Origin of the sequence: Coleofasciculus sp. FACHB-542 (assembly GCF_014695825.1) — a bacterium.
GTDB lineage: Bacteria > Cyanobacteriota > Cyanobacteriia > Cyanobacteriales > FACHB-T130 > FACHB-T130.
Map to the genome: position 1 here is coordinate 1 of NZ_JACJPB010000034.1, position 42,591 is coordinate 42,591.

A 42,591-nucleotide genomic window follows, 5' to 3' on the forward strand; every position below is an offset into this window, starting at 1 on the left:
GCAAGGGGGCATGGCGGCGGGAGTTGTCTCTTTCATTTATCACACCATAACGTGAAATGGTTGCCATGTCTGTATTATACCTTTTTAGAGTCTTGTTTTTCGTTTAAGCACCGTTAACAAAGGGACAAACAAGATAGGAAGGGATTTCCGAGAAGTAAGTTGGTAGAGATAGTGACAATTCAGGAAATTCATGGTGCTACAAGATTTGAATGGAGGACAACAAGCATAAATAGAAAACTGAATGGAGTAATTTCCAGGTAGCCGCGATATCATGTAATCGCCGCAATCCTCGCCAAATGGTTTGAATTCCCGGCTCCCCATCGCTTTTTCGTCCTAAAAAGCCAGCCAACATTGCAATCATTCGTACGGCTTCTCGCAAACAAGGTGGCTGGGTGGGTGGAATGGGATTTTTATTAATAGTGGCGCACAAAGACTGCCATTCATAGGTTTCTAAAACTGTCTCACAGGGCTGCATTGGATTGCATCTGGCTTCATAAGTTAGCCATAACAAACGCCACGCTACAATTGTATAGGTGGCTAGTGCCATCTCAATTCTCCGAGCCGTTTCCAGTTGTAATTTCTCAATTCCACAACCACTTTTTAATGCGTAGTGATAGCGTTCTATCAACCAACGGTAAGTGTACCAGCGAACGCAACGGGCTGCCTCCTCTAGCCGATTAATCTCCAGGCTAGTCATCAATAACCAACTAATTGGCTGAATTCCGGATGGGGGGTTTTCTTCTGATGCCAGAATTCCTTGTAACTTCACAGGTTTGAGCCGGGAACGCCCAATGTAATGTAACGGGACAAGGATATCGAAACTTGTGAACCGAAGTGTGAGTATGGCCTTTCTTGCTCTAGATTCTGGACTACGTTTAACTTCGACCGTGAGTTGACCACCAGGTGGAATTTGACGAATGGCAAGATGAAGCTATTTGGCACAATGGTCTACTTTTCGATTATGAGTCCCGCGAATTAATAAATGGGAATTTTCCGGACGTTTCTGGTTAAATAAGTCGAATATATCGGCTTCTGAGTCGGCAACTGTCACCACTTGAATATCTGCTGGGATCAACTTTTGGGTGATTTCTAATCCATCTAACCAGCGTTGGCTTTCTTTTTGTTGTGTTTCCCGTTGACGACGTTTTTTGGCGATGCCTAGATTTTCGAGTTCTCTGACCCACACCTGCTGGTCAATAATTCCCGTGGGACTCCATTACTTGTCGCTGCCAGTGTTGAATGTACTTTTAATCCCGATGATTTTCGGTTGTCCAGATAACCAGTCCCTCTGGTGGCTGGGTGGTCTGTTAAATCTATGTTGGTCGTGTCCTGGATTGCCAAGATTTCTTGATGTTCTTTGATTCTTTCAATTGTGCTGGCTGTATGCGCCTTGCGAATATCACGCGGCTGAAAATAAGGTGATTTCCAAAAATCATATGCGGCGCTGGTTGCTGCTATATTTCCACAGGCTTGGGGGACGCTACTTGCTGGTTGTGTTGCCAAATCTTCGACGATGCGTATAAGACGCTTGTTTCGACGCGCGTCTCCTAAGTTGGCCTGGGACAATTCTTTGGCTGCCCACTTTTCCATGTTGCCATTACCCGCTACTTTTGTGTTCCCTCAAAACTATACCTATCAAGCCTTTGAGTATTATTTTAAGGAGTTTGTCCCTTTGTTAAGAAAGATGCGGATAATGGATAGCCCGCAAGCGAGGAGAGGGGATAGGAGCAGAAGGGGGAATCGGATGGGGAGAGGGGATTGGAAGAAGAGAGGGGATTGGAGTGGCGTAGAAGCTTTGGTTCTATAGGTTCATCTTGGGTCATTTGCTCATCTTTGATTCGTTGCTTATTTCAAGCCAGCGCGATCGCTTTTCCCTGCAAATTATCTTCTACTTCATAGCTGCCTGGTATTGATAAACCAGTGGAGCAACTTCAGAGGCGTAAGCAGCCAAAACACATTCTGCTTCTTCGTCAAATAAGCTGCCGTCAGTACGATTCCAAACTTGTAGCGCTCCCAAAAGCTTGCCTTCGTAGTAGAGAGGCACGGCTAAAGCTGTCTCAATTCCCAACGCTTTAGCATGATCTTGCCGGACTCGGCGATCGCCCTCAGTACGACAAACTAACACGGGTTTGTCGCTCTGAAATGCCGTACCACACAATCCGGAAGTCGCTGCGGCAACCCTTTTGTCCAACACCCACTCAGCGTGCTTGCCTATTGCTGCCGCATAGTAGACGGTTTCCCCTTCGGACTCAGCTAGTACCACGGAGGCTGTTTCAGCATTGACAATTACTTGGATGCGTTCGGCAATGCCATCTAATATCTGGCGATTTTGACTCATCGTTAACATCTCTTTATCTGCAATCAGTCTATCCAAATACAGTTAGGTTAAATGGCACTAACGCTCGGAGCCTGGAAATAAATTTCACAGCTAAAGTAGAGACACGATTAATCGCGTCTCTACTCTGGAATCAGATTCGCCTGTTAACAGCAGACTTTAACGCGAAATTATTCCAGCCTCTCGGAGTCTGTGGTAGCGCTTTTGTTTATACTTCGACAGGGGTGCTGCTAGCAGTAAAACTTTCTCTAGCAGCCAAGGTGCAATGCGATTGCACCACACAGCTAAATGACTTTGCCATCCCACCAAAATTTCTGGCGATTCCTTTTGCAGTCCAGTGACGAGTGCTTGAGCAACTTTTTGAGAAGTCGTAGGCACTACCCAGCGAAACCACTTTAATTCTCGCACCATGTCAGTGTCGGTCAAAGATGGCAGCAAAGCCATCACCCGGATATTATAGTCAGCGAGTTCGCCGCGCAAGGCTTGGGTGAATCCTAAAATCGCAAACTTGGTAGCTGAATAAGTCGCCATTGTCGGCGCGGCAATTTTGCCCATCAAGCTAGAAACGTTCACGATGGTTCCTTCCCGTTGGGTTGCCATACGTCGAGCAACCAGACGAGTCATGGTGTACATTCCCATTAAATTAATCGCGATTTCTTGCTGCACATCTGGGAGTTGAGATTTCAAAAAGGGCGCTTGGTGTGCAACTCCCGCACAGTTGACGAGCAGATGAATCTGACCATAATCTCGCCAAGCTTGAGCGATCGCAATATTCACTTCTACTATCTGAGCCAGATCCAAAGGTAGAATCGCGGCTTCTACGCCAAGTGCTTCGACTTCGGCGGCGACTTCTGCTAAGCGATCGGCATCGCGTGCCACCAGCAACAGGCGTTTAGCTCCTTGTTGCGCGAGTTCAAGCGCGATCGCTCGCCCAATTCCACGGGAAGCTCCAGTAATCAGAGCCGTCTTTCCTTGAATATTCATAACTTAAACCTTCTCCATTTGAGGTCTCACCGCGCTGATAGTGCCGAGTTCAAGATGCAAGAAGTAGAGGTAGCATCTTCTAAGCTCGCAGTGAGGAAAACAGTAACTCGTAATTACAGATGAGTTGAACTGAACTGTTGGGAGCAAGACATTTCTCAAAATTCTTGCAGGGAACCCTATTTTTGTAGACAAACCTGAGAAATGTCTTTCCGGGAAACTTCAGTCAAATAAGAGTTGGACTGGCAGTACGTAAGGGGAACACGAGTTAGGAACCAGATGAAATTGAAGAAATGCATTTTGAATCGTGAAACAAAGAAATTCCTCCGCCGTCTAGCAAGGTTGGTGTACCGTCAGAGAAATAAAGTTTCAGGCAATCCTGCAATCAGTGAATGGGTGTACAGCCAAGTTTGATGTAGAGCATGGATGGCACGTCTCCTAAAATACGGGCATTGACCAGAAGCAACTCTTAAGCACACCTTAGCAACTGCATCAACGAATCGCAATAAATTTTAATAAATTCTGCTTAACATTCCGTTACAAAACTGCCAAATGCTTTGCTGGAGCTAAATTTGTAGAAGTGTTTCTTTGGGGAAGTCAAGGGATGCGGTGAGCGCAGGAGCAGGCGACTTCCTAGTTACTGGTGTTGTGGAACACACTGCTCGTCTGAAGAGAGCCAACCAAAAAGCGATCGCTCACGCCAAAACCCAAGCGAAAAAACCGCTCGGTTTTGAGATATTTGATATTCTGGCAAAAGTTTAAGATGATCCCTTTCGCCTATGGCTGCTTTGATTAAAGAAATCCAACAGAGCTTATTAAACCTGATGGGTCAAACTATTGAGGCACTACCAGGAATTTTGATGGGGATCGCGATCCTCTGTTTAACCCGGTATGGAGCGAATCTAGTTCGGCGGCTCGTCCGTGGCGTTGGCAGGCGTGCCCTGAAAAACCCATCACTGCGCCTGCTGCTCGTGCAGACCAGTTTTGTAGGAACCTGGGTGGTAGGGATTCTCTTCGCCTGTGTTGTTGCCTTCCCAGACTTGCGGCTGGGCGACATCATTGGTTTGCTGGGACTCAGCTCGGTAGCGATTGGCTTCGCCTTTCAAGATATTTTTAAAAATTTTCTGGCGGGAGTCCTGCTGCTGTTGCAGGAACCGTTTCGGTTGGGGGATCAAGTGATAGTAAACGGTTTCGAGGGAACGATTGAAGAAATTTCCCTGCGCGCCACCCAAATTATCACCTATCAGGGAGAGCGCATCGTCGTGCCAAATGCAATCGTCTTTACCAGTCCGGTGCAAGTGCTGACGGCGATGCCCCACCGCCGGACTGATTTAGAAATTGGCGTTGATTACAATACCCCTTTACCCTACGCCGTCGAAACTCTGCTCGAAGCCGTGTTAAAAGTCGAGGGCGTTTTATCGAAGCCAGCACCGGAAGTAGATGGATTGGGCTTTGGTGATAGCTCGATGAACTTGGTCGTCCGCTATTGGACATCGCCGCACAAAGTAGATGTGCGCCGCACGAGAACCAAGGTGATGATCGCGCTCAAACAAGCTTGCGATCGCGCTGACATTAACATTCCTTACCCCATCCGCACGCTTTACAACTACAATCAGCAGCAGTTTAACGATGCTTCCCCAGTTGCAGATGGTGCCCAAAAAAGCTGAAAGTTTTGAGTTTTGAATTGAAGAAAAACTCAAAACTCAAAACGAATTCATCCCCTAATTTTGTTAAACCACCGCAGCCACTTTCAGCTCAAAAATCCTCTCGATCGTATCCTCTACCACCTTATCGGGAGTTGAAGCTCCAGAAGTAACTCCTACCACGATGGGACCAGCGGGGAGCCAATTTTCCTGAACTTCCAAATCGCCATCCAGCGGCTTATGCTCCACACGATTGCCAGGGCCAATTCTCTCGGCGCTATCGATGTGATAGGAAGGAATTTTCCGCTCAATGGCAATTTCTTGTAAGTGCGTCGTATTGGAAGAATTGAACCCCCCAATCACCACCATGAGATCTAGTTTTTCATCTACTAGCTGAAACATAGCATCTTGCCGCTCTTGAGTGGCATCGCAGATGGTGTTGAAGCTTTGGAAATGCTCGTTCAACTCGCTTGGCCCATACTTTCTCATCATGGTGCGCTCAAATAGCTTGCCGATTAGCTCGGTTTCGCTCTTGAGCATCGTGGTTTGATTAGCAATGCCAATCCGCTCTAAATCGGTGTCGGGATCGAATCCCTCTGAGCAAGCGCGGCTGAATTTTGTCATAAATTCGTCGCGACTCCCACCATTGAGAATGTAGTTAGAGACATACTCCGCTTGTGCCAGATTCAGCACGATCAAATACTTGTCAGCAAAAGAACTGGTGGCGACAGTTTCTTCGTGATTGTATTTGCCGTGAATGATCGAGGTATAAGCTTTTTTCTTGTGTTTTTCGACCGTATTCCAAACTTTAGAAACCCAAGGACAGGTTGTATCGACAATCTTGCAACCCTTGTCGTTGAGCAGCTGCATTTCCTGAACGCTGGCACCAAATGCCGGTAAAATCACCACGTCACCCGCATCGACAACGGAGAAGTCTTTTTCCCCTTTCTCTACTGAGATAAACCCTACTTTCATGTCGCGCAAGCGCTGATTCACAGAAGGGTTGTGAATAATTTCATTAGTAATCCAAATCTGCTCGGTCGGGAAGTGCTGGCGGGTTTCATAAGCCATTGCGACGGCGCGTTCCACACCCCAGCAAAAACCAAACGATTCGGCTAACCGGATGGTGACATCACCGCGTTTCAGGGTGTAGTTGTTTTCCCGAATTTCCTGAATGAGATGGCTCTGATACTCGGATTTGAGGACACCAGCGACTTCCTCTTGATGACCAAAGCCCTTGCGATGGTAGTTCTCAGAACTGTTTAATGACCGTTTGAAGGCTTTTGTATCCATGCAGCCGTTTCCTCTCTCATTCTGGTGGTTCTCCTCGTCGATCATAAAATGCCTGGACGCTCAGCTGGCGTTACCCAGCAAAGTCAAAGCCAGGAATTTTTAATTGGCTTTGCTGGGTTCTGTTTCCACCTGCATGAAGAATTGAAGGGCATAGCGCCAAATAACATAGCCTTGGGGACTTAGGTGCAAGCCATCCGTCGTCAGTTCGGGCTGTATATTGCCGTTACTATCGGCAAACAGGGGATAGAGATCGAGATAGCTGACAGATTCCGAACGAGCGATCGCGCCCAGTTGTCGGTTTAGTTCGCGGATGCGACTGCTAGGGATAGCAATCAGGCGATCGCGTCCCACCCAGGTTGACTTTTTACCGCCGTGGGGCAAAATCGACTGCACAACAATCTGTGCTTGGGGATGAACCCGTCGCAGATAGCGGATAATCTGTCGCTGGTTCGCCAGAATTCTCCGATCCCCCACCCCTCGGATCAGGTCGTTAATGCCAATCATCACCAAGATCGTTTCCGGCTGAGTTTCGTCCAACACATCCAATCGGTTGAGCAAACCCCCCGAAGTATCTCCAGAAATTCCTTGATTGAGCCAAGTGCGCTCTGTTGGCAATAGCTCCGAAGGAAACCACAGACTGAGCGAATCCCCAGCCAGTACGGTTAAATGTTTGGGATTTTTGGTTGCGGCTACCTCCGCTTCTTGCCTGAGCAGCGTCACCCACTGAGCGTAATTCAGCTGGTGGCGCGGCCCTAACGCGGGTGTGGAAGGTAGTGTTTTCGTCAGCAGGCTGGTAGAGACGTCTTCTGGGATCGGCTCTACAGAGGTAGCATCGCTAGCTTGTAACCTAGCTGATAGCCACCGATCCCGATTCAGCAACAAAATTACTGTTAGCATCAGCAACCCGTTGGTAGCTAGGGACAAAAGCGCCCAAGCCGGAAGAAAGGTTTTCGAGCGAGTGGACACACTAAATCAGATTCAGCACAGGTTGAATTTAATCTTAAATTGCTAGCATCCACAAATCGAGCGATCGCCTAGCTGCCAATGGAAATTGCCAATTATTCGCCTTTGAAGCTCAGTCCAGTGGCAAAATCCTCTCCATAACCTTCTTCACCATGCTCGTTGATGTCTAAACCTTGGTCTTCAGCGTTAGGTTTGACTCGCAAATCCATCGCCAAACTTAAAAGTTTGAGGATAGCAAAAGTGCCCACCCCGGCAAACACATAAGTTGCTAAGACACCGACAATCTGTTCCCATAATTGGACGGGATTGCCGAAAAATAAACCGTTGTCTCCTGCTGAGTTAACGGTTGTCGTCGCAACCAGACCCGTCAGAAGCGCCCCTATCGTCCCGCCAACGCCGTGGATAGGAAAGGTATCCAAAGAATCGTCAAACTGCAACTTGGCTCGGAGACTGACGGCAAAGAAACAGCAAACAGAGGTAACGGAACCGATGAAGATGGCTCCGAGCGGATTCACGTATCCGGCTGCCGGGGTCACGCCAACCAGTCCGCCGAGGAAACCGCTGGCAATGCCAATTGCTGTCGGTTTGCCTCTGAGTAGCCATTCCAGGATGACCCAAGTGAGACCGCCGGCTGCCGCAGCGACCATTGTGGCGACGAAAGCTACCGCTGCTAGGGAACCTGCTGTTAAAGCACTCCCGGCATTAAAGCCAAACCAGCCAAACCAGAGCATACCGATTCCGAGTAGCACGTAAGGCACGTTATGGGGTGCGTGTGGTGTCACCATGAAGCTTTTTCGCGGCCCAATCACCCAAGCGGCGACGACAGCAGAGACGCCAGAGCTGATGTGTACGACGGTTCCTCCAGCAAAATCTAAGGCTCCAAATGTACCGATCCAGCCTTTGCCCCAAACCCAGTGAGCTAAAGGAGAGTAGATAAAGGTAGACCAAAGCAGGATGAACCAGAAGTATGCCTTGAAACTCATCCGCTCCACGATAGCCCCAGAAATTAGGGCTGGAGTGATGATGGCAAACATCATCTGGTAAACCATGAACACTTGATGGGGAATCGTGCCAGCGTAACCGACCGGATCGGGTTGGTCGAAGGCGACGTTATTCAAAAATAGCCAGTTCAGGCTGCCAATGAAGGGATTGGCACTGAAAGGAGGATCGGCTCCAGGGGTCAAGGAAGTGGGTGCAAAGGCGAGGCTATAGCCCCACAGAGTCCAGGTAACGCCGACAACTCCCATGAGGATGAAGCTCATCATAATGGTGTTGAGGACGTTGCGCGATCGCACTAATCCGCCATAGAAAAAAGCTAACCCAGGCGTCATCAGCAGCACTAGGGCTGATGAAATTAGCATAAATGCGGTATCGCCTGTGTCGATTTTCGGAGCCTCAGCAACCGCTGGCGACGCTTCCTGACGCGAAGCATCGGCTGGTTCCCCAGGAACCGTTGCGGGAGCGGACAATTCCGGGGAAGGACTCACCGAAGGCGATGCGTCTTGGGCAAGCGCATTTCCTACCATTGGGCCACCCAGAAGACACAGCGCCAGTATCCAAGTAATGAGAACTTTCTTGATCACTGATTTGGTTCCATCAACGCGATCGCTTTGTTAAGCAAATGAATCTGATTGCACCAATTTCAATCAGGTCAATTCTGTATCAAATTATACAAATTAGCGGAGTTGCCTATAAATATTTCACCCACAGATAGACGACAAAAATGAAATCCGCCCTACTCGCAACTCTATAGAGTTGGGAATAGGGCGGACTCTATGGGGAAAGGAGAAAACTCAAAAGAACAAAATGCTTTCTTTTGGTTTATCTGTCGTTACTTGACATATTCACCGGGCGGAGTCGGCATTCCACCATGCTTACCAGTATCAGAAAACCCAGCAGAGCTTCCTTCCTTAAGGAATCCACTGTAAGCTTCCATGCCATGTTCTCCGATATCCAAACCTTCAAACTCCTCTTCTGGAGTGACTCGGATACCGAGGGTCGCTTTCAACGCCAGCCAGAAGATTGTACTGAGTAGAACGGTTATGCCTCCCACTGTGACAATACCAATCAGTTGAGTGATCAACTGTCCGAGACCACCACCGAGCAATAACCCCTTGGTTGGGCCAAGACCCTCACCGTACCAGGAATAGACACCAGGACCAGCAGCAAATAAACCCACTGCCAGAGTCCCCCAGATACCACAAACCAGGTGAACTGAGGTCGCGCCCACCGGGTCATCAATTTTGATTTTGTCAAAGAGAGTGACAGCGAAAACAACTAATACTCCGCCAACCAAACCGATGATCAAAGAACTGCCAATGCTGATAAAAGCACAGGAAGCTGTCACCGAAACTAAGCCAGCCAAAATGCCGTTGATAATCATCGACAGATCCGGCTTACCCAGGTACAACCAAGCTGTAATGGTAGCGGCAATTCCACCCGCAGCACCCCCCATGTTGGTTGTCAGGGCAATGTGAGTAATGGCGTTTGGATCGGCAGCCATTGTGGAGCCAGGGTTGAAACCAAACCAGCCCAACCAGAGAATCAAAGTGCCCAAGGTGGCAATGCTCAGGTTATGACCAGGGAAAGCAACGCTTTGCCCATCTTGATATTTACCAAGCCGTGGCCCTAAGAATGCGGCTCCCATCAAAGCTGCCCAGCCACCCACTGAGTGAACGACCGTGCAACCCGCGAAATCCCAGAAGCCTCTGGTTTGCAGCCAGCCACCGCCCCAGATCCAGTGTCCGGTGAGCGGGTAGGCAATCCCGACGAGTAAGAGGCTGAAGATTAAGAAGTCAACAAACTTAATTCTTTCTGCAACCGCTCCAGAAACAATCGTGGCGGCTGTTCCGGCAAATACTAGCTGAAACAAAAACTTAGCAGCTAAGGGAACGCCAGCCCATTTCAGAGAGCCAAAAACACCTTGATAGGCATCGTTGGTGGCAGGGCTGTTATCGGCTCCGCTCAAAAACCACCCGCTCAAACCAATGAAAGGATTGCCGTCCCCGAACATCAAGCCAAAACCAATCGCCCAAAACGCGACGGTTGCTAGAGCAAACACAATCAAGTTTTTGGCGAGAACGTTGACCGCGTTTTTCTGGCGGCAGAAGCCAGTTTCTAGCATACAAAAGCCAGCATTCATGAAGAACACCAGGAAGGCAGCGATCGCTACCCATAGGGTGTCTAGCGCTACCTTCAACTCGGCTGTTGTCGGCCCCTCAGCTGCCGGAGCATCCTGGGCGACTGCTGCATAACCCCACACCATCACAATCAAAATGGCGATAGGAATGCAAGCTTGCCAACTTGGAGTCAGCCGCTTAATGGCAATTTGCAACTGCTTAAACATCGTGGCAGTCCGGGGAGATTGGACTTGCCAATTAGAAGACAATCGCTTCTTTTTGGCTTTCGATTTCTTCTTTTTGAGCGTTAATTTAGGCATCATCACTGCACTTTCCTCAATCAGTCCAACACATCCATCGGTTTAGTCAAAAATCAGTAAATCCAGTCATTTGAAGTGAGTATATGACAAAACCTTACAGGCAACTCGTTAGGGATTTTTTCCTTTATCAACATCTAGACGGGATGTCTAATTTGTCCGGGAAATTTTAAGATTTTGTATTTTCCGAGGCGGGATATTCTGTATCGAAAGTTACATTTTTAGATTCTGGCTCTGGCATCTCAACCCGCAGAACTCTCCTGGAAGTATAAATCGCGGGAGTTTGAGCGAACTTGGAGCTAAATTAGTTTATATCCATCTATGGGGGGATGCCCCAAAGAAAAGCCTAAATTTATTAAGCGAATCCATTAAGACTTCAGAAGCTTAAATTTCTCCGGAAATCCCATATTATAGAAACTTAAATTAAGCAATTACTTTATTAAATAAATGCTTTTATAGAAACTTTCCTATAAATTAAATGCAAGTTTTTTTATTTTATATTTGATGAACAGATAAAAACTGTTACTAAAATAGCAAAAACAAGGTTATCAATTTTTTTTAGGACAAGATTAAATTTGACTTTGATCGCGAAACATTCAACGAATAGATTGGGTCTAAATCTCAAAGAAACCGCCCCTGTCGCCCCTCCAGTTCCGCTAAAAATGAAATCAGCAGTTTTCTTGACGCACCTCGCTATCGGTAAACAAAGCGATTGGCATCAAAAAATTATTCTTGAGATTTCAATCGTTTCTCCTCTCTGCCAAGTCTAAAAAAATAACTGACTCGCCCTTAAAATTAGGGCATCTTCTCCAAATACTGCTTATAGCCGATTTCATCCAGAAGCTGCTGCTTCTCCATCACGGAATCGCTTAAACTGCGGCGATATTGCTGCACTCGTTCGAGTAATTCTGGCTGGTGGGATGCCAAGATTTGCACAGCCAACAAACCGGCATTTTTCGCATTACCAATCGCGACAGTCGCAACGGGAATTCCCGCTGGCATTTGCACGATGGAATAGAGAGAATCAACGCCCTGTAGGTGACGGCTGGCGACTGGCACCCCAATTACTGGCAAAGGTGTCAGAGACGCTACCATACCGGGGAGATGGGCAGCGCCACCGGCACCCGCGATAATCACTTTGATGCCGCGCTGGTGGGCTTGTTGGGCGTATTCCACCATCCGTTCCGGGGTACGGTGGGCAGAGACGATAGCGACTTCGCAGCCGACGCCAAATTCTTCACATATTGCGATCGCGCCTTGCATAGTGGGCAAATCGGAATCGCTACCCATGATGATGCCAATTAACGGTTGAGTCATTTTTTCGGGAGTTATTCAGTTGGTTGTTAGATAAACTGGTGTCTGCTCGAATTTAGGTATCTTGTCGCAAAAGTGATGACAGACGCAACAACGCTATCCATGACTGCCCCAATCGTGATTCGCAATGCTCGATTCCGAGGCTACGAAAGCTTACAGCAGATTTGGATTCATCAGGGCAGGATTGAGCAAATTCTGTCAATGGACACTGTATTCAAAATGGTTCCACCTGAGGATTTGCAAGTGCTGGATGTGGAGGGAGATTGGGTGTCGCTGGGTGGTGTCGATTTGCAGATTAATGGGGCGTTGGGGTTGGCATTTCCAGAATTGAATCTGGAAAATTGCGATAAGCTACCGGAAATTTGTAAATTTCTATGGCATCAGGGCGTTGATGGATTTTTACCAACCATCGTTACAACATCGGTTGAGAACATTCAGCGATCGCTCGCCATTTTCTCTAATTTTGCCGCTTCCCAGCACCAAGATCGAACCACTGCCGAGATTTTGGGGGTGCATTTGGAAGGACCATTTCTCAATCCCCAGAAGCGAGGCGCACACCCCGCCGAGTACCTATTGCCGCTAACGATTGACAACGTGAAACGGGTTTTGGGGGATGATGCAGAGATTGTGAAAGTGATTACTTTGGCACCAGAATTAGATCCAACTGGGGAAGCGATCGCGTATTTGCGAAGTCTTGGGATCACCGTCAGTTTGGGACACTCCCAAGCTACTGAAGCCCAAGCGCAGCAAGCTTTTAAACTGGGAGCATCGATGGTGACTCATGCCTTCAATGCCATGCCCGGATTACATCACCGCGAACCCGGCTTATTAGGAGCCGCCCTGGTTCATCCAGCCGTACAGTGTGGTTTAATTGCCGATGGTCAGCACGTCTCTCAGACGATGATTCAGCTGCTGCTACGCGCCAGTTCTACCCCCTTAAACCAGGGGCAGCAGGGGGAGCTATCCGAGCAAGGCATTTTCCTGGTTAGCGACGCCTTAGCACCCTTGGGACTCCCCGATGGCATCTATCCCTGGGATACGCGGCAGATAGAAGTGAAAAACGGCACCGCACGACTCCCAGATGGAACCTTATCGGGAACAACATTACCGCTGTTAGTCGGAGTGCAGAATCTAGTCCGTTGGGGGATTTGTGAAGTCGAGACTGCGATCGCGCTTGCCACAGAATCCCCCCGTCGCGCTATCGGGTTGCTCAAAGAACCGTCAAAACGCGATCGCCAAAAAAACAACAAAACCAGTCCCTATCCTAATCAACCCGCTCATCAACTGCTGCGCTGGCATCTAGACGAATCAACGAATGGACTCACCTGGCAGCGCTTATTACCCAATGCCTAAAATAAGCAATGCCTCTCTTCCTCTGCGTTCTCCGCGTCCTCTGCGGTTCGTATAAATGGTAAGTTTAACCGTTGGGAACACTTCGATAAAATCCAATTTCATGAACGCAGCAGACGATAAAACAATTGTCAAAGACTATTTCAACTCCACCGGCTTCGATCGCTGGAGACGCATTTACGGCGATGGTGAAGTTAATAAAGTCCAACTAGACATCCGCGAAGGACATCAGCAGACAGTCGATACCGTACTTAGCTGGCTGAAAGCCGATGACAATCTCGCCACTCTATCCATCTGCGATGCTGGTTGTGGCGTCGGTAGCCTCAGCATCCCCCTCGCCGAAGCGGGTGCCAAAGTCTATGCCAGCGACATCTCTGAAAAAATGGTCGGAGAAGCCAAGGAAAGAGCCGAGTCAGTTCTAGGTAACGTTAGCAATCCGACTTTCACCGTACAAGATTTAGAAACATTAAGTGGCAAATATCACACCGTTATTTGCTTAGATGTCCTCATTCACTATCCTCAAGACAAAGCCGCCGAGATGATTTCTCATCTCACTTCTATGGCAGAATCTCGGATAATTCTCAGCTTTGCGCCGAAAACTTTAGCCCTCAGTTTGCTCAAAAAAATTGGCAGTTTCTTCCCCGGTGCCAGCAAAGCCACTCGTGCTTATTTGCACCGAGAGGCTGATATCGTCAAAATTCTAGAAAGTAACGGTTTTTCGATTCAGCGACAAGGAATGACGAAGACTCGCTTTTACTTTTCTCGCATACTGGAAGCCACGCGAAAGTAAGGTTAAGATCGCGGCTGTATTGACAACATCGGCTGGGCACCATGAAGCTCATCAAAAAACTGTCTGCGGGCTTGCTACTGACATTTGGCGGGATTTTGCTAATGATTCCGCTCATTGTTTATACCCTGCCGAATCCGAATGCTAGCCCGGAGGATAAACAGGAAGATGGAGACGCTGCCATCGGGGGTCTAGTTTTAGGACTCCCAGCGGTAGCCCTTGGAGGTTGGCTGGTGTGGGGATTGCGGAAACAACACTCGAAAGAAACAAGCGATCGCCTCCAGTCTACCTTTTACCAGCTACTGAAAGAAGGCGGTGGAAATATCACCACCTTACAGTTTGCGATAGAGGCGAAGCTAACAGCTGCGGAGGCAAAGCAGTATTTAGATGATAGAGCTAAAGAATACGATGCTAACTTTAAAGTAAGTGAGGAAGGAGGAATTTCTTATTACTTCCTGTTGAAATAAGAGTAGTTGAAATTATGATGACGCAGATTTTTTTATGCATCGCATCTATTTTAGGCGGATTGTCCGTCGCTGCTGGTGCTTTTGCCTCCCACGCTTTGAAAGAAAAACTCAGCGAACGGGCAGCAGAAATCTTTGAGACGGGTGCCCGTTATCAGATGTATCACGCATTAGCTTTGCTACTGGTGGCATTATTATTAAGTCGCGCCGAGGCAGCACAGTCAATCCTTGTGGCAGCTGGGTATGCCTTCATCGTTGGCGTCGTCCTTTTCTCAGGCAGTCTTTATGCTTTGAGCCTGACGGGTGTAAAGTGGTTGGGACCAATTACTCCACTAGGAGGCGTAGCCTTTATTGTGGGATGGGGTTGTTTAGCAGTTGCTGCATTCAGATTTTAAATAGTTAGCCTTTTCAGCAAGTCCCGCTGAGCTTTACTAAACTCAATTCCAGAACGTTTATTCTTGATCAGTGCTTCTGCTTGGTTCGCATTATTCACAAGCCCCTTGGCAATCAGTGTAGCAGCAACAACTGTTGCTGAACGCCCATGCCCAAGGGCACAGTGAATATAAATATTCCCCTGCCATGCACAGATTTTATCAATCAATTTTTGGAAGACTTGATAATCTGGCACGGACGCATCTAATGTAGGAACGCAGATATAAGCTCTTCCTGAAGTAACGCTTTTAGGTTCTGGGAATTCTGCTGTTAAATCAACTATTAAGCTGATATTATCGGGCAATTCATTAAGAAATACTCTACGACCCAGCCAGATGCCAGGTACTATCTCGTTACAACATTCCTCTTTCCCAATCAGTCTTTGAAAATGCCAGCTTATCCAGGTTAATAATAAGTAGGGCATTAATAAGCATATATTCAGCCATCCCATCGTTCCATCTGACCGTTTTCCAAATACTTTAGCTCCCAGCCATCCGTATGCTGCTCCTACTGCAATAAAACTAACACCAATCCATAGAATTAACCATCTAGCATTACCAAATCTCAAGCCAAATGCCATTAGGTAAATACCACTCAGAAAAAATATTAAACTATACTTCATTATTTGTTGGCAATAGATGCCATTCTTAACAGCACTAATAGATTATTCAGTTAAAAACTTGTTAATTTTATATTTCGTTACCTCAAGCCAACCTACGCTTACTTGTACAAACTATCAGACTCGTAATATTTGTCATACTCTGGACCTGATGCATCTTCCCAAGGTCTACTATTCACAGATTTGTATCGCGCTCCGCAGTTTTCGCAGCGGTAAAAGCTGCGAGAAGGTTGACGAGTAGGCATAATCAACGAGTAACACTTTAGCTTCCGCTTCCTACAAGTTGGGCATCGGATACCAATCAATTGAATCAGCCAGCCCAACCCAGCACTAATCAAAATTGCTAGTGGAAAGGCAAGAATTACACCGATAATAAAGATGAAATTATCCAAATATTTCCTGGAAAGCCAAGAATTACACCGATAATAAAAGTGCTAACATAATCAGCCAATAAGATGCCATCAATTACCTCTAATTATTAGTAAAAGACGCTAGGCGCAACCGCACCAGTAAATCGTTCAGCGCATCTTTACTAGATGGGGATTCGGGCAGGTGACTACTTTGACTAGCTTTCTCTAATTCGCCGCACAAACGATTAAATTCTCCGCGATAAAATGCTATATCAGCATCTTCCAAAACAGATTTTTCTGCTCCTGCTAACTTTCGCTCAATCAAGTCGGGAATATAAGGCAATTTAAAAATATCATTTAAATGAACCAAATTAGCTTCTATAACACCCGTTCGCATTAAATGAATGCCAGTTAATAGCACTCGATAAACATAAAGTAACGGCTTAACACGATGCGGATTTTCTTTCTCGAAAAGCCGCCATTGCGTATTTGCAAAGCCGAGATAATGGTGAGAGTGGTGGCGGGTGATGCAACCTTTGGCAATCTCTTTTAATTCTTCATGTTCTGGCGTCGTGTGGAAAATTAGCGGTGAATATAGCTGCTCTAATACATAACCGTTCTTTTTAAGAAGTAGCGAAAAGAACTTTTTGACATCGTGAGTTACAAGGTCAATTTCCAGCTTGTCCCGTACTTCTGGAACTTCTATCGTTTCACGCCCAATATCTAATCCAACCACCTCCGACACTGGCAGAATGTGTGACCCGCGCAAGTCATAATCAGAATCGGGAGATGGAAAGCCATACAGATGTGCGCCGCTGATTGTTGCGAACAAAAGCGGATAAGGTTGCTCAGAAATGACTGGGAGTAGTGGCTGTGCTATTACCATAATTTATTAATGGGTATTGCCGATAGTTAAGAAGTAAGCTTATAGTATGAATTAACTGCTACAAAATCCGGGTAAATACACCCTTAAACTACTCAAATCGTGGTTTAAGGGTGTTTTTTAGCTGAGTTAAGGTTTCAGGATTGACAGAAGAAAGAGCGATCGCATTGAGAAAGGATGTGCAATGTGTCATCAAGTAAAGTCTTTTACAAAGAGGAAGGTTGCAAAAAGTTAGTTTAGGCTGGATTGCGGAACGAAACCCAACACTCCTAAGCATTAGTTGGACTTCACTGTCGTTCAATCCAACCTACTAATGATTCATTCTTCGTTGCTATCTTCCCAGGAACCTCTTTTCGATTACCCATTCGCTTAATCGCGTAGCTTTTCTGCTTTGCAGTAGAGTTTCCTCGGTGCTTCATTGAAGTATTTAAACAAGGCGGGACATAACCATCCTTCCTTGTTATTTAACTCCCAGCGATACCAATTGCCACCATACTCTTCTCTTACCAAAGTTAGTTCCGCCTGATATCCGGGAAATGGGTTTCCTGAGAACAAAAGCTTAAAACCTTTCTCAGCATTGGGAATCTCTTTAACCAGAAGATCGATCATCTCAGGAATCCCGCTGACAAAAGGCTCTCGGACAAGTCCGACTCGCTCATCATCAAACACCCAAGTGTGTTCGTAGCGATAGGGGAAAATCACCATCATTGCGTTAGACATTGGTTCAGCCTTGCAATAGATTTTCTGTGGCGTTACAGGGAAATACTTAAACAATGCTGGACTTAGCCAGCCTTCTAAATTTTTGGCTTGCCAGCGATACCAGTTACCGCCGTACTGTTCTCTCACCCAAACCAGTTCTGCCTGATACTCTGAAAAAGCGATTGGAGAAAACAAGAGTTTAAAACCTTGAGCAGCATTGGGAATATCTTGAACCAGACTGTCAATGATTGCAGGCATCCCGCTGACAAAGGGTTCGCGGATAAGTCCGGCTGGTTCATAGTCAAATACCCAATAGTCTTCATGACGATAGGGAAAAATCACCATCATTGCATTCGGCATCATCTAAATTCCCTCTTATTTTTTTTGGCGTCTTTTACATCTTTGAAATTCAATTTCTAAACCATACTTCGACGCGCTTTAATCAAAAAAGCATTTGCCTTTTCATAATCCGGACGTTCGGGCAGCGATGTTGTGGCGAAAGCGTCATCAAACTGGCGATGCAAGCTTAGCCGCCAAGCGTTAACTTCCTCCCAAGGCATCTCCCCGTTGCGGATAGCCAGCAGTTGTTGTCGGTGTTCTTCGACGCGAACTGGGACAAAACCCTCTTGCAGCACGGTGATGCCCGACAACAACAGGCGGATTAGATGCATCGCGTGCTTCCATTTAAATTCCCCCTTTGTACGGATATCTTGTTCAAGTTTTTTGAACTGTGACATCACATATCCGTTATATGTCTGGTAAACTAACTGAGAGAGAAAAATAGACCGAATTCCTAACAATTCTTCAGCCAGGGGCATCACCATTTCTACACCTGGTGTGTAGAGGCACTCTAAGACATTCGGATTTGCTTTGAGTGCCAAGGTCAAAAATTTCTGGAGTTCCCAGTAACACTCCTCGTTCTCTTTATTTTCTAACTGCTCCGGAATCCCGTAGAGCGACCAGTGGATATCGGCGGGTGGTAAGTAAATGCCGCGTCGGTCAATATCAGAGTTGGCATTATCTAAACCGTAGGCTCTTGAACCGACGATACAGCGGTAAATGACACACTCGTAAAGGTCAAAATCGGCAAGAACGGCTCCTGGTAGTTGCAGACCTTCTTGTTGCCAAGATGAGTGGATGGTGAGTTCTGAGCGCCGTAGAGACGCCTCTCCCCCGTCTGGAAACTGGACGCGATAGGCGTGGGAGTTGTCAATGGGTGATTTGATAATAACGCCGACGGTGCCGCGCGATCGCGCAATTTCACCCGCAGCATCTAGAATCTCAACACGAGTCACTATCTGGGTTCCAACGGGCAAAATCAGATTGGGGTTAAAGGCTAAACTCTCTGACAATTATTGCTCCCCCTTTGGACTGGTATTCTCCTCTACGCTGCCATAGCCAAAGATGGCGTGTCTACAATATGAAGTATTGTCAAAAATATGAAAGAGATCGCTCTTGCATTTGCAGTATAAGTTGCTACTTTTGGCTGCGGATTCTCTTGGACGACTGATGGTTCAACAAAAATAAGCTTTTCATGTGGAACGACGTTCATCTAACGAACGTCAAACTCATCGGTTTCTCAGCAATTTCCTATCGCCAATTCACCCCAAATCTCAGCCTTTTTTAAGGTTTGGAGCTTAATCTCAACCATTAATGTAGGAGCAAACCCTAGAAAATGTGCCGTATACTTGGCTACCTCGGTTCGCCTATTCTACTGGACTGCCTTTTGTCCAAACCGGAACACTCGCTGATTGTCCAAAGCTATGAACCCCGCGAGATGACCTCTGGTGTCGTTAGTGCCGATGGTTTTGGAATTGGCTGGTATCACGCCCAAAAAGAGACCGACCCCTTTATCTACAAAAATTTGCTGCCCATTTGGGGTGATACGAATGTCTCCAACCTCAGCCGTTATATTGAGTCGGGATGCGTCCTTGCCAATGTTCGCAGCGCTACTACTGGTCAGTCAGTAGATTTGAGTAACTGCCAGCCGTTTCGTTCCGAGCGTCTCTTGTTCACACACAATGGTGCGATCAAAAACTTTCGCAAGACACTGTATAAACCGATTCGGAGCCGACTGAGCGATGAAATTTACCAATCTATTGACGGCACGACAGACTCCGAGCATATGTTTGCCTTATTCCTGAATGAATTGGCATCTAACCCTGGGATGAGCTTGGAAAAAGCACTGTACAAAACGTTGATGACTTTAACCGAGTTAGCGGATGCTTACCACACACCAATCTCTGCCAACATAATTGTCACAGATGGACATCGGATGGTTGCCTCGCGCTTTGCTCAGGGAACAAATGTTCCCTCACTGTATTGGCTGCGGGACGATCCTATCTTTCCAGAAGCAGTAGCGATCGCATCTGAACCATTGTTTACTGGCAACTGGATCGGGTTCCCCGAACAAAGCATGATTAGTGTGGGAGAAGACCTTGAAGTTCAAATCCATCAACTCTGAAGTAGCCAGAGCGAGTACCCTTGATGAGCGGCGGCAACAAATCAAACAATCGATGCAGCGCTGCCGTGCCGGTACTTTAGCACTATTTGAAGGCATCAACTACGACACCTTCTGTCGTCAGGTGCATCCCGACTTTAGCCCGATTGGCTGGCATTTAGGGCACATTGCTTACACCGAGGCTTTGTGGCTGCTGGTTCGTACTGCGGGTAAAACGCTAGAACTTCCCGTTTCTAAGGGGGGACAAAATGCGATCGCTGGTTATCAACGCTTATTTGCGGCGGATGGCTTACCCAAAATGCAACGGGTTTATTTACCCCTGCTCACTGAAATTCGCTGCTATCTGCACACAGTTAGAGAACAGGTATTCGATTACCTGGAAGTTGCACCTTTAGATGAGCAAGAACGCCTTTGGCGCTGGTTAATTCAGCATGAGAGCCAGCATAGTGAAACTATCTCTTTCGTGCTGCAATTACAGCGTCGAGACGCCCAATTCCACGTAGGAAATCGTGCTAACCTACCGGAAACGTGCAATCACCCCATCTTAGAGGAGATGGTTGAAATTGCGGCGGGTGAGTTTGAGATGGGCAACGAGTCCATCGAAGCTTTAGACAACGAGCGTCCAGTTCACCGAGTTTACTTGGATACCTACTGGATTGACCGTTATCCCGTCACTTGCGGACAGTACCGGGCGTTTATGGAAGCGGGAGGATATCAAAATGCCCGATGGTGGACAGAAGCTGGGTGGAAATGGCTGCAAGAAAATCCCGTGAATCAGCCCCTATACTGGGCACCTGACACAGCTTGGGATAATCATCCAGTCTGCGGCGTTTCCGGGTACGAGGCACAAGCGTATGCCCGATTTGTGGGGAAGCGACTGCCAACCGAGGCAGAGTGGGAAAAAGCAGCCAGTTGGGATGCGATCGCACTGTGTCGCCGCACATATCCCTGGGGCGAGGCTGAGTTAGACCTAGAGCGATGTAACCACGATAACTTGGCAGGGCAAACGACACCCGTAAATGCTTATCCCTCTGGGCAGAGTGCCTATGGTTGCTACGATATGCTCGGCAATGTCTGGGAGTGGACTTCTACCTGCTTTGATGGCTATGACGGTTTTGTCAGTTACCCTTACGTTGGTTATTCCAAGACTTATTTTGATGGAGAGCATCAGGTATTGAGAGGTGGTAGCTGGGCGACTCGTCCCGCCGCTTTGCGCTCTAGCTTCCGCAACTGGTATTATCCGAGCGTCCGTCAGATTTTGTCTGGATTTCGCTGTGCGAAGTAGCTATATCTATAGCGGTTTTAATTCAAGTGCAATAGACACACTCGGAACCTCACCCCCAGCCCCTCTTGAACGGAGAGGGGAGAATATTGAACTTCTCTGGGTAAATGGGGAAGAGCTGGGTGGGGTTAAACCGTACTGCATCCAATCGGTATTTCTCCCTCTAATTGATGAGAGCTAGGGGAATCTGACCGAATTTGCTTGACTCGATTCCCCCAACCCCCGCTAAATTAGGAGCTAAGAAATAGTGGTACATGGCGTTTCAATCATGTATCAACACAGCCCGATTTTTTATTTACTGAAATAAGCTGCCGATTTATCAGGAAAATGTATAACAAGTAGCCTGAGTCTAAATACATCTAGCTCAGGCATGATTTTATTCAATATAGCTTTGTGTTTCACTAGCTGACGGTTATAGCCAACTATTTTGACCCTCGCGATCGCGTAAAAGCAGATGCCGCAATGATTCGGCTGTTCGCGCCCACACAAACGGAGGATAAATGACAATTTCTAAAACTGCAAGCGGTAAAACTGCTTCCCAATCTACGATAGAAAAACGCTTGCAGATAGAGCATCTACTCAGCGCCACGGCACAGTTACAAAATCAAGAAATTGACGGAACTGATGTTGTGAAGGGTTTAAGTGAGACTCCCAAATCTCTGACGCCGCGCTATTTCTACGATGACAAAGGCTCCCAACTATTTGAGCAAATTTGTGAGTTACCTGAATATTATCTAACGCGCACAGAAACAGCTATTTTACAAAAGTGCGCGGGTGAAATTGCTCAGTTGACGGGGGAAAGCGAACTGGTAGAACTGGGAAGCGGTAGCTCAACAAAAACCCGGATTCTGCTAGATGCCTACCAAGAAATCGGCTACCCACTGCGCTATCTGCCAATTGACGTGAGTGCTGGCATTTTAGAAAGTAGTGCCAGGGAATTGCTAGTTGATTATCCCTCCCTCCAGGTTCACGCTTTAGCCAGCACTTATGAATTGGCATTGACACGACTGGCACCGACGCAATTGCCTAGTCGAACGATCTGTTTTTTGGGTAGCACCTTGGGTAATTTAAATTCTCAAGAATGCGATCGCTTCTTCACCCAAATTGCCGAGGCTCTGGAAGAGGGCGAGTATTTCTTACTCGGAATAGACCGGCAAAAACCAAAACATTTGTTGGATGCAGCCTATAACGATAGCCAAGGCGTGACGGCGGCGTTTAATCTGAATATCCTGCACCACCTGAATCGGCGCTTTGATGGCAATTTTGACCCTTCTCAGTTTGAACATTGGGCGTTTTACAACGAATCCGAGCATCAAATCGAGATGCATCTGCGGAGTATGCGATCGCAAACTGTCACACTTAACGCCCTCAATTTAACGATTGAATTTGAAAGCGGCGAGACCATCCTCACGGAAATTTCCCGCAAATTTAACCTCGACGCCATGCAACAGGAACTTCAGACAAGAGGGTTAAAAACACTCCAAATTTGGAGCGATCCGAATCAGTGGTTTGGCTTATTGCTTTGTCAACTACAACCTATGTAGGTAATCACCAGCATAACTTCTCGCTTGTCTAAAGGCGCACCTGTGGATGCGCCTTTAAGTTGAAACTTACTGTAAGGAATACAGCAAGGAGAAAAGTTTATTGACCTCTTCTCGATCTGGCTTCTCTACTTCTGGAAATATCCTGACGGATTCGATCGAGCGACCAACCGTCTGCTAAACGTCTTTTGTACGTTCTCAGTCCTTCACGATCGGCATTACGACCTAGCTCACCTTGATAAAGTCGGTTAATCGCTTGTTCTGCTTCTGAACTGTCAGCAATGTCACGACGGACTTTCTCCAGTGACCAACCGGATTCTACCCGTTGTCTATACATCCTCAGTCCTTCACGATCGGCATTACGACCTAACACATTTCGATAAATTCTATTAATGTTATTGGAGACGTTTGACCGATTGCGGCGATAGTCATAACTGCCATCCCGGCGATCGCGTCGATAGTCATAATCGTCATTCCGGCGATCGCGTCGATAGTCATAATCGTCGTTACGGCGATCGCGTCGATAGTCATCATCTCGGTCATAATCGTCTTGCCTTGACGACTCTCCTCGATCCCAACAAATCCCCAAAAAACAGGTTTGCTCCCTCCGTCCTCTTTCAGGCTCAGCAGCCGCAGGATTTGCTGATAGGACGACTGGAGCAATTATCAGTGCAGATAATACAGTAACCGTAGCAGCAGATCTGAGAGAGCGTGCTGTGGTGTGCATTCCAATTTTCATAATTTTCCCCTCAAGGAAATTTAAAAGTCAGAGAATATTTTTCTTTGTGGCATATATTCGCTCTATTTTCCGGGTCTCAACTTCCTACGATGGAATAACCCAATTGGGTGAGATCGGTTAAATTTCGCCAGAGAAATTTTCCTCGAAACAAGCCAAGGTCGAGTTCAGAGAACCGCCTTAAGACAACTGGAAAATCTCTAGCATAGCGATCGCGCGGATACCGGATTAAGCTAGATAAATAAATACGATCGCAAATCGTCTAATTTTGTTCCCGCTGCTAACCCTAAAATTGGGAAAAGGCGAGCTTTTCAACTGGACAAGGAACGACAGCCAGATGAGAGCGATCTCATCCGGTTAGCAGATAGTAATCCTTAAGCGGTTAAATGCCAACGGTTTAGATACCCGATTTCTCTCTCGAAGTCGGGTATCTCTCATTCAGAAATCATTTAGGATTGCTAGATAAAGGCAGACCCAATGAAACAGCAAAAAATAACGACCGATTTTGTGTAGAACTTTTACTTCTTAAAGCTTTATCAGTTCAGTATTATCTATTCCTCTGACTGGAGAAAATCTCAATGCCGAAAGCCAGCATTTGTGTTAATGCCAAAACACCCGAACAAGAGTTAGTTAAGGAATGGATTAAGAAGTGGAAAGGCAAGATCCGATATTTGTCCAATAACGAAGGGTGCGGCTGCTGTATTGACCTGTATCAGGTAGATGCTCCAGCCGAGGTACTGAATGAACTACCCGCAAAAGTCTTTGCCTCTAGTGAATGGTCAAATTGGTCGCCAAAGTCGCGAACAACTCGCTAACAGGCGCTACCAAAGACCGGCTTATGGTAGTAGATGACCCTAATCATTAGTGCAATCGTCGATTTTTAATTCCTACTACTTGGTAGCGAATAGACCAATGGAGATAAGGAATAATTTTCTTTTTCAAAAGTCAATAATTTCAGAGAGAGTCGCAGTAATTACGATTAAAAAAGGTACCGAATAATCAAGATTTACATTCAGAAGCTAAAATTCATTAACCAGCGCCAGACGTCCCCGACGAACCGCATAAAGCATTCGGTTCAGCAAAAGTTGTTCATCTTCGCTGAGAGAATTTTCAAGCAGTGCTGTTCTGAGTACGCAACGGTCTGTAATTGTTATCTGACCTGATTCAGCAACTTTGGCAGATAAGTCAATGATTGCAGACGGTAAAAGACAGGCTTGAGAAAAAATCGAAGAATTCATGGTTAAGATTGCTGCTATTTGATACTCAGGTTATTGGTTCAAAACAGCACCTAACTCAATCTATAGCTAGAGATTTAATATAATTTAGATTACAGCTCAAGATAGAAGTTTAGTATTTGCACAAAACTTTGAATCACCCCTTTTGAGCAGGAATCGAGTTTTTTGCTACTGAAGAAACTGAAGAAGTGAGAGCAAACGAACACTTTGCTAAATTTGTCAAGGATTTTGTCTTGTGAGTTGAGCGATCGCGCCTGTCGGAAATTGAAACAGTCAAGATTCTCCACCCACAAAACTCCACTTACTTCGCTAACTCCGTATTAAACTCATTCACGAGTCGCCGCTTCAGCTCCACCGATTCTGAGCGAGGTAACAAGTTAAACACTTCACGGAAAACATCGTCTACTTTCTCAAACGCCACCGTACCCTTTTGGTTGAGGACAACTTCGCCCTTCTGGTTTAGCAAGACTGTTTGGGGGACGAGGCCTTCGTAGTAGTAGCCCGGTTCCGTAGGTGTAAAGTTGGATTGTACTGGAATCGAATCTACGTCGATGGGGATGAAATCAGCGGCTCGACCATAAAAAGCTTGAAGCTGCGAAACGACGATTGCGTGTTGCTTGCAATCGCTACTGTCGTCCACGTAGAACACCAACAATGCCGGTTTACCTCCTTTAAGAGAATCTGCCAATGCCACTCGCGGGGGAACCAGCGAGGCATTGCCGCCATAGAGGAGAAAAACATTCCCGTCAAAGTTGTCGTCGTTGATACCCGCTAAAGCTGATGGCGTCCCCAGCAGGCAGCTGAAAGAAACAACCAGTGTCAAGAGGCAACTCAAAAAAAACTGCCGCCAGGAACGGCGAGAAGCTGTCAGAATCCTGATTTGAAATTGTTGCAAGCGAAGAATCATACCAAAGTTGCTGTAGAAACCTTTTTTCTTTCAGTAGTCCTTAAATCGTCTTTGCGTTCACCCGTTATGGCTCCCGATTCTCTATGAAGTTCCCTGTTTTTCCAGTCACCCTACTAGGATTATCCCTGTTAGCCGGTAGCTTAGTCCTTACTTCCTTATCGTTTATCTCCGAAAGTGTCCGAGCTGCGGTTAGTCCACGCTCGATAGAAGTCAAAGAAACGAACGGTACGGTAACAACTCAAGGAAAGCCAGTGAAAGTTGGCGATCGCTTGCAGGCATCCGGTAGTCTCAGCACCAACTTCGACGCCAGTGCTGTTTTGGCGATGGAAGATGGCATCGGTACGGTTCAGGTTTCCGAAAACACCAACGTGCAAGTCAAGACTTTAAAGACAAGTAAGGATGGTAGCAAACAAACGCGCCTTTATATGGATAAGGGACAGGTCAGCGCCAAAGTGCGATCTTTTACTAACCCTAACTCTAGCTTTGAAGTGGAGACGCCTGGGGGCGTTGCTGGGACGAGAGGCACAGAATTTGGCGTCACCGTCGGTTCCAATGGGAAAACTGGGCTTTCAACTATCCGAGGCAAAGTAGCCTTTAGTGCGCGAGGGAAAACTGTGTTGGTAGAGCCGGGGTATTCTGCTTTAATTGTTCCGGGACAGGCTCCAACGATTCCCAAGGTGACAACGGGTGACACGAGACTGAAATTACAGGTTCTATCGGTGACAGGCGATGGTCAAGTTAGAGTCACTGGAACGGTAGACCCAATCAATTTAGTGTTAGTGAATAATCAGATTGTGGATACGGGAGGCGAGGGACAACTCGATACGGTGGTGCCAATCCCGTCTAATCGGCAGCTGAGATTAGTCGTGCGGAATCCTTTGGGCAATCAACAAGTTTATGAATTGGAAATTCCGAATAGTGCGGGGACATCGGAGAATCCTGTGAATCAATAATTTTTATCGGATAGCCTTTTCCTCTCCTTTTTAGTCGGAAAAGACGAGGCAGCAACCCACGAATTCGCGTTCTCAATCTGAGTTTGGGAACGCGAATCAATTGGCAAAATCCTCCGCACGAGTGAGGTGAAAATTCTCAAGGGCATGAGTTACTGGAGAAGTCGTCAAAGAACTTGAAAGCGCCAATACTGTGACGCGATCGCGTATCTCGTGATGCGATCGCGTTTTGTCTGAATCAAGCTTGTAGCAGTTCTCACTCTTAGTGCATATATACACACTCGTAACCTCACCCCCAACCCCTACGGTGTATACACATCTTTGATTAATTGGCAAAACGTTGATTGATCCCCCTAAATCCCCCTTAAAAAGGGGGACTTTGACTTAATTCGCCCCCCTTTTCAAGGGGGGTTGGGGGGATCAAAACGGGACTTGCAAGTTCAAGAAGACTTGTGTATACACGGTAGCCTCGTTCAAGGCAAAGGGCAGGGGTGGGGTTAAACCGTACTGCATCCAAGAACAGAGAATTGCTATAACTTCAGTATTCCATCAGGGGCATTTACCATCCGGTGAGCGTGCGGAACGCTTGGGAAAAGTCCGTATGTTTCCAGGCAAGCAATCACGATGGTTGATGTTTTTGATGGAATCAACGTGTTAATCAAAAATTGGTTTAAAAAAAATCAGCGTTTTATTTCTAGCAGTCAATCAATCGTTCCGGGCGCAATGGTCGGTTTATTGTCTGTCGGGTTATGGCAGATAGGGGCATGGCAACCCCTGGAACGGCTTGTATACAGTGCGCTGTTTCAAGCTCGTAGCGCCAGTATCTTACCGCAGACGAATTGGGATCGTCGGGTCGCGGTGATTGCGATTGACGATGCGAGTTTAAAGAAATACGGGAAATTTCCTTGGTCGCGCGATCGCTATGCCCAATTGTTGCAGAAGCTAGAACCAGCCTCTCCAGCAGTCATTGGTTTCGATGTGTTGTTCGTCGATCCAGGCCAAGGGGATGAGAAATTTGCCAAAGCGATCGCTAAATCTGGCAATGTCATCTTGGCAACGGCTTGGGACAATCGCGGGCAACCTCTGGAAATATTACCCGAATTAAAAAAAGCGGCACTTGGGGAAGGTCAAATTTGGCACAATCCCGACGCAGACGGCATTAGCCGACAGGCAGCCCTCTTTTTTGGCACCAAACCCGCTCTCGGTTTAGCAATGCTGCTAGAGGCACCAGAGGCGGTATCCCTGCCTCATCTGGCTGAGGTTCAGAGGCGTAAAGATGTCTGGATTAACTGGCCTGGGCCAACCCAAAATGTCTCCACCTATTCTTATGCCTCAATCATGGAAGGCAAAGTTGACGCGAAAGCCTTCGCCAACAAGTTTGTTTTAGTCGGTGTCACGGCAACCGCTATCGATCGCTTGCGATCGCCTTACAATCAAAATCCCCCGACCGCTGGAGTTTATCTTCATGCTGCGTTAATTGATAACTTGCTGAACGACAAGCTGCTGCACACGCTGCCTAAAACAACAGTAATGCTCTTGTTGTTGGGGATTGCCCCGATTACTAGCTGGCTGTTGTTAAAACAGGGAGTGTGGGCGCGAATGGCGATCGCTATTTTGTTACCGAGTGGTTGGGTAATCTTTGCCCTGAGTGCCTTCATCGACGATGGCTGGTGGTTGCCCATCGTCGCACCTGTGGGAACCTCGATCGCTGCTGGGATCGGCGTTCAGCTGCGAGAACAATATGAAAAGCAACAGCTGATGAGTTTGTTTGCCAAGCACGTTGCGCCAGAAATGGCTGACCTCATTTGGCACCGGAAAGACGAAATCTTCCACAAAGGGAAGCTGCAAGCCCAAGAAATGATGGTCACGGTTTTATTTGCCGATATCCGGGGTTTTACCAGTATTTCCGAGAAACTACCGCCGGGGGAATTAATCGAGTGGCTGAACCTGTTCCTAGACGCCATGACAGATTGCATCATGGATCGTGGCGGTGTGATCGACAAATATATTGGGGATGCAATTATGGCGGTTTTCGGGATTCCGTTTTCGCACACCACGCCGGAAGAAATTCAACAGGACGCCCTAAATGCGATCGCGGCAGGAATTGCGATGCAAGAACGACTCAAAAAGCTCAACCAGCGCTTCCACAACGCTAACAAGCCTACGATTGAGATAGGGATTGGCATTCACACGGGTCCAGTGGTTGCCGGAAGTGTGGGAGGTTCCCGACGCCTGAATTATTCAGTCTTGGGGGATACCGTCAATGTTGCCGCCAGACTGGAACCGATGAATAAAGAAGTAAAAATTCACAACCCCTACCAAATGATTGTCAGTGGCAGTACATTTGCTTATGCAAGCGATCGCTATCACGGGCCTGCTGTCCGCGCCATTCAACTGCGGGGACGAGAACAGGCAACAATTATTTACTGCATCCAGGGAGAGAAGGTCAACTTGGCAGATCCAGCGGAAGCGCTCGCACCCCCACTGAATATTTCAGCCTAAAGCGGCACACCCAGCGTGAAATTTCTTTTAACTTCACCGTTTGAAGAGGATTTGTGCATCTACTCGCGATTAGCAGATATCTTGATTAAACCCACTTTTACACAACCAATCGCTGACAACAAACTAACAGCTAATTTTCAAACTTTTCCTAGAGTCAGTAAGTTGATTATATTAGCTGCGGTTAGTTGGATTATTTGGAATTTGCAAGCGTCAAGCGTGCAAGCATCGCCCTGTTCCGAGCTACTGAATATATCGCAAAGACCCGGTTTTAATACTCGTCAGGAAGGCAATTTAATCGTTCTGGGACGCCTGCCTAAATATCACTATGTGGTCGTGGTTCCCTCCGGAAGTGAAGCCACGCTGGAACAAGTGCGTCAGTGCGTACCCGATGCATTGATCGCCAAGTCAAATTTAGGAAATTACATTTTAGCGGGGTCATTTCCCGACCAATCCAGTGCGAAAAGTATCTATTATGCATTGCGATCGCTGAGACTAGATGCACGAATTATATACGTTCGATAGCGATCGCCAGTAACCTTCCCTACTTTCCGCTCTATTGATTGGGTGTGACGCCTTGAGCCAGCTTCACCATCGAGCCAGATGCATTTGTGCGATAAATCCAGCGGCGTTGCCCATTCCCTACCGTGACTTGCCAGCCAGGAACTTGCATCTCGGTGCAAAGCACCTCCAAGTTATTAATATCTAAGCAGTCATCAGACCAAGTTTGCGGTTGAGTTTGGACAATATTTAGCGCCGACTTTGGCAACCCTGAATGTTGAGACACGTCCTGCAAAACCGCATTCTGAACCGATGTTAATAAACTAACCCCAGAACGAGGATTTGAAATCGTAACTTTGCGATTGGGGAGCGTTAGTGTAGCGGTCAAAGATAAAATGCCCGTCAACACCAAAGCCTGAACAATTAGGCTTAGCTGGCTAGCCTTTTGAGCGATAGTTTCTGTGGGAGAGGCAGGGGTAGTAACTTCTTCCATAGCAAACATTGACAGGGGTGCTGTTATTACAAAGGGCATTAATTGTATTGGTAGAATATGCACCCAGATGCTTACAATTTCCGGAAAAAATTAAAGGTTCCGGCAAATTAAGTATGAATTGACTTGCAGATTGCTTTTCCCTAATTCCTGAAGCGAGCCTTCTCGTTAATGCTGCGAATCTCCTTTTGGAGATGCCACCTTTCGGAACGCTAACTCGTTTATAGTTGCTACGAAAAGTGCTAATGCGTACTGGTTGATAGGAATTCAGACACTAACACCCTGCAAATAAGTTCCCTAATTAATCTTTTTTTAGTAGAACTACGGTGCCCGATCCCTAATACTAATGTGCGCCCTCTAGGTGCCTAAATGAAACCCAGAAACTACTGAATTGTTAGCAATTTTGTATAAAGATTTACTGATTTTAGTCCCGCTTGATTATTTATCAAGTGGACTGAGTATGAGGAAAATAATCTTGCCAAAAAGACAGAAGTATGCATTTTCCTCTCTAGAAGGTAGATGATTCCTCTACCTGCCCACCTTGGCGCAGCCCGATAGCAATTTTGCTATGCTTTTCAATTTGGCTCATCACCTGCTTGGCGCGTTGAATCACGGGTGCGGGTAAACCTGCTAGCCGCCCTGCTTCGATGCCATAGGAACGGTCAGCGCCTCCCGGTTGCACCTGATGCAAAAAGATAATTTGGTCGGGTAACTCCTTCACCGTCACCTGGTAATTTGCCACATTCGGCAAAATTGAAGCAAGTTCGTTCAATTCGTGGTAATGAGTGGCAAAAATCGTCCGCGAGCGAATTTCACTGGCAAGATGCTCCGCCACCGCCCAAGCAATCGAAAGACCATCAAACGTAGCCGTCCCCCGACCAATCTCATCTAAGAGAACCAGAGACTTCGCAGTCGCATGATTGAGAATATTCGCCGTCTCGTTCATCTCCACCATAAAAGTAGATTGACCCGTCGCCAAATCATCTACAGCACCAACACGGGTAAAAACGCGATCGCATATTCCCAAAGTCGCCGCCCTAGCTGGCACAAAACTACCAATTTGTGCCATCAACTGAATTAACCCCACCTGCCGCAAATAGCAACTCTTCCCACTCGCATTCGGACCCGTCAAAATAATTAAATCCGGTCTTTCTTCTACCCCCCTGATTCCCCCCGCAAGCGGGGTGAGGTTCTCCCTCTCCGCTTGCGGGGAGGGCTGGGGTGGGGTTAACTCCCCCCTCCCCAACCCAGTCGAATTCGGCACAAAAAACCCAGGTGGCAAAGACTGCTCAACCACCGGATGACGCCCATCACTAATCCGAATTTCCCGACCTTCCACCATCTGAGGGCAGCAATAACCCTGATAAACCGCCACCTCAGCCAAACCACACAACACATCAGCCGCCGCCACCGCACGAGAAATCGTGCGAATTTGTTCAGCGTATTGCCCCACCTCTTCTCTTAAAGAAGTAAAAATCTCATATTCCAGGCGATTTAAGTCATCCCGCGCCGTCAAAATCCGCGCTTCTCTCTCCTTCAACTCCGGAGTAATATAGCGTTCCTCATTCGTCAGCGTTTGCTTGCGGATGTAGTTATCGGGAACTTGGTCAGCTTTGGTACGAGAGATGCTGATGTAGTAGCCGAATGTCTTATTAAAGCCCACCTTCAGCGTGGAAATTCCGGTTCGCGCCTTCTCCGTCACCTCCAAATTCGCCACCCATTGCTGATCCTCTTGGGCAAGACTTCGCATTTCATCCAACTGGACATTCACATTGGGGCGAATCAAACCGCCTTCCTTGATATGGATGGGAGGCGCGTCTACCAAATGGGCGCTGAGTCGCTTTGCCAATTGTTCCAATTCCGGCGGCACCTTCTGCAAAGCTCTCATAAACGGAGAGCAAGCATCCGCCACCAGTTCCGCTAATTCCGGCAATTTTGCCAGAGAATCTGCTAAAGCAACTAAATCCTTCGCATTTGCCGTGCCGGAACCAGCGCGACCCGTTAGCCGTTCTAAATCGTAAATTTGTCGCAACAGTTGGCGCAAATCTTGCCGCAGGAAGCTATTTTCGACTAATTCTTGAATCGTATCTTGCCGCGCTGCAATGCCTTTGATATCCAGTAGCGGTTGCAGCAACCACCGCCGCAAGGCACGTCCCCCCATCGCTGTGCTAGTTCTATCCAACGCCCAAAGCAGGGAACCGTGAAAGGTGCCATCCCGCACCGTTTGCGTAATTTCTAGATTGCGGCGGGTTTGGTGGTCGAGAATTAGATAATCGCTGAGGGTGTAGGTGCGGAGGAACTGGAGAGGAACGAGGTTTTCTTTCTGGGTGTCTTCCAGATATTCCAGCAAACCACCCGCAGCGCGGACAGCCAGGGGGAGGTGTTCGCAACCGAGTCCTTCTAGACTTCGTACTTTAAACCGCTGCAATAGTCGATGTCTCGATTCACCCGCCGTAAAAGGAGTTTGCGATCGCAATGCATAACAAAAAGATGGCGGCAAACAACTCGGTAAATGCTCGGAAGTCTCCCCCGGTCGCAGCAAACTGCCCAAATCTGGCGCATTTGTTGGCACCAAAACTTCAGAAGGCTGCAAACGCATCAATTCTTGCGTCAAATGCTCTAATTCGCTCGATTGAGTAGTTAGAAATTCCCCAGTAGAAATATCTGCATAAGCTAAACCCCAATGATTTCCGGCAATCACCACCGCCGCCAGGTAATTATTGCGACGCGCATTCAGCATCCCTTCTTCCAGCAACGTACCGGGGGTGAGAATCCGCGTCACTTCCCGCTTCACCAGCTTTCCAGGGTCAGTATCGGCAGAGTCTTCTACTTGGTCGCAGATCACCACCGCATATCCCTTCTCCACCAGCTGAGTCGTGTAGCGTTCCCAAGCATGGTGCGGCACTCCCGTCATCGGCACCCGACCAATTTCTCCCGCTTGCTTGCTGGTGAGGACAAGTTCTAATTCTCTCGATACAGCGATCGCATCCTGAAAAAAGGTTTCAAAGAAGTCTCCCACCCGGTACAGCAGCAGCGCATGAGGATACTTATCCTTCACTTCTACGTAATGGTGGTACATCTTACTCAGCTTGCTGCGATCCACCAGTCGTGAGTCAGCGTTACGGATTTTGGGTTCGGTCGGGGTAGATGCCGAGTCAGGAACGTTCATGGAAAGTCAGTGCTACGCCGTGGTCTTTAATGACTTTACCGCACGTATCTCTTGCCGTTGTTTGCAGTTTGTTAACCTGAAATCTTGTACTGAACGTCTTCACCCGCCAGGGGATGTAGAGGCGCAATTAATCGTGTCTCCACAAAAGGAAGTTTGCGAGATGCTAAAAATCGTTCCTACTGGTGCGTAATTTCGCGAAATTCCTTCAAGAAGCGTCGAAATAGAGGATGATTTGCCGAATCATATTCATAAGGATGAATACTTGCTAATGGCTTCAACTCCATCATCGTCGCAGCCAGAAAAGCTCCGTCAAAATTCCCTAATTCCTCTGGTCGCACATCCCGTTCAACCACTTCAATTCCTAATTCCCCTGCAATATCAAGCAGTGTGGCGCGGGTGATACCAGGGAAAATATTCGCAGTCAGCGCAGGCGTAATTACTCTATCCTCTTGCAGAAGAAAAAGATTAGCTACTGCCGCTTCAGTAATTCTGCCTTGTTGGTCAAGCAAAATAGCATCATTAAATCCAGCCACTTCAGCAGCGCGACGAGCTAAATAACTGTTTACATAAGTTCCACAGAGTTTCCACGCCACTGGAATTGCATTACCAGAAACCCGTTCATAAGGGGAGATGTGGCAAGTCAGAGATTTATCAACATCGCGAGGAATCGTCACCGCCAAGATGGTTACATCGACTGGCATTGTATCGTTAAAGTTCAGTTGAGGCACCGAACGATAAACAATCGGTCGGATATAGTAATTTGTTGCCGGAACTGCCTCTAAAAGTCCCAGAATACCTGCTTTCAGGTCTTCGTTCGACCAAGAAAAACCCAAACCAATATGTGTAGAACCATTGCGAAGGCGATCTAGATGTGCATCTAAGCGATGAATGTAATAGCGATCGCGATTCCAATAAGCCATGATCCCATCAAAAACGCCGATACCTAAATGCAGAGAATGGCTAGCAATAGAAGGCGCAGCATTTTCCCGTTCAACTAACTTTCCGTTATGCCAAACTATCGGCGTTGATTCAAGAAACATTTATTAGTCTTGCCTTCTCAAGGGGCATTTGTACCAATTAAAACAGTCATCAACTCCCGGCATCGCTCGCTAAGCTATTGGGCGCTATGATAGGCGAAACATTTAAGGGTGTAGAGTCAGATTCAATCTCCTCTATCTCGCTCCATTTTCCGTCGCGCAAGCTATCTGCGGTACTTTTAATGAAACTCGCTAAAGGTACGGCAATTAATAACCCCAATAGCCCTCCCAGCTTCGCTCCTATCAACAGCGAAAGCAAAATCCAAACAGGATTTAAGCCAGTAAAACCACCTAAAATGCGAGGCGCGATGAAATTAGCATTGATTTGATCGATGGCGGCGGCTACAGCTAACACTTCCACCCCTAGCCAAAAATTTTGTAATGCTACTAGCAGACTAACAATGCTGATACCGATTCCGGCACCAAAGGGAAAAAGAGCCAAAAAACCAATTGCAATTCCAAACAATAATCCTAACGGCACTCGCAAAGCCAGAAATGCCAGCGTAATCACACATCCGCTCCAAGCAGCGAACGTCGCCTGACCGATAAAATAATTATGGAAATCTTCGCGGAGAGCTTGCCTTACTTGGGAACTAAAGCTAGCCGGAAACCACTTAAAAATTCCGTCCCAGAGACGATCTCCATTTAATATTAGATAGAAAGTTAGAACCACTGTTAGCAGAACATTGACAGCAGTGCCAATCGTATCAAAGGCAAAATTAAGAATTCTACCCGTTACGTTTTGAAGTTGACTGGATAATCGGTCTGTAAGTTGAGTAACGATTCCGCCTAAATTAATCGGAAGTTGCTGAGTTTCAGCCCAAATTTGAAAAGCTTGGAGTTGTTGCCTCCCCGAATCAATCCAACTAGGCAAGATATTAGCCAGTTCGTTGAGCTGTTGCCAAATAATCGGAACTAAGGTAAGTCCCAAACCTACCAAAATTAGCAACGCCACTAGGGAAACAGCGACGACCGCATTGTTCCGTTTAACTTTTTGTTGCTGTAAAAACCGGATAGGATAGTCTAATACAAAAGCCAGCAAGAGGGCGGCAACAAAAACGTTAACTAGAGGTTGAAAATATTGCAACACGAGTAGCAATAGCCAACCATTGAGAACGGCGAGGGGAAATGCCAATCCTAAAACGACCCATCGCGGTAATTTGTTTGCTGATTGCATCATGTTGAGGTTTTGAAATCGGGATTCATAACAACTAAAAAGTTATGCTTCTGGCTACACAGTCAATTGAGGAAACTTGTCCATAAAATCCAGTAAAATTTTTTGGTGAGGAGTGCCTAACGGTCGTACTTGCCTAGCTTTTTCAGAGTAACCCTCGCCGCGTTGAATTTCTTCAGGCGTTAATAAATCCATATCCCAACCTTCTCCTAGCACTAGCTGGTTAAGTTCCACGGGAAGCGGTGCCTGATAGACATGGCGAAGAACGTAGGTATCGGGATAATAGCCAAATAATGATAACGCGGGCGGTGTATAGCCGATTTCCTCCAGCAGTTCCCGCTTGATGGCTTCTTCTGGGGTTTCTCCTGGTTCGAGGTGCCCGCCAAAAAATGCCCAGTGTCCGGGGTAGAGAATACCGGGGATGTTGTCGCGCAGCTGGAGGAGAAATTTGCCGTGGCGATAGAGGATGGCGATCGCTACCTCAACAATTGGTTTATTTTTCATAGCTTCCTTCCGGTAGTAAAGGCACTCCCTTTTTCGCTGGCTTCCGCTCTAGCTGTTCCTGCTGCTGAAGAAAAACTTCTCCTAAATCTTTCCCTGCGAAGGGAATGCTTTGATACTGTACTTTCCCCTTGATTAAAACTTCATCTCCTCTATCGGGGAGATTCTGGCTGGTGAAAACCCATATTTTTCCCGTCGCATCTCGCAACTCATAAGCGCCGCTTCCCACAAAAGGCGCTTGAGATGCTACCTTGCCTTCCAAATAAACCGTTGGGTTGCCCTCATAACTCTGTTGAAGATCGCTAATACTGGTGATCGGGACACTGCGGTTGTTAAACAGACCCAATCCAGACTGAGCCACATGACCGCAGCCGAACAACCCACCTAAAAGTAGTGTGGTGGTGCTGAATTGCAATACCCGGATTTTGACTGACCTCATATCTTGCATCGGGGAAATCTCAAGTTTCTCACTATTTCGGTATTAATACTTATCCCTATCCAGATGGCTCTGACTGGTACAAATATAGTGAATCTTCCAAAGATTTACAGTCGGGCAGGACTGTCTCAAATAAGATTAAACGCAAAGAAGGCGAAGGAAATCCCCCCAAGATGCAGCTACAAGGCAAACGGAAAAACGCGATCGCGTTACTTTTCTCTCATTATCCTTTGGCAGTAAGGGTGGGAAATCTGCGAAACTATCCTATGACAGATGCGCTCTGTTTCATCCCCAAAGAACGAATTCCTGCCCATATTCCTGACACCACAATGGACGAATCAATCGCCCAACTATTAGACGGTAAAGCCCTCGCTGAACGAATTTACGGACAGCTACAAGAGCAAATTCAGCAAATACAAGCCAATGCGGGACGCCCGCCGGGACTCGCAGTGCTGATGGTTGGCGATAATCCAGCCAGCGCTGCTTACGTGCGGAATAAAGAACGCGCCTGTGCCAAAGTCGGGATTGCCTCCTATGGTTCCCATTTCCCGACGGAAACGACCGCTTCAGAACTAGAGCAAGTAATTCAAAACCTGAATCAAGATGAGCGGGTTGATGGAATTCTCGTTCAGCTGCCCCTACCTAGCCACTTAGACGCTGTTTCCCTGCTGCATCGAATCGATCCAGATAAAGACGCCGATGGGCTGCATCCCCTTAACTTAGGGCGGCTGGTGCGCTCTGAAGCTGGTTTACGCAGCTGCACGCCAGCCGGAGTCATGCGCCTGTTGCAGGAATACCAGATTGATGTGAAGGGGAAACAGGCAGTGGTGGTGGGGCGCAGTATCCTTGTGGGCAAGCCGTTGGCTTTGATGCTCTTAGACGCAGACGCCACCGTTACCATCGCCCACTCGCGATCGCACGATCTCCCAGCCATTACCCGCAGCGCTGATATTCTGTTGGCAGCCGTGGGGCGTCCAGCGCTGATTACCGCCGAGATGGTCAAACCTGGTGCGGTCGTCATCGATGTCGGCATCAATCGCGTCACCGACGACGCCGGTAACTCCCGTTTAGTGGGAGATGTCCACTTTGATTCCGTCAAAAAGGTCGCGCAGTTTATCACCCCAGTTCCCGGCGGGGTTGGCGCGATGACCGTCGCCATGCTGCTGCAAAATACAGTCTGGAGCTACAGCCAGCGCTATCTCTAGTTTTGATTGAATCAAGACAGTTTGAGGCGCGAGGATTCTGGACGAATTCCATCACTTAACACCGATCGCTCATAATTCGTAACTTTTTGTGACCCAAAGCCCCGTAAAATTGTTACGGAAACGACTGTGCTACAAGGAATCACGGGATGTTAGCGACAGATGACCTTCATGCTCCCAAAGGTGAATCAGCGACCTTTGACCTTTCAACCTACCTGACTCAACAACAAGCTCTGGTAGAAGCAGCTCTGGATAGTTCCCTCCCAGTCACATATCCAGAGAAAATTTATGAGGCGATGCGCTACTCGCTTTTGGCTGGAGGCAAGCGCCTGCGTCCAATTCTTTGCCTTGCCAGCTGCGAACTGGCTGGAGGCACCCTAGAAATGGCGATGCCCACTGCCTGCGCCCTGGAGATGGTTCATACCATGTCCTTGATTCACGATGACTTACCGGCGATGGATAACGACGACTACCGGCGGGGCAAATTGACCAACCATAAGGTTTATGGTGAAGATATTGCCATTCTGGCGGGGGATGGTCTACTGACATACGCCTTTGAGTTCATTGCCTCAAATACCCAGAATGTACCGGCAGCGCGAGTGTTACAGGTGATTGCTCAGTTAGCCAAAGCGGTTGGTGCTGAGGGATTGGTGGGCGGTCAAGTCGTTGACTTGGAATCTGAAGGAAAGCCGGATATTCAGGAAGAAACGCTCACTTTCATTCATACCCACAAAACAGGTGCGCTACTAGAAGCTTGTGTGGTCTGCGGCGCGATTTTAGCGGGAGCAGAATTGGAAACCTTACAACGAATGTCTCGCTATGCCCAAAATATTGGGTTGGCGTTTCAGATTGTGGATGACATTTTGGATATCACGGCGACTCAGGAGGAGTTGGGGAAAACTGCTGGGAAAGACATCCAAGCCCAAAAGGCAACTTACCCGAGGCTTTGGGGACTTGAGGAATCAAAAGTTAAGGCTCAGCAACTGATTGACGCCGCCAAAGGAGAACTGGCAACCTTTGGAGAAAAAGCTAATCCCCTGATTGCGATCGCAGATTTCATTACTACTCGCACTCACTAGAAAATAAGCAGGATGATCCGTTTATTTCATCCTGAGTTCTCGACCCCTCACTCCTTAACGCTCATACGAACCATGCTGCTCGCTTTTACCCAACGCAAAACAAAATGCAGGAATTTGCCCACATCCTAGAAAACCATGTGCTACTGGTTGCGACCGTAGCTTGTTTAATTGCTCAAGCATCCAAGCTGATCATCGACTTAGCCCAACATGGCAAGGTGAATGTGCGCGTCTTAGTTACCACTGGCGGGATGCCAAGCGCTCATTCAGCATTGGTAACAGCGCTGGCAACCGGCATTGGACAAACGGTGGGATGGGACAGTATTGAATTTGCACTAGCCACCATTTTTGCCGTTATCGTCATGTACGATGCCGCTGGCGTCCGTCAGGCTGCGGGTAAGCAAGCTCGCATCCTGAACCAAATTATCGATGAGCTATTTCAAGAACATCACAAGTTTAACGAAGACCGTCTCAAGGAGTTACTGGGACATACGCCGTTTCAGGTGATTGTCGGTTCAGCACTCGGCATCGCTGTCTCCTGCTTAGCAGGGCCAGCGTATTAGCGAGCGATCATTAGTGATTAGCGAGTGACCAGGACTAATGACCGCTCGCTACGATTGGCTATTTACTCACCACTGATGACCTGAGCAGTGTCACTCGGCGGCTATCGACTAGCATTACCAAAAAACCGCGATCGCTCAATCTTCTTAAAGCCGAATTTGCCTCATTTGAATTGGTTGTGTAAACCGCCAGTAAATAAGGACGTTGGACATAGGAAACCAAGCCAACATCGCGACCCAACATCTGCCGTACTTGAGCCGCTACTTCCGGTTTGCTTGAATAATCCACCAACACCGCATAACCAGCACCGAGTGCCTGCGGTTTATAGGTGGGTGCATTTGGATTTGCCGGTGCCTCTGGAGGTCGGAGAACGAAAGCCGATAGCCCAACAATCTCATTCAGATAACGTGCCCAACCGTTGGCATCTTCCACGCTCCTGAAGCCACCAATCCGCGTCATCGTATCTTCAAGATATTTACAAGTTGACGTACTTGTGTTGTTAGGCAACGTTCGTTGAATTTGCTCTTGACTTTCCCTCGTTTGGCTTCCCACTAATACCAAATACTCGCCTTGGGGAGGCGGCTGGCAAGTGGGAGGCGACGATTGAGCAGAAGCAACTGCACCCGGCAAAAGAAAAAAGGCAAAAGGCAAAAGAAAGATTTTTTTCATGTTTTCAGTTTTTCCTTTTTGCTTTTTTCCTTAATTTTTAACTGTTTACTTTTGCCTTCTCAGGAAACGGATGCGAGGGAAGCAAGTGGATTAGGGATACTTTGGGAAGGTGCCTGAAATTCCCCGCTCAGCACAAACTCTAACCGCAGCTTTAACCAGGTAATAAATTGGGAATTCGTAGAAATGACTGCCACAGAAGGTTGAGGGCACTGAGACTTAATTGCTGCCATTTCCGGTGCCTCTAAAAATGCCGGTTGCTTGACTAGCCAAAAATCAATTTCTTTTTCTTGTTCGTGGTAGTTACGGGTACGCTCTTTGAGGACTTCATCCAAGGGTTCTTCTTCGAGTAAAAAGCGTTGGCTAGCCAGAACGTAGTAGTAATTTTGCATCTTAATAGGTTGTTAATGGGTAATGGGTTGTTAGCAATCGATGATGAGTCATTAGCGAGTGACTAAGGACTCATGACTCATGACACTTCAGTTGTTACCAATGACCGAACATTGCTTGTTTCATCTCTCGAACGGCTCGTTCTATTCCGACAAGAGCTGCCCGACTAATAATGGTATGACCAATATTGAGTTCTTCCATCCCTTCAAGGCAAGCAACAGGGTAAACGTTCCAGTAGGTAAGACCGTGACCGGCGTTGATCCGGATGCCAGCAGCACGCGCTTGCTCGCATCCTTTGGCTAACACGGCTAATTCCTTCTCTCGACTGGCTTCATCTGCTGCTTCGGCATAGCAACCCGTGTGCAGTTCAATGAACTTCACCTTAATAATCGCAGCTGCCATAATCTGACCGGGATCGGCGTCGATGAACAAGCTGACGGGGATTCCGGCGTCTTGCAACTTTGTCACCATTTCCCCAATTCGGTCGATTTGACTGGAAACATCCAATCCGCCTTCTGTCGTCACTTCTTCGCGTTTTTCGGGCACGAGAGTGACGTAATCGGGTTTGATGTCGAGAGCGATCGCGACCATTTCTTCGGTGGGTGCCATCTCCAAATTTAAATGAGTCCGCACTGTCTGCCGCAGTAATCGCACATCTCGGTCTTGAATATGCCGCCGGTCTTCCCGCAGATGCACCGTGATCCCATCGGCACCGGCAAGTTCTGCCAGCACCGCTGCTGTCACCGGATCTGGCTCTACTGTCCGTCGTGCCTGCCGAATGGTGGCAATGTGATCGATATTGACGCCAAGTGTAGGCAACGGAACCTCTCCCAATGTTTTAGAGTCTTCCGCAATTGATTTTAACCTGAAACGCTGGAAGGCTATCTTTAAAAAGGAGTTAGGACTGAGGAGTTAGGACTGAGGACTGAGGGCTGAGGGCTGAGGGCTGAGGAGTTAGGACTGAGGAGTTAGGACTGAGGGCTGAGGGCTGAGGAGTGAGTGAAAGACGGCTGAGGAGTTAGGAGTTTAGGACTGAGGGCTGAGGAGTGAGTGAAAGACGGCTGAGGAGTTAGGAGCTAGGCTGATCTGCTATCTATGTATCTATAGCAATAGTAATCCCATGTTAGTTGTGAGATACCAGTGGTTTAGATACCCGACTTTTTGGAGAAGTCGGGTATCTCGCCTTTACAAAGCATTTAGGACGGCTATATCAGCCGATTAACTCAAAGAAGGCATCATCCAGCTCATAGCCCAGCATTTTAGCCATTGACTTTACACGAGAGGTGCTGGGGATTCCCATCTGCTTCATCCATTGTGTCAAGACAAAGATTTTTTGCATCACAAAAATCTCTAGGGCTTCGGGATTGTACTCAATCCCTTCTGTCCGATTGAACTGGTGTGGCACGAGCATAGCAGTGTAGCGGGCGAGTTCACCGGATTTCCAATCCAGCAGAAAGGGCATCCAGGGATATTGGGCATCTAAGCGAATAAACCATAGACGGACTTCTGGGATTTCGGAGAGTTCTCGTGGATCTTCCGGTTCGCGGGGATAGTCAATCTCAAAACGCAGTTGCTGTTCCGAGGATGCGATCGCTCCCTCTTGGAGCAACTTTTCGATCGCCGACTGCACCGGCGACAGATCCAGAGTTTGAATTAAGTCAGAATTGAGCGCGATTGCTGTCGTCATTGAACCATTGTTAAGGTGACACACTTTGAATGCCGACAATAGCGCTGGCTAGCGCTGGCTTCTCTCTACATTGTTGCAGCCTTGCTCCGTCACGTCAGTCCCAGCTCTAAATTAGTTGTCCCACGCTTTGTGTCGGGCTAGCGGCAATTCGCCTGATGTCCCTTGATAGCTTTTCCACCGTCATTTCCCTTTTTGACCAGGGTAGAAAGGAGCTTTAGCTGTAAGATGTCGTTAGCTTTTTGTTATCCCCGCTGTTATAACTGCGTTAACAGACATTTTGTTTGGCGATATTCTCTCAGCGCGATCGCACTTAATCTTACTTAATCGCACTTTAGTCTTATATTCTTTCAGCAACCATACGGCGTACAGGTTTGCAATCTTTACAATACAGGCAACTTGAGTCTTCGCTTCCAGGTTTTTCAGCATAGCCCTCTTCTGTCACTTTCCGAGTATTCTGAATAAAAGGATTAAAAGAAAAAACTCTGGAAGGTAAGTAGGGCAATGGATGTAGAATTACAAATTCTGAAACATTTAGCAAGAG

43 protein-coding genes and 1 pseudogene are annotated in these 42,591 nt (G+C 47.4%); 17 read left to right on the forward strand and 27 right to left on the reverse strand.

What is annotated here, in order from left to right; all coding sequences use genetic code 11:
• Window positions 1-196 precede the first annotated feature (196 nt).
• From H6F52_RS11680 to H6F52_RS11690, 3 genes and pseudogenes are all read right to left on the reverse strand, one after another.
• A pseudogene (locus H6F52_RS11680) lies at window positions 197-1,590 on the reverse strand (IS4 family transposase).
• A 298-nt stretch (window positions 1,591-1,888) separates the two neighbouring features.
• Window positions 1,889-2,338 carry a GAF domain-containing protein gene (locus H6F52_RS11685; protein ID WP_190534779.1) on the reverse strand — a complete coding sequence of 150 codons (450 nt, stop codon included), beginning with the start codon at window positions 2,336-2,338 and terminating at the stop codon, window positions 1,889-1,891.
• 156 nt (window positions 2,339-2,494) lie between these two features.
• On the reverse strand, window positions 2,495-3,319 hold the full coding sequence (locus H6F52_RS11690) for an SDR family NAD(P)-dependent oxidoreductase (RefSeq protein WP_190534782.1): 825 nt from the start codon (window positions 3,317-3,319) through the stop codon (window positions 2,495-2,497).
• Between the two features lie 606 nt (window positions 3,320-3,925).
• Between H6F52_RS11690 and H6F52_RS11695 the strand changes: the two genes are divergently transcribed.
• Together H6F52_RS11695 and H6F52_RS11700 are read left to right on the forward strand one after the other, a co-directional pair.
• Window positions 3,926-4,078, forward strand: coding sequence for a hypothetical protein (locus H6F52_RS11695; RefSeq protein WP_190528794.1), 153 nt, complete (start codon window positions 3,926-3,928; stop codon window positions 4,076-4,078).
• 17 nt (window positions 4,079-4,095) lie between these two features.
• The gene (locus H6F52_RS11700) at window positions 4,096-4,983 is read left to right on the forward strand and encodes a mechanosensitive ion channel family protein (protein ID WP_190528792.1); all 888 of its coding nucleotides are present in this window, start codon (window positions 4,096-4,098) and stop codon (window positions 4,981-4,983) included.
• 63 nt (window positions 4,984-5,046) lie between these two features.
• Here H6F52_RS11700 and H6F52_RS11705 read toward each other — a convergent pair whose 3' ends face one another.
• The 5 genes from H6F52_RS11705 to purE all read right to left on the reverse strand — a co-directional run bounded on the left by H6F52_RS11705 (window position 5,047) and on the right by purE (window position 11,968).
• On the reverse strand, window positions 5,047-6,252 hold the full coding sequence (locus tag H6F52_RS11705) for a 4-hydroxy-3-methylbut-2-enyl diphosphate reductase (RefSeq protein ID WP_190427982.1): 1,206 nt from the start codon (window positions 6,250-6,252) through the stop codon (window positions 5,047-5,049).
• Between the two features lie 99 nt (window positions 6,253-6,351).
• A complete protein-coding gene (locus H6F52_RS11710; protein ID WP_339380495.1) occupies window positions 6,352-7,218 on the reverse strand; it encodes an SGNH/GDSL hydrolase family protein in 867 nt (288 codons plus the stop codon).
• A gap of 92 nt (window positions 7,219-7,310) precedes the next feature.
• The gene (locus H6F52_RS11715; RefSeq protein WP_339380590.1) at window positions 7,311-8,798 is read right to left on the reverse strand and encodes an ammonium transporter; all 1,488 of its coding nucleotides are present in this window, start codon (window positions 8,796-8,798) and stop codon (window positions 7,311-7,313) included.
• A 248-nt stretch (window positions 8,799-9,046) separates the two neighbouring features.
• Window positions 9,047-10,657, reverse strand: coding sequence for an ammonium transporter (gene amt / locus H6F52_RS11720; protein WP_190411393.1), 1,611 nt, complete (start codon window positions 10,655-10,657; stop codon window positions 9,047-9,049).
• Between the two features lie 789 nt (window positions 10,658-11,446).
• A complete protein-coding gene (gene purE / locus H6F52_RS11725) occupies window positions 11,447-11,968 on the reverse strand; it encodes a 5-(carboxyamino)imidazole ribonucleotide mutase (RefSeq protein ID WP_190411392.1) in 522 nt (173 codons plus the stop codon).
• Between the two features lie 75 nt (window positions 11,969-12,043).
• Here purE and nagA point away from each other — a divergent pair, with 75 nt between their 5' ends.
• The 4 genes from nagA (at window position 12,044) to H6F52_RS11745 (ending at window position 14,961) form a co-directional block, all read left to right on the forward strand.
• Window positions 12,044-13,318, forward strand: a complete 1,275-nt coding sequence (nagA, locus tag H6F52_RS11730) for an N-acetylglucosamine-6-phosphate deacetylase (protein ID WP_190534785.1) — start codon at window positions 12,044-12,046, stop codon at window positions 13,316-13,318.
• Window positions 13,319-13,418: 100 nt separating this feature from the next.
• On the forward strand, window positions 13,419-14,105 hold the full coding sequence (bchM, locus tag H6F52_RS11735) for a magnesium protoporphyrin IX methyltransferase (RefSeq protein WP_190534788.1): 687 nt from the start codon (window positions 13,419-13,421) through the stop codon (window positions 14,103-14,105).
• Window positions 14,106-14,146: 41 nt separating this feature from the next.
• Window positions 14,147-14,569, forward strand: a complete 423-nt coding sequence (locus tag H6F52_RS11740; RefSeq protein ID WP_190436438.1) for a hypothetical protein — start codon at window positions 14,147-14,149, stop codon at window positions 14,567-14,569.
• Window positions 14,570-14,586: 17 nt separating this feature from the next.
• On the forward strand, window positions 14,587-14,961 hold the full coding sequence (locus H6F52_RS11745) for a DUF423 domain-containing protein (protein ID WP_190534835.1): 375 nt from the start codon (window positions 14,587-14,589) through the stop codon (window positions 14,959-14,961).
• Here H6F52_RS11745 and H6F52_RS11750 read toward each other — a convergent pair.
• From H6F52_RS11750 to H6F52_RS11765, 4 genes are all read right to left on the reverse strand, one after another.
• A complete protein-coding gene (locus tag H6F52_RS11750) occupies window positions 14,958-15,578 on the reverse strand; it encodes a dual specificity protein phosphatase family protein (protein WP_190534791.1) in 621 nt (206 codons plus the stop codon). The two genes, H6F52_RS11745 and H6F52_RS11750, sit on opposite strands and share 4 nt — an antisense overlap.
• Before the next feature lie 510 nt (window positions 15,579-16,088).
• On the reverse strand, window positions 16,089-16,853 hold the full coding sequence (locus H6F52_RS11755; protein ID WP_190534794.1) for a nucleotidyltransferase domain-containing protein: 765 nt from the start codon (window positions 16,851-16,853) through the stop codon (window positions 16,089-16,091).
• A gap of 366 nt (window positions 16,854-17,219) precedes the next feature.
• Window positions 17,220-17,912, reverse strand: a complete 693-nt coding sequence (locus H6F52_RS25750) for a DUF6717 family protein (protein ID WP_242032544.1) — start codon at window positions 17,910-17,912, stop codon at window positions 17,220-17,222.
• A gap of 53 nt (window positions 17,913-17,965) precedes the next feature.
• Window positions 17,966-18,901, reverse strand: a complete 936-nt coding sequence (locus tag H6F52_RS11765) for a nucleotidyltransferase domain-containing protein (protein ID WP_190534797.1) — start codon at window positions 18,899-18,901, stop codon at window positions 17,966-17,968.
• Between the two features lie 323 nt (window positions 18,902-19,224).
• On the opposite strand from H6F52_RS11765, the gene egtC reads away from it, so the two are divergent.
• The 3 genes from egtC to egtD all read left to right on the forward strand — a co-directional run bounded on the left by egtC (window position 19,225) and on the right by egtD (window position 22,836).
• The gene (gene egtC / locus H6F52_RS11770; RefSeq protein WP_190411384.1) at window positions 19,225-20,013 is read left to right on the forward strand and encodes an ergothioneine biosynthesis protein EgtC; all 789 of its coding nucleotides are present in this window, start codon (window positions 19,225-19,227) and stop codon (window positions 20,011-20,013) included.
• Window positions 20,003-21,295 carry an SUMF1/EgtB/PvdO family nonheme iron enzyme gene (locus H6F52_RS11775; RefSeq protein ID WP_347276210.1) on the forward strand — a complete coding sequence of 431 codons (1,293 nt, stop codon included), beginning with the start codon at window positions 20,003-20,005 and terminating at the stop codon, window positions 21,293-21,295. The genes egtC and H6F52_RS11775 overlap by 11 nt, the downstream gene beginning before the upstream one ends.
• 497 nt (window positions 21,296-21,792) lie before the next feature.
• Window positions 21,793-22,836, forward strand: coding sequence for an L-histidine N(alpha)-methyltransferase (gene egtD, locus H6F52_RS11780; protein ID WP_190534800.1), 1,044 nt, complete (start codon window positions 21,793-21,795; stop codon window positions 22,834-22,836).
• 97 nt (window positions 22,837-22,933) lie between these two features.
• Here egtD and H6F52_RS11785 read toward each other — a convergent pair whose 3' ends face one another.
• Complete coding sequence (locus H6F52_RS11785; RefSeq protein WP_190534803.1) at window positions 22,934-23,572, reverse strand: DUF4214 domain-containing protein; 639 nt, start codon at window positions 23,570-23,572, stop codon at window positions 22,934-22,936.
• A 575-nt stretch (window positions 23,573-24,147) separates the two neighbouring features.
• Between H6F52_RS11785 and H6F52_RS11790 the strand changes: the two genes are divergently transcribed.
• The gene (locus H6F52_RS11790) at window positions 24,148-24,384 is read left to right on the forward strand and encodes a hypothetical protein (RefSeq protein ID WP_190411381.1); all 237 of its coding nucleotides are present in this window, start codon (window positions 24,148-24,150) and stop codon (window positions 24,382-24,384) included.
• A gap of 204 nt (window positions 24,385-24,588) precedes the next feature.
• Here H6F52_RS11790 and H6F52_RS11795 read toward each other — a convergent pair whose 3' ends face one another.
• Entirely contained in the window at window positions 24,589-24,807 is a 219-nt protein-coding gene (locus H6F52_RS11795; protein ID WP_190411380.1) for a hypothetical protein, read from the reverse strand.
• A gap of 298 nt (window positions 24,808-25,105) precedes the next feature.
• Window positions 25,106-25,711: a thylakoid membrane photosystem I accumulation factor gene (locus H6F52_RS11800; protein ID WP_190411379.1), complete on the reverse strand. Its 606-nt coding sequence runs from the start codon at window positions 25,709-25,711 to the stop codon at window positions 25,106-25,108.
• Between the two features lie 83 nt (window positions 25,712-25,794).
• Here H6F52_RS11800 and H6F52_RS11805 point away from each other — a divergent pair, with 83 nt between their 5' ends.
• Complete coding sequence (locus tag H6F52_RS11805; RefSeq protein WP_190526763.1) at window positions 25,795-26,664, forward strand: FecR family protein; 870 nt, start codon at window positions 25,795-25,797, stop codon at window positions 26,662-26,664.
• Window positions 26,665-26,760: 96 nt separating this feature from the next.
• Here H6F52_RS11805 and H6F52_RS11810 read toward each other — a convergent pair whose 3' ends face one another.
• On the reverse strand, window positions 26,761-26,940 hold the full coding sequence (locus tag H6F52_RS11810) for a hypothetical protein (protein ID WP_190429283.1): 180 nt from the start codon (window positions 26,938-26,940) through the stop codon (window positions 26,761-26,763).
• A gap of 345 nt (window positions 26,941-27,285) precedes the next feature.
• On the opposite strand from H6F52_RS11810, the gene H6F52_RS11815 reads away from it, so the two are divergent.
• Together H6F52_RS11815 and H6F52_RS11820 are read left to right on the forward strand one after the other, a co-directional pair.
• Window positions 27,286-29,163 carry an adenylate/guanylate cyclase domain-containing protein gene (locus H6F52_RS11815; RefSeq protein ID WP_199300525.1) on the forward strand — a complete coding sequence of 626 codons (1,878 nt, stop codon included), beginning with the start codon at window positions 27,286-27,288 and terminating at the stop codon, window positions 29,161-29,163.
• A gap of 15 nt (window positions 29,164-29,178) precedes the next feature.
• Entirely contained in the window at window positions 29,179-29,685 is a 507-nt protein-coding gene (locus H6F52_RS11820) for a hypothetical protein (protein ID WP_190534806.1), read from the forward strand.
• Between the two features lie 31 nt (window positions 29,686-29,716).
• Here H6F52_RS11820 and H6F52_RS11825 read toward each other — a convergent pair whose 3' ends face one another.
• Window positions 29,717-30,154, reverse strand: coding sequence for a hypothetical protein (locus H6F52_RS11825; RefSeq protein WP_190429281.1), 438 nt, complete (start codon window positions 30,152-30,154; stop codon window positions 29,717-29,719).
• Window positions 30,155-30,659: 505 nt separating this feature from the next.
• Window positions 30,660-33,320, reverse strand: coding sequence for a DNA mismatch repair protein MutS (gene mutS / locus H6F52_RS11830; RefSeq protein WP_190534810.1), 2,661 nt, complete (start codon window positions 33,318-33,320; stop codon window positions 30,660-30,662).
• Between mutS and H6F52_RS11835 the strand changes: the two genes are divergently transcribed.
• Window positions 33,319-33,510: a hypothetical protein gene (locus H6F52_RS11835; protein WP_190534813.1), complete on the forward strand. Its 192-nt coding sequence runs from the start codon at window positions 33,319-33,321 to the stop codon at window positions 33,508-33,510. The genes mutS and H6F52_RS11835 overlap by 2 nt on opposite strands.
• Here H6F52_RS11835 and H6F52_RS11840 read toward each other — a convergent pair.
• Genes H6F52_RS11840 through H6F52_RS11855 form a run of 4 tightly spaced genes read right to left on the reverse strand, consistent with a single transcriptional unit; the run spans window position 33,497 to window position 36,471 of the window.
• Window positions 33,497-34,360 carry an aminotransferase class IV gene (locus H6F52_RS11840; protein ID WP_190534817.1) on the reverse strand — a complete coding sequence of 288 codons (864 nt, stop codon included), beginning with the start codon at window positions 34,358-34,360 and terminating at the stop codon, window positions 33,497-33,499. The two genes, H6F52_RS11835 and H6F52_RS11840, sit on opposite strands and share 14 nt — an antisense overlap.
• A 49-nt stretch (window positions 34,361-34,409) precedes the next feature.
• Window positions 34,410-35,534: an AI-2E family transporter gene (locus tag H6F52_RS11845; RefSeq protein WP_190534843.1), complete on the reverse strand. Its 1,125-nt coding sequence runs from the start codon at window positions 35,532-35,534 to the stop codon at window positions 34,410-34,412.
• 54 nt (window positions 35,535-35,588) lie between these two features.
• Complete coding sequence (locus H6F52_RS11850; protein WP_190534821.1) at window positions 35,589-36,035, reverse strand: NUDIX hydrolase; 447 nt, start codon at window positions 36,033-36,035, stop codon at window positions 35,589-35,591.
• On the reverse strand, window positions 36,025-36,471 hold the full coding sequence (locus H6F52_RS11855) for a hypothetical protein (RefSeq protein ID WP_190534824.1): 447 nt from the start codon (window positions 36,469-36,471) through the stop codon (window positions 36,025-36,027). The genes H6F52_RS11850 and H6F52_RS11855 overlap by 11 nt, the downstream gene beginning before the upstream one ends.
• A gap of 326 nt (window positions 36,472-36,797) precedes the next feature.
• On the opposite strand from H6F52_RS11855, the gene folD reads away from it, so the two are divergent.
• The 3 genes from folD (at window position 36,798) to H6F52_RS11870 (ending at window position 39,309) form a co-directional block, all read left to right on the forward strand.
• The gene (gene folD, locus H6F52_RS11860; RefSeq protein ID WP_190534847.1) at window positions 36,798-37,673 is read left to right on the forward strand and encodes a bifunctional methylenetetrahydrofolate dehydrogenase/methenyltetrahydrofolate cyclohydrolase FolD; all 876 of its coding nucleotides are present in this window, start codon (window positions 36,798-36,800) and stop codon (window positions 37,671-37,673) included.
• Window positions 37,674-37,819: 146 nt separating this feature from the next.
• Window positions 37,820-38,749, forward strand: a complete 930-nt coding sequence (crtE, locus tag H6F52_RS11865) for a geranylgeranyl diphosphate synthase CrtE (protein ID WP_190534827.1) — start codon at window positions 37,820-37,822, stop codon at window positions 38,747-38,749.
• A gap of 104 nt (window positions 38,750-38,853) precedes the next feature.
• Window positions 38,854-39,309: a divergent PAP2 family protein gene (locus H6F52_RS11870; protein ID WP_190428920.1), complete on the forward strand. Its 456-nt coding sequence runs from the start codon at window positions 38,854-38,856 to the stop codon at window positions 39,307-39,309.
• A 58-nt stretch (window positions 39,310-39,367) separates the two neighbouring features.
• Here H6F52_RS11870 and H6F52_RS11875 read toward each other — a convergent pair whose 3' ends face one another.
• From H6F52_RS11875 to H6F52_RS25465, 5 genes are all read right to left on the reverse strand, one after another.
• Window positions 39,368-39,976, reverse strand: coding sequence for a hypothetical protein (locus H6F52_RS11875; protein WP_190534830.1), 609 nt, complete (start codon window positions 39,974-39,976; stop codon window positions 39,368-39,370).
• A gap of 59 nt (window positions 39,977-40,035) precedes the next feature.
• Complete coding sequence (locus H6F52_RS11880) at window positions 40,036-40,365, reverse strand: MgPME-cyclase complex family protein (protein WP_190436491.1); 330 nt, start codon at window positions 40,363-40,365, stop codon at window positions 40,036-40,038.
• A gap of 94 nt (window positions 40,366-40,459) precedes the next feature.
• Window positions 40,460-41,182: a pyridoxine 5'-phosphate synthase gene (locus H6F52_RS11885; protein WP_190534832.1), complete on the reverse strand. Its 723-nt coding sequence runs from the start codon at window positions 41,180-41,182 to the stop codon at window positions 40,460-40,462.
• Between the two features lie 391 nt (window positions 41,183-41,573).
• Window positions 41,574-42,050 (reverse strand): CRR6 family NdhI maturation factor, encoded by a 477-nt coding sequence (locus H6F52_RS11890; protein ID WP_190411366.1) that lies wholly within the window; start codon window positions 42,048-42,050, stop codon window positions 41,574-41,576.
• Window positions 42,051-42,387: 337 nt separating this feature from the next.
• On the reverse strand, window positions 42,388-42,591 hold a 204-nt coding region (locus tag H6F52_RS25465; RefSeq protein WP_206754035.1), incomplete at its 5' end, for a hypothetical protein.

Coding starts and splice junctions, on each gene's coding strand:
- H6F52_RS11815 (WP_199300525.1), top strand. CDS start 27,286: ATGGTTGATGTTTTTGATGGAATCAACGTGTTAATCAAAAATTGGTTT.
- H6F52_RS11855 (WP_190534824.1), bottom strand. CDS start 36,471: ATGAGGTCAGTCAAAATCCGGGTATTGCAATTCAGCACCACCACACTA.
- H6F52_RS11870 (WP_190428920.1), top strand. CDS start 38,854: ATGCAGGAATTTGCCCACATCCTAGAAAACCATGTGCTACTGGTTGCG.
- H6F52_RS11805 (WP_190526763.1), top strand. CDS start 25,795: ATGAAGTTCCCTGTTTTTCCAGTCACCCTACTAGGATTATCCCTGTTA.
- bchM (WP_190534788.1), top strand. CDS start 13,419: ATGAACGCAGCAGACGATAAAACAATTGTCAAAGACTATTTCAACTCC.
- mutS (WP_190534810.1), bottom strand. CDS start 33,320: ATGAACGTTCCTGACTCGGCATCTACCCCGACCGAACCCAAAATCCGT.
- H6F52_RS11740 (WP_190436438.1), top strand. CDS start 14,147: ATGAAGCTCATCAAAAAACTGTCTGCGGGCTTGCTACTGACATTTGGC.
- H6F52_RS11785 (WP_190534803.1), bottom strand. CDS start 23,572: ATGAAAATTGGAATGCACACCACAGCACGCTCTCTCAGATCTGCTGCT.
- H6F52_RS11825 (WP_190429281.1), bottom strand. CDS start 30,154: ATGGAAGAAGTTACTACCCCTGCCTCTCCCACAGAAACTATCGCTCAA.
- H6F52_RS11745 (WP_190534835.1), top strand. CDS start 14,587: ATGACGCAGATTTTTTTATGCATCGCATCTATTTTAGGCGGATTGTCC.
- H6F52_RS11840 (WP_190534817.1), bottom strand. CDS start 34,360: ATGTTTCTTGAATCAACGCCGATAGTTTGGCATAACGGAAAGTTAGTT.
- H6F52_RS11790 (WP_190411381.1), top strand. CDS start 24,148: ATGCCGAAAGCCAGCATTTGTGTTAATGCCAAAACACCCGAACAAGAG.
- H6F52_RS11890 (WP_190411366.1), bottom strand. CDS start 42,050: ATGACGACAGCAATCGCGCTCAATTCTGACTTAATTCAAACTCTGGAT.
- H6F52_RS25750 (WP_242032544.1), bottom strand. CDS start 17,912: ATGATGCCGAATGCAATGATGGTGATTTTTCCCTATCGTCATGAAGAC.
- H6F52_RS11690 (WP_190534782.1), bottom strand. CDS start 3,319: ATGAATATTCAAGGAAAGACGGCTCTGATTACTGGAGCTTCCCGTGGA.
- H6F52_RS11835 (WP_190534813.1), top strand. CDS start 33,319: ATGGAAAGTCAGTGCTACGCCGTGGTCTTTAATGACTTTACCGCACGT.
- H6F52_RS11880 (WP_190436491.1), bottom strand. CDS start 40,365: ATGCAAAATTACTACTACGTTCTGGCTAGCCAACGCTTTTTACTCGAA.
- egtC (WP_190411384.1), top strand. CDS start 19,225: ATGTGCCGTATACTTGGCTACCTCGGTTCGCCTATTCTACTGGACTGC.
- purE (WP_190411392.1), bottom strand. CDS start 11,968: ATGACTCAACCGTTAATTGGCATCATCATGGGTAGCGATTCCGATTTG.
- H6F52_RS11700 (WP_190528792.1), top strand. CDS start 4,096: ATGGCTGCTTTGATTAAAGAAATCCAACAGAGCTTATTAAACCTGATG.
- egtD (WP_190534800.1), top strand. CDS start 21,793: ATGACAATTTCTAAAACTGCAAGCGGTAAAACTGCTTCCCAATCTACG.
- folD (WP_190534847.1), top strand. CDS start 36,798: ATGGACGAATCAATCGCCCAACTATTAGACGGTAAAGCCCTCGCTGAA.
- H6F52_RS11845 (WP_190534843.1), bottom strand. CDS start 35,534: ATGCAATCAGCAAACAAATTACCGCGATGGGTCGTTTTAGGATTGGCA.
- H6F52_RS11685 (WP_190534779.1), bottom strand. CDS start 2,338: ATGAGTCAAAATCGCCAGATATTAGATGGCATTGCCGAACGCATCCAA.
- crtE (WP_190534827.1), top strand. CDS start 37,820: ATGTTAGCGACAGATGACCTTCATGCTCCCAAAGGTGAATCAGCGACC.
- H6F52_RS11750 (WP_190534791.1), bottom strand. CDS start 15,578: ATGGCATTTGGCTTGAGATTTGGTAATGCTAGATGGTTAATTCTATGG.
- H6F52_RS11755 (WP_190534794.1), bottom strand. CDS start 16,853: ATGGTAATAGCACAGCCACTACTCCCAGTCATTTCTGAGCAACCTTAT.
- amt (WP_190411393.1), bottom strand. CDS start 10,657: ATGATGCCTAAATTAACGCTCAAAAAGAAGAAATCGAAAGCCAAAAAG.
- H6F52_RS11875 (WP_190534830.1), bottom strand. CDS start 39,976: ATGAAAAAAATCTTTCTTTTGCCTTTTGCCTTTTTTCTTTTGCCGGGT.
- H6F52_RS11850 (WP_190534821.1), bottom strand. CDS start 36,035: ATGAAAAATAAACCAATTGTTGAGGTAGCGATCGCCATCCTCTATCGC.
- nagA (WP_190534785.1), top strand. CDS start 12,044: ATGACAGACGCAACAACGCTATCCATGACTGCCCCAATCGTGATTCGC.
- H6F52_RS11795 (WP_190411380.1), bottom strand. CDS start 24,807: ATGAATTCTTCGATTTTTTCTCAAGCCTGTCTTTTACCGTCTGCAATC.
- H6F52_RS11705 (WP_190427982.1), bottom strand. CDS start 6,252: ATGGATACAAAAGCCTTCAAACGGTCATTAAACAGTTCTGAGAACTAC.
- H6F52_RS11800 (WP_190411379.1), bottom strand. CDS start 25,711: ATGATTCTTCGCTTGCAACAATTTCAAATCAGGATTCTGACAGCTTCT.